The following is a 52,782-nucleotide window of genomic DNA, read 5'->3' on the forward strand; positions in this document are numbered from 1 at the left end:
CCACAGCGAGTCGGCCCCATAGGCTTGCTCACCGCCCCATTGCACCTCACCCCAGACGCCATTGATCTGTACCTGGATGCCGGCACGCAGCACCAGGCTGACCGAGGCCAGCGAATTGACGTTGCTGGGCCCATCGGCCGGAATGGTTGGGTAAGTAGCGACAGCGAAGAAACGCGCAGCAGCTGCAGCCTCGGCGCCGACCTCGATCTGGTAGCGACCATTGCCCAGTACTGCCGGTGCCGTGGCAATCCAGTCTTGCTGGTGCATCGAGCGGCTGCTGTCGGTCATGCGCAGCGCAAACCAGCCGCTGCCGGTATTGCCCTCGAATGCCAGCTTGATGGAACGCGCATCCAGCCCGCCGCCGTCGTTCTGGTAGCCCAGCCCGGGCACCTGGAACGTCAGCCGCACATAGTCAGCACTGCCGGCACTGATCGGCAGGTTGTATGGTGAGCCGTCGAAGCGGATCTCGCGGCCGTCGGGGATTTCCTGCTCCAGCGAGCTGGCGCCGACGGCACTGTCGTGCACCAGCAGCGGCTGGTCGGCGGTACCGCGCATGAACGCGAAGCTCGGCGGGTTCTCCATGCGGCCGATGGGCACCTCGCCCAGATAGACGTCCTGCATCGGGTCGCCATGCGCCAAGCCAGCGACTGGCCCCTCGGCGATCACGTCGACGACGTGCAGCCAGGCTTCGCTCTGGACTTTGCCGTCGCGCGAAATGTCTTTGATGCGCTGGCCCGTGACGACAGCAATGCCCGGCACGATCATCCGGCCGAGCACGATGGGAATCGGCAAGCCCTCGCCGTACTGGCTGACTGGTCCGCCAAAGCCATACGACGAGCCGCGATCTGCCATGTCGCTGCTGGCCGGGTGCGGTGCAAACAACTGCGTGACGCCGCCAATGATCAGCGACGTGGCCAGCCCCATGGCGGCCGCATAGCCGGTCGAACCTGCCGCAAAGATCGGGGTCGCCCACAGCGACTGGCCATAGGTGACTACGGCCAGAATCACCCCGATCGCGATGCCGACCCACTTCGATTTGGCGCCGGCCGGCTGCGGGATGAAATGGAAATCGACGTGGGCCCCGCGGTACAGCTGCAGCTCATCGATGGCCAGCGCATCCCCATCGGCCAAGATCACCCATTCGACATTGGCCCGCGCCTGCCGGCGTAGTTCCTGCTCGAACTCGGGATAGCGGGCGCACAGCGCGTTGACGGCGTCGGCCGGGTTGCTCACGGCCAGTGCGTGATGTTCCCCGAACAGTTCGCCCAGAGGCCCATGCAGATAGATGTTACGAATTTCGGTGGCGAAGGGCATGCGTCAGGGTCCGGCGCCAGACACCGTCGAACTCGTCGACGATGGAATAGCGGTTTTCAATGTGGTGGAGCAGGCGGTTATCGGTGAGCAACACGCCGCTGTGATTGCACTGGCCGGCCTGCAGGCGAAACAGCAGCACGTCGCCGTGCCGCGCCTCGCTGTGCGCGATCTCGCTGAAGCCGTAGCGGCGCAGGCGGGTGAGGAACGCGTCAGGCTCGTCCAGCTCCCAATCCGGCCGGCTGCAGCACTCGGTGCCCGGCAGCCAGATGGCCAGCTCGCTGGCGTACCAATCGCGCACCAGGCTCCAGCAATCGGCAGTGCCCCAGGCGAACGGCCGGCCGGTGTAGCGACGCCCTGCAGGGATGCAGTACCAGGCAGCGGCGCCGACGGCGTAGACGTGATGCGGCAGACGAAATGCAGCTGCTGCATCGATGTCGGCCTGACTGGGTGGCGAGCTGTCCGGATGGCTGTGCAGCACGGCGGCAATGCGGCCGGCGCGGGACGCGGCCAGCCACGTCGCCGGCGACACCTGGTAGCACTGGGTGGGCTCGGGGTGCACGTTGTCGCATGGCCACAGCGTCCAGCTGTCGCCGGCATCGATCACCAGTGCGACAGCCTCGCGCTGGCCAGCGTCACGGGCGAGCTGTTCAAAGGCAGCGCGGATCATCGGCGAGCCTGCGCTGCTGCAACGAAAATGCGTGCCGGCAGCACGGCGGTTTCGCCGAACCGGAGCTTGCAGCCGCCCTCGTTGTGGCTGCAGTTGTCCATGTCGGGCGTGCACGGCTGGTTGTACACGTCGAAATATTTGCCCGGTACCGGCACCCACCTGCAGCCGCCGCTGGTGTCTTTGTAACGCCAGGTGCAGGTGCGGGCGGTGATGCGCGAGTTGGGCATGGTGACGCCCATCAGGTCGGTCTTGCTGCCCAGGACGAGGGTGACGACCTCCCAGTTTTCGCCTTCCTTCTGCTTGATCTCCCACTGTTCCAGCGGGAAATGCGCAGCAGGATCGGCGCGCGGGTTGCCTTCGCGGAAGTTCACCGCGTCCAGGTGCCTGGTCTTCAGGCGCAGGCGGTACACCTTGCCGGTGACCAGGTCGCCGCCCAGGCTCTCCAGCATCATGGTTACCGCGCCATTGACGTTGCCGATGATCAGCTTGGGCCGGGGCATCGAGCCATCACCGGCCCACTCGAATCCGCTCGCCTGCAGGGGCACCGGTATAAAGGGCTCGTCCTGGAACACGATGGGCTCGCCGAACTGGTTGACCTGGTCTGCCCAGCGCGTGATGCCGCCGCCGAGGTGCGTGGTATCCACCAGCCACAGCGTGATATCGCCGTCCTGGTCCAGCTGCTGCAGCGATGCGAGCAGCGCCAGCTGGCTATCGTTGGGCGCTGCGCCCGGGTATTCCTGGGCGATGGTCATAGCGAATCCAGTGTGAAAGTGGCGGTCAAGCTGCCGTAAACGGCGTTGATGCGGGAGGCTTCCCACTCCTCGCAAATCCACTTGCCCGCCTGGCCCGTTGGGCTGGTCCAGAGGAACGGCGTAACGCCACCATGGGCGGTGAGGAAGGCATTGATGGCAGAAACCTCGGTCAGTTCACGCACGGTGAAGCTGAGCGGAATGCTGCGATCGATATTGTTCAGCCCATCACGGGCGCGCTGGACGAAGCCTTTGGCAAAGGGGGTCTTACGTACCCGGGCCTTGGCTTTCTCGGATTGCTTATTGTCCGGGATCCAGCTGAAGGTCTGCAGCGTCATCCCCTGATCCCCGCTGCCTTGTTGCGTTCGCGCAGGGCGATCTCTTCCCGTGCAATGCTGCGCATGTCCTTGCTCATGCGCTGGGTCATGGCTTCCCAATCGCCAGCAGATCCGGACTGCGTGGTTTCGCCGGTTTCTGCGTTCACCGTGATGGAAACGTAGACCTGGTCACCACTCCCACCGGCACCGCCATACATGGCCACGCCAAGACGGCCACCCGGGCCGCGGGTCAGCGGCATCACGGCCTCGTCGCCGGCCTCGCCCATCACGCCGAGGTTGAAGCGGCCGCCCTGGGCGAACTTGAACAGGGTGGGGCTGCTGTAGATCTGGTTGGAGAAGGTGCCGCCGTTGGCGAACGGCTTCACATCGCCGGCGCTGGCGCCAAAAGCACCGCCGTTGGCAAAGAAGCTGCCAGCGATGGCCACCATGGCTTTCTGGGCGGCGATCTTGCTCAGGTCGCCGAGGATGGACCGGGCCATGTCCCGCACGTTGAGCTTGCCGGTGGTGGTCCACTCGGCCGCGGCATCACCCAGTGTGTTGAAGGTGTTGCGGCCGAAGTCCTTCATCTGGCTGTACGCATCCTGTGCAGCGGATACGTACTCGCCCCAGCCTGCTTTCCAGCCGGCCAGCCCGTTGCCCTGGGCAGTGCCCAGGTCGTCGAATGTCGAGTTGATCTCTTCCCGGTTTCTCGCTGCTAGCGTGCGCGCTTCCTCGATCTGCTCGGTGGTCGAGCCTGGTGCGCGTTCTACATCGCGTACCCGGTTGTCCAGGCGGTTCAAGGCAATCTGCCGCTCACGCGCCAGGCCGTGCACGCCCATCAAGGCAATCTGCTCACGCAGCGCCTGGTTTTGGTCCTGCACTTGCCGGTCGGCGTCGGCCAGGCTGTCACCCCAGCGCGCATTGAGCGCTGCCTCACGGTCCTTGGCCCGGTCCACATCGGCGGCGAGGTCCAATCCGCTCTTGATGGTGAACTGGTAATCGCGCAGCGCCTGCTCAGCGGCATCGGCCGCCGTGGCTTCAGCACGAAGGTTGGCCACCTGGCTTTTGCTCAGTCCGTCGGCGCGGTTGTCCGCTTTCAGGAAGCGGTTGAGCTCGTCCTGGTTTCGCTGTGTCTTTGGATCCTGCCCGCGTTGCGCATAATCCAGTCCCTGATCCGCAGCGAGCTTCCCACTCTGCAACCGCTTCAGCAGGTCGTTGTATGCGTTCTCGGCTTGCCTTGAAGCTTTGGTCTGTTTGGCTTCGAACTCTTTATCGATGTTTGCAACAGCCTGCTTGTATTCGGCACTGTCCTTGCCAATACCGTACTGCGCCGCTTTCTCGTCCAAATCCTTCAACTTGCGGGCGTGCTTCTCTGCGCGGTTCTCCACCGTGGCGTAGTAGGTATCCCAGCCCTTTTTATTCTCTTCCCGGCGCTGCGACGATTCCCTTGACCAGCCAGCAAGCTGATCGGCAGCCGTGGTCGCGGTAGGTCCTGCACTACTGGTGCCGGCCATCGATGCCAGTTCTGGAAACTTGGCCGAGAATTTGGCGATATCCATGTTGAGCTGCCGTAACTGCTCAGCTCGGTTCCCTGATGCATCCCCCTTCGAGCCGAGCTGCAGGTTCCTGCGTTGCTCGAGCAGGTACTTCATACCGGCTTCGCCAGACTGTGGGGTGTACGAGAATGCGTTGATCGGATTGGCGAAGCGGCCCGCCGCCTTGGTTCCAGCCCACGCTTGGCCGAAGAAGCCCGACCCTTCCCGCTTCGCTTGCGCGATCGATGCTGTGAAATCATTCATCGCATCGGTGGCGATGTTCATCTGGCCCTTGATGGTGTCGCCCACGCCCGAGTCAGCAATGCCCTGCTTGAGCTGCTCCCACGCGCTGGCCATGCGATTTGTGGCGGCCTGCATGCCGTCGGCTGCAGCATTGGCGGCTTCAACAGTGTCCGCTTTGAGCTGCAACGAAAATTTTTGCAGCATGCTGATGGTCAGCTCACCTTGATCCAGCATCCTTGCCAGCTCGGAGGTGGTTACGCCAAGAGATGTAGCCATTGTCTGGTTGGCGATGGGCAACGCTTCTGCCAACTGACCCCGCCAGTCTTCTGCTGTGATCCGCCCTTTGCTTATCATCTGGGTCAACGCGAGTAGTGCCCGGCCGCTCTCCTCTGAGGACAGGCCCATGGCAGCACTGGCCCGTGCTACGCCCTCAAACACGTCCCGTGCTGCCTGCCCTTCCAACGATGATCCACGGGTTGCCGCAGCGAACTTCGCGTATGAATCAGCAGTGGAGCGGAAGTCTAGGCCTAGCCGTTGAGTCATCCCGCTGATATAGGCGTACGACTCTGCAGTGCGGGCCAGATCGTTGCCGCTTGCAAAGGAAAGGGTCGTGCGCAACTTCTCCGCATGGATTTGCGCATCGATGAGAGGTGCAGCCAGTGCAACGATGGCGGCGACGGTGATGGCAATTGTGGCTGCCAGAGCTGTGAAGGCGCCGGCAAGCCGGCTCACGAAGCCGGACGACGTTTCATGCTCACGCATTGCGGCAATCATCGGACGTGCTGAATCCGCAACGCCCAGTTGCGCCGCCTTCAGCTCGAGCAGTTGGCTGCGGGTCTTACCCAATGCCTGCGCTTCTTCCTTCAGCGACGAGATGAAGCGATCACCCTCTGTGCGGGTTTTGACGGTGGCTTTCTCGATACGGTCGATCTCGGCAGTGACTTGCCGTGCTTCACCTACAAAGCCGCTGCCGTCCGCCTTGATGCGTATGCCGATCGTTTGTTCGCTCATGCGTCGTTCAATCCGAGTGGTTCAAAAGGGGCAGGGCTACGGCTTCCATCAGCTGCAGGTCCTGGGTCAATTGGCGGTGCTGGTGCCGGGGTATGTGCAGCAGCTGGAACAGCGCCTGGATGGCAATGAGGTCAATGCCCTGGAACTGGATGCCGCCGAAACCCACCAGTACGCGCCACTGGGTGCGCAGCCGCAGGAACAAATCCAGTGCCCGGGCGTTGTCCGGCCAGATAACGTATTCCTCTGGCTCGGCCGGATCCGTTTCACGCTGCACCATGGCAATTTCCCGGGGAGAGAGGCCAAGGCCCCGCAGGGCCTCGGCTTCTGCCGCCAGTTCTTTCGGTGGGCGCTTGGGGCGGACCGGTGTGCCAGCCCAGTGGCGGGCCGCCCCGATCAGTTTCCCCGGCGGCCCTCGCCGGCCAGCGTGGCGAAAAACGCCCTGGTGATGGCCTTGCGGGCATAAGTGACGTTGAGCAGGCTGGTTTTCAGTTCATCGGAGTACGGCATGGGGTTGCCGGCGTGGTCCTGAATCCGGTCTGCGCCCACTATGTATTTCTCGATCAGGTCCGGTGCGTCTTCGTCTTGGCGGGCCAGCACCTGGTCAACTTCGTCCTGCAGGGGCAGCTCGAACGTCACATCGATTTCATGCTTCCGGACGGTGCCGCCGTCCTGCGGTACCGGGATCGATACCGGTACGGAGACCTTCAGGCGCTCATCGGGTTTGGGGAGCTTGAACATGGTTTTTCCTTTGAGAGTGGGCAGGGATTGACCCGCTTACTGCGAGCGGATGAAGAAATCGTTGTTGCCGGTGGGGCCGTGCGTGAACTTCAGGGCCAGCTTCAGCGCCACGTCTTTGTCGCGGTCTTCGTAGCTGGCGCCGGTCACCTGCAGGTAGTTGCTGTTCACGTTCACCTGGTTGCCCTCGGTGGTGCCGTGCAGGAACGAGAAGGCGCCGACGGTGGCCAGGCGCACCGCATCGAAGAAGTTGTAACTGTTGAGGTCCGGATCCGGGATCACGATCGACCCCACCGGTGCGCGATCGGTGATCACCACGTCTTCCCTGCCAGGCAGGTCGCGGTGCACCACGGTGTTGGCCAGCTGCATCTCGAACTCGTAGAACGGGGTATTCAGCCCGTGCACGTTCGCCATGCTGGTATTGGCCTTGTTGACGCCCTCCGGCTTTTGCCAGGCGCTCAGGTCCAGCGTGCCGGGTGGTGGGGCAGTGGCGATGCCGCCATACAGCGCCGTGTATTTCACGCCCATCACCGGTAGCTTGCCGGCGGCAACCGAGATCTTGGTCATGTCGCCGCGGGCGCCCAGCAACTTGTGCAGCTTGCCGGCGTAGTAGTAGTAAATGGTGCCGCTGGGCACTGCCGCGGAGATCGGGTTGTATTCCACGCTGACATCGGGCGTGATCACCTCGGCAAAGCTGCAGAGCTGCAGCGCCAGGCCCCAGGCGGGCGCCACACCCAGCGTGCCGGATCCGGCGAACTCCAGCTCGGCTTCCAGCAGCATGCTTTGGCCGACCAGGATGTCTTCCATGTGCCCCAGCGCTGGCGTGGCAATGTCGCGGGCTTCCATCTTGGCTTCCAGCGGCGTGATGTTGGCATTGCGCAGCAGAATGGCGTTGCTGTTGCCCACCGGCATGGCATCCACACCGTAGGTGGTTTCCTTTTTCAGCAGGGCGGCTTTTACGCGCGTTGAACCGGGCATGGTGGTCAATCCTTCTTGGTGGCGGGTTTGCGGCTGGTGGTATCCACCTGCACCGTGACGGTGTGGTCAGCGCCCGGCGCAGCGGCATCGATCTGCGCCAGTTGGGCTGCCATGGCCACGGGCAGCACGTATTCGCTGGCGCTGTCAGTGAGTGCGCCTGATACGGCACAGCGGGTAAAGGTGCCGCCGCAGGCGGGTACCGGGTGGTCTTGCGGGTTGGGCGGTGGTGCCAGCTTTTGCATCGGGTCTTGCATGTCGATTCCTCAGAGAAATGGCCAGGTCAGGCGGAACACCACCCAGCCGTGTGGGCTCTCGATCTGGCCGCTGATGCGCCAGCCGTTCAGCACGATGTCGCCCAGGCCTGCGGGCAGCGTGTGCATGAAGTCCTGTACTGCATTCACCATGGCGAGCTCCGCCGCCTCGATGTCGCCGTTGTTGGCATCCACCTGCAGGCTGCCGACCAATAGCAGGTCGATGCTGCCGAGCTCGGCCACGCGGCCCGGGTAGTTGGCGTAATCGCCACCGCCCTGCAGGGCGATGGTCAGCACGCCCTGGGTCAGCTCGGTGGCATTGCGCAGGCTGGGGTCTTTCCATTTGCGGGTAACCAGGTATGCCGGCATGGCGAAGGCCAGTGCCAGCTGCAGGGTGTCCAGGCGGTCGTTGATCATGCAAACAGCTCCCGCAGGCCTGCTTCGGTATGGGCGCGCAAGTAGGCCTGCACCGGGATGGCAGTGGCGACATAGGTGCGGGCCATGAAGGGATTGGGTGCGATGCCGCGCGCCTTGATGGCAAACGCAATGCCCCAGGCGTCATCGAGGTAGCCACGGTACTGGCGGTTACTGCGCAAATCGCGCTTTTTGCCATCCGGCCGCACCCGCAGCCGCACGTATTCCATGAAGTCGGATCCGGGGCGCATGTCCGGCAACTTGCCCGGCTTGCGGCCGTCGTGAACGTACTGGGCGTATTCGGTGTTGGGGCGCACCAGGCGCTCCAGCTCGCCGGCGCGCTCGATCTGGATGCTGTTGACCAACTGGCTATTCAGCCCCTTGGGAGCTTCTGCCTTTGCTACTGCGGCCACCATCTGGGCAGCGCCATCCACCACTCCGCCCAGTACATGGTTCAGCCCCGCCGGCGCACGCTGCAGCGCCAGGCGCATGCGCTGCGCGTCCAGCTCCATGAACCCGCTCATGTGCGGCACCCCAGGAATTCATCCAGCAGCACCTGGTAGAGCGCTGCTGGGGTGCCATTGCGCGGCGCCTGGCTCATGCCGTCACGCAGCGCCACCGGCTTGAAGATGTTGCGCATGGCCAGCTCGCGCATTGCCTCGGCTTGGGCGCGCAGCAGCAGCAGGCCTCGGTCCGCCAGGGCCACGGACGTGCCTGCAGCGGTATCGCCGATCTCATGCCGGCCGAAGTAGCGGTAGCGGTAGTTGCGGCCCAGCTGCTGCAACTGGCAGGGGGTAACGGCAGGGATCAGCGTGATGGCCTTGCCCTGGTCGGTGTCGACGACGATCGCTTGTGGCAACCGCCCCGGGTAATGGGCCTCCCAGACCTGGATGCCATGATGAACACCCCATGTCGGGGAGTGGAACTGGCAAAAATCCGCCGGCAGCAGATAGGTGGATGGCTCGATCTGGTCTGCTGCCAGATCGAATCCTGCATAGCGCATGCGCGGTCGCACACGCACCAGGTCACTGGCCGCAGCATCCAGCAGGCGCACGAAGGCGGCATCATCCTGTGATGCAAAAATCTCCGCCGCGTCATGCAGGGAGGCTTTCAGGTCCGCAACCAGATCCGCGCGCGCCATGGTCATGGTGGTTACGCCTGCTGATCCGGTTGCTGCGACTGCTCGCCGGCGGCGTTGGCCGGATCTGCAGGTGCATCCTGGCCAGCGTCGCTGGCGCCGTTACCATCAACCTTTTGTGCACCGCGCTTCAGTAGTTCTTCAGCAACAGCGCTCAGCACGCCTTTGCGCGGGTTGGGGGCCAACTGCTCCAGCTCGCCCAGATGATCGAGCTGCGCATCGCTCAGGTCCGGTAGCGCTTTGACAATGGTGCCCACGGTGCCAGTCAGCAGTACTGCCTCCAGCTCGGGCGGCTCGGGCCGCGGATCTGGATCGGCCGGATCACGCGGGCGCAGGTGTGGTGGCAGCTCGTCCGGGTAGAAATGGCGCGTTTCGCCTGGTGCAATGATGGCGCTGCCGATGTACATCAGGCCGCGGCCGGTGTTGGTCACCGGCACTTGAATCTGTTGCATGGTTTGCTCTCCTCGATGGGCCCACCTGGCAGAGGCCAGGCAGGCATGGGGTGCTACGGGGGTAGTGCGTTAACCCACGCGGTTGACGCGGCCGGTACCGCTGTACAGCGTGATCGACGTATTGGCGTTCTTCAGCTGGGTAGGGGTGTGCAGCGCAATCCACTGCGTGCCGAAGGCTTCCTTCTGCGCAGTGAACAGGCCGGAGCTGTCGCGGGAGTCCTGCAGCTGCTCCATGCCCCACGGCTTCAGCAAGCGGAAGCGCGTCTGGTTGCGCTCGCCGATCAGCACACGCTGGTCGCCGATGCGCAGGCCTGGTGCAGTGGTCTTGAACGCTGGAACATTCTTGATCCGGCCGAGGTTGCCGTCGGCAGTCAGGTCGGTACCAGGCTTCGAGTAGGCAGCGAGGAAGGTGCCGGCCTGCTCGATGGCGGTCATCGTGGTGCCGGACATCAGGCTCAGATCGGCGCGGTAGTAGCGCTGATCCTCGATGACGTTCTTGCGCAGGGAGAAGCGGTAGATGAAGTCATCCCACTTGTCCTTGACCGTGCTGGCGCCCAGGTCCGTATCGAAGCGGTACGTGTTGCTGGTGTAGCTGTAGGCCGTGGCCACAATGGCGGTGGCATTGGGCGGCACGATCGGCGTGCCGGCCTGGTCGACGAACATCACCTCGCCCTGGTTGTAGTTCATCACCCAGTACACGCCGGCGGACTGGGCGCCGGTGCCATCCCATTCCGTTTTGGCGGCGCCGGCGTAGGTGAAGGTCACCGGATTCAGCGTGCTGCCGATCTGCGCACCCTTCAGATCGCGGTACACACGCGGGCGCACCACCGGGAACTGGCTCAGCACGAACACGGTGTTGGTGCCGTTCACCCCGGTCAGGGCTTCGTTGGTCTTGGGGATTGCGCCAAATTCGTCGGCGGCATCGATCAGCTCGTTGAAAATGAGGCGTTCGGTATCCTCGCCGATGATGCGCGTGGCGTTTTTGCTGTTCTCGGCGATCACGTCGAAATCGATCTGGCCGTTCTGCGACAGCAGCATCATTTCCTGCGAGACCTGGAATGCCAGCTTCTGCGGCAGCGGGTAGGCGCTTTCGAAGTCCTGCTTCACGCCGGCGCGCTTGATGCCCTGGGCTTCAAAAGTGCGCGTGCTGTTGATACCCGCGGCCGATGCATCGCGCCAGCTGTACGGGATGCTCACCTGGGCGGCAAAAGTGGCGGTACCGAAGTCGACGAAATTCAGGCCGGTCAGGTTGTAGAGCGATTCACGCAGTACCGTGCGCTCGAAAATCGCCGGCGTCTTGATGTCGCTGATCGAGCCGACACCGCCCGCCAGTGCGCGGTGCTCGGCCAACAGGCGGGCGCCGTTGTCCTGGTCGAACTGGCGCAGCGCCAGCGAGATCGCTTGTGCCGTCACCGCGTTGGGCTTGCGTTCGGCGCCAATGCTCAGGCGCTTGTCCACCTCGGCCTGCATGCCATCGATGGTCTTGGTATCGTCAACGGTGACATGCACGCTGCCGGCAGGGCGAAAGCCCATGGCGGCCAGCTGCTTGGCTGCTGCGTTTTCGTTGGCGCTCTCGATCAGGAACTGGCCCAGCTGCTTGACCTGGTCATCGCCCATGCCGTCGGACAGCATCTTGCTGCCCTTGTCGATCAGCGCAGTGCGGGTGGGCTCATCGAGCGCGGTAGCGGCATTGATGGCGTCGCTCAATACCTTGGTGCGGGCCGCGCGGGCCTCGCTCAGTTGCTTGGCGGCGGCCTCGTCGGCGGCGCGCAGATCGGCCAGCTGTTTGCTCACCTGGGCAGCCACGTCGGTGGGGTTGGTGTTGCTGGTGTTGACCGACAACTGGATGGTGCTGCCGGCAGCCAGGGCGCTGGCCAGCTGCACGACATTCGCCTCGATGGTATCGACCACCACCTGCGCGGTGTTGGCATCGGCGATGTTGCCGTCGCTCAGCGCTTTGCGGGCGTTGTTGCACAGCAGGGTGATGGTGGCTTCTGGCAGGCCCTGTTGCTTCAGGTTTTCTGCCAGTTTGAGGATCAGTTTTTCCCACATGGTGCGGATCTCCGAGAGTAAGGTCGAGGCGAGCTCCGGATGCAGCAGCACCGGCGTGGTGCCGGTGGCCTCCGAGAGCTTTACGGGGTCGAGGTTTTTGATGACGGGGCGGGTGGTCAGCGCGGCGCCAACCAGCAAGCAGCCGTGGCGATTGCCGGCTTCGTTGTCGGTGAAGTCTTCCCAGTATTCGGCCGACAGGTACTGGTGCTTCTTGTCGCGTACCGCCTGCAGGCCGTAGGGGGTCCAGCTCACCAGTGCGCGCAACCGGTTGCCTTCCACGGCCAGGCGCAGCACGGTGGCTGCTGCGCCTTTGGCGGCTTCATGCTCCACATCGATGAAGATTTCCTGGCCATACACGCCGGCGTCGAAGTTCTTCACCATCGACAGCAACATGCCGCTGGTGATTTCAAAGCGGCCGTAGCGCGGATCCGTGAAGGAGCCGGTGCGGGTCAGGGTGATCCAGGACTGCTTGGGTTCGTCGCCTTCGCTCAGGTTCACACTGAGCCGAGACAGGAATCGCACTGTCTCAGTGGCAACTGCGGTAGCAGAGAGTTTGATGAGGCGCATGGCAACCCTTGTTGTTCAGGTCGCACGGCACGCGGGGAGAGAGGGGCCCGCTGCCGCACTGAACCGCCGGAAAATGGCGGTCTGTGCAGCAGGGTAGGGAAAGGGGCCCAGCCAAAAAAGGCCCCCAAAATGCAGGATTACAGCGGTGTGGCAGCGCCTGGTGCAAGCGGTACCGTCAGCCTGGCCACGTAGTCACCACGCAGGCTGTCCAGGCAGAAGATGCGGAATCCCCGGTCCAGCCAGTTGCGGAAATCCTCCTCTGGCGGGCCATCGCGCTGCATGTCGCAATGGATCGGTACCGAGATCGTATGAGTTGCCGGGCTAGTGGTCATCGCCATGCTCCAGCTCGAATGCGGATTGTTGTTGCTCCAGCACCGCGCCAAGCGCGCTGCCCAGGCGGGCGAGTTCCTTGTCCACATGGCGCCAATCGCCCGGGGGCAGGTAGCGGCTGTTGCGGCGCAAGTGCGTCAGGCAGTCCACCACGCCGTTGCGGAACAGCAGCAGCGGCAGGAATGGCAGCGCGGCCAGCTGGCCGACGGCGGCAGGGGAGATATCAGCCGGCATGGTGGTCACCCCCGTATTGCTCCACGAATGCATCCAGTTGCTCGCGCGCAACCTCCTGCAGGCTGGCCAACCCGGCCAGCAGCCCGGCAAGCGATGCTGGTGGCAGTGTGCACAGGGGTTCACGCAGCACGCGCACCAGCGTTTCCAGCCCGGTTTCCACGTCCGCCAGGTTACTGCGAGCGGCATCGAGCACCGCCAGATCCGCGGGGCCCAGGGTGGCCCCGGTGTATGCAGGTGCGCTCATGTCACACCCCCGGCAGTGCAGGTTGATCAGGCAGCTTGGGCAACAGGGCCTGATTCGGCAGCGGCTGGCCCAGTGCTTGCGCTACCTCGCCGAGCAAACCGGTCAGCATGGTGCGCGCGTACAGGTCCTTGCTGCGTGCAACGTCCATGGTGAGCTGCCGGGCAATTTTGACCAGCTGCACCCGTTCACGGGTAAGTGCGCCGCCTGCCAGGTAGAACCCTTGCTGGCGGATGGCCGGCAGTACTTCTGCCGTCACCCACTTCTTGAACCGTTTCGCTTCGTCCTTTCGACTGGTGAGCACCAGCGAGTACAAGCCGGATTCGCTGATGATATTCACCTGTTCATTACCTCCCGACATACGGCTAAGGCCCTCAATACTGTTGAGGGCCTTTTCATCGTCGTCGAGGCGACGAAGGGCCATTGTTACGTTGTCGAGCCCGAGCGCGCTGCAAACGTCAGCAGCAACAAACCAGACGGTGCTATCAGACTTCAAAATGACCCGGACATTGGCGTCGGTCATGAACTGATGGATGGAAATAATGCCCACTTCGGGCATAACTTGCGGTGTGGTATGCTGAACTTGCATCTGATTCTCCTGCTTCGATTTTGGGGTCTGATGTCCGGCTCCATGGTGTTACAGCACCTTGGGGCCTTCTTTTTGGGCGTAGTTACCTGCCCGTTTTCTTTGCATCCCTCGCCTTTTCGTTTTGTTCCCGTAGCTCCAGCAGCATTGCAGTGATCTGGCCGGTGAGACTCCGACAATTTGCGGCCGCTTCTGCAGCAAGCCATTGCTTCAGTTCAGGTGGCACGCGTAGATTAATCTGCGGCAACGTTCTTGCACCTTTGACCATTCATTCCTCCGTACCCCACCGTGGGGTATTTGGAAAGTAAACCACCGTGGGGAATTGATGTCAACACCACCGTGGTGCAACATTGCTACATGTCACGCGAAGATCCGCAATACAAACTGAGAGTCCCGCCAGAGTTGCGGGAACAGATAGAACACGCAGCCAAAATAAACGGTCGCAGCATGAATGCGGAGGTCGTTGCGAGACTGCAAAGTACCTTCAATGCAGGTGTTGTGAGCACTGGCCAAGACAGCCGATGCCTGGAAGAGATCAGCGCATTGCGCGCTGATCTTGCTGCGTTACTGGGTAGCCCGGGGTTGGCCAAGCCGCGCTGATGGCGTGCCAACCCCTGTGGATAACCCGGAAAGCATTACGCAGAGCTTATGAATTCAGCGCTGCCAGCTCCGTGCGGATGCGGTTGACCACCGTTGCTTGCGATACCAGTACGTCGGTTGGCAGCGCATCCAGTGCGTTCTCTACACGCAAAATCAATACCGCCCTGATATCGCCATTCGATTCACGCGCGGCACGCAGGGCTTCGAACGCCGGTGCAAGTGCCGGATCCACGCCTGGCGCTGGCGCATCGCTCCGTTCCGCGCGCTTTTCGCTTGTCGCGGCCTCGCCAGGCCTGCTCACCAGCAGGGCGACGATCTGCGAGCCGACGATCAGCACAATGCCTGCCAAGAAGAATATGCCCCCGGATTCCATGGCGAGTTGCCGGTCAGCGACCAAACCATGGTTGATGATCCGGTCGGCCGCACCGCCGCCGCCCATTACGGAAACGTCGGCAACCCATGCCCGCACAATGTTGAACAAGCCGATGATCGTCAGTGCAACGCCCCAATATTTCATGATTGCTACCTTTTATAGGTTGATGATTTCGGGCGCTGCAGGCGACTGGTTTTCAAGCGCACGCATGAAGGCGTGGGCCATGATCAGGTTGCCATGCTGGTTGATGTACGGGTTCTCGTCGCGGCCTTCCAGGTACAAATCCAGCACCTTGCCCTGACCATCGAACTTGAAATCCAATACAGGCTGCTTATCCCCCGGAGCGAAGATACCTACCCATGCGGTCGCATCGCGTGGATCAGCGATCAATTTCATGACGGCAGTCAGCTCAATGCCCAATGCCGTGACCGTAAATGCGGTGTCGGACACGCTGTCCATACTCAGCACCTCTATCCGCGCGTTCAAGCTGTCGGAAGGTGGGGCAATGATGTTGTGCAAGAAGGTGTCGAACAGCTTGGTCAAGTCGATGTACTTATCCCGGTAATCGCTGAAAACGATGGGGGTTTTTGCAAAGAGGTGCATCAAGAATTCCTGTAAGCAATGAGATGGCCTTGCGAACGTTATGACGCTGTTGTAGTTACAAGGTTACAGCTAGCTTGTACTGCGCTTTTTATTTCGTCAAGGCGCAGCAAGCGGACAACAAAAAACCCCGCGCTGGCGGGGTTTTGTTGGGCGAAGGGCGCGGTCAATCCTTGCACGGGATGCCATAGCCACACAGCATCATGGCCGGCTTTTTAACTTCAGCACGATGCCAGTTGAAGTGCTGATCAGCGCTGTGGCGGTGCTTGACTGGTTTTGCAGCATTGGCTGCTTCCGCACGAGCTGCCTCGGCGGCGGCGTGCTCCGCTTCAAGCTGAGCTTGAAAAGCATCCGCAGAACGCGTGTAAGCGTCGGGGCCATCATAGAAAACAACAAGATCGCCATTACGGCGATCTTTTAGCGGCTTGTTGAACGGTATATGCATCATGTTTGCTCCCGTATGTACCTGAGCTTCAATTCCGTGCACACCTGCAACAACTGCAGGTGCAACACTTCAGAGCCGGCGTTACGTCGGTCGAGCTGGTCTGTGTTGACTAAGTTTCGAACTTCATTGTGCACACCAAGTTTAGCTTTTTCAAATTTATCATTTACAAGTGTGAATGGTGGCCAACCTTTTGCAGGTTTGTACATGATAAATCTGCTTCGAGGGCCCACCACTCTGATACAGGAAAGCTGATAGTCAAGAGCAAGGTCAATGTCTTCAATAGAGAGCGTCGTCCCACGAGGATGATTATGCGTGAACAACTGGTTGCGCATGGCATGCAAGTTTTCGTGGCCAAAGCCTACCTGATCTGCAAGGCCTTCCTTCCGGAGCAACATTGTTCCGTCTTGACTAAAAAAAGCGCCAGTTTCGAAGTCGTTATGACGGATGCTGTTCTCAAACTCGACGACTGCTTGCAACAGCGGCGTAGAGGTATCCGGGCGCGCTAGCGGCAGAGTGTCGTCGTAGAAGGCGTAGCCGCTGGGCGGTTGGTGAAATCGCTTAGTCATGCAGACGATTCTAGCGGTTTGCGAAAGCACTTTGCGCAAGCGTAAACCCTAAAAAGCGATTTTTTAATGTTGTTTATCGCTTCGGAAAACCGCTACCACATAGCTCAAGGTGTTGGGGTGGGCCGGCCACGGGTTTTTGCCGTGGGGGTATACCCCTTTCCCCAGCCCATACAGGTCTGCCGAGGCATGCGTATCGCAGATGTCATGCTCCAGATGGTGGGGACTGAGCAGGAAACGGGTGCCGATCACGTCGGGGTGCTGCAGCGCCACGTTCTGGTAGGCGGTGCCATGGGCGCGGTTGAGCTCGGTGCGGAACACGCGGGCGGCGTTGTAGTACGCGGATCCGCCTTGGCCAGTGAGCGCATCGGTGGTGGCGCGGGCAATGTTGACCGGGTTGGCAGCCTGCAGGCCGGGGTCGGTGGCATCTGGTCGCCGCCCACGGGCCAGCATGTCGCGGGCGGCTTGCTGGGCGGAAATGCCCCGCACGATGGCCAGCTCGATTTCGTTGGCAACCCGCGCCGTGGCCTGCCGGTCGTTGCGCCACAGCCGGTCGGAGAGCTTCAGCCCGTCGGCCTGCACCAACTGCTGCACGAAGCGCACCGCGTCCAGTTCGCCCCGCACCAGATAGTCCTGCGGCAGGTGTCCGGAAAACGGTTCAGTGCCCAGGGTAGCCGCGTGCGGCAGCGCCCTGTTCAGCAGGGCATTGCGTTCTTCGGTGAGTTTGGCCAGCCGCTCGATCACGCGCTGGCGCAGTGCATCCAGCGCCATCAGGCTGACCTGGTTGTCGCCGGCGGCCGCAGTCACGATCTGCTGGCCGATATCGTCTGCAGTCACCACAAACAAAGCGCGCAGATCCTGCAGGACCTGCGCGTCGTATTCGTTCATGCGTTCCTGGGCGGTTGCAGTGGCTGCCCGGATCTGGTCGGCTACCGTGGTCATTTCACGGCATCGGCCTGGGAGAGCAGCTGGGTTTTCTGCTGGCTGCCGCGGCTGGTGCCGTAGGTGTAGAAAATCGCCGCCATGGCCATGGCATCGAGCGTGCCCAGGATCCGCCCCACCAGTTCCGGGATGGCCGTCTTGGGGATGCCGTAGAACAGCGCCAGCCCTTCGAGCGAAAGCACCGCGACGACGATCAGGCAGGTGAGCCAGAACACACGGCGATCACCCATGGCCACTTCGCGGGCCCGGGCGCTGGCCCGGTCGCCGGCGTCGACCTCGTCGGCACGCACCTGCAGGTTGGCGATTGCTTCCTGATTGCGGAATCCCAGCTCGGCCATGTCGCGCTGGAACTGCAGATCTGCGTTCTTCAGGGCGATCAGCTGCTCGGGGGTGGCGCCCTGGATGGCGCTGGCCAGCGTGCTGGTGTCGGTGCCGGCATCGAGGCCGAACGACTTCAGCACGGCACTGATGGCCACCCCGGCAAGCGGGTTGCCGCCGGCGAGGGCGGTGCCGATCACCGGTGCGATGGCGCCGACCGTCTTTTTCCAGTCGAAGTCCATCACGCCATCCCCACACGGTTGGCCAGCCAGCCAAACAGAAAGCGTTCCTGGCTGGGTTTCTTCTCGCACAGCTCGACGTAGCGCGCGCCCTGCAGGCAGTTCAGGGCACGCAGCATCACTGTCACGCCAGTCTGGCCCCGCTTGTTGAGGTAGGCACTCAGTGCGCGCAGCGTGGCCGGGCCGATTTCGCCATCCACTGCGATATCGGCGTAGTCGGCGCCGCCCTGGTTCAGCGCGTTCAATGATCGCTGCAGCATAGTCGCTGCAGTGGCTGGTCCACAGTTCACGCCGGTATCGAACAGCTCGCCGGCAATCGCCATGGACAGGATGGCCACCTGGCTGAAGCCCGGCGCAATCCAGTAGCGCCTGGTGTAGATCTCGATGGCCTTGCTGCGAGGCAGATCCCGCATCGCGCCGGCGTAGCCGTTGGCCCGCGCTTCGGCGATGGTGATGCCCCACATGGTTTCGCCGCCTTGGTCGGCGGCGTCATTGGCATAACCACCTTCGCGGCTGATCAACCCGTCAATCAGGCTATTGATGTCCATGCTCAATGCTCCCGGTAGCCGATGATGGTGTTGGCGATCGCTTCCAGGCGGAAGATCGCCCGGGTGCCCATGTGGCCGGCGATGCCGGCCACCGCGGCGGTGGTGGTCAGAGAGAGCCCCACGCCTTGGCACAGGTAGAACGTCATCAGGCCGACAAAGGCGCTGCAGGCCAGCTCGGCGACGATGGAGATCAGCGAGAACTTGATCTGGCCCGCTTTCAGGCGGTTGAGGTAGGACACGGTGCCTCCGAAGAGCGCCAAACCGACCACCCAGGCATAGGTCAGGAATTCGCCCAACCATTCCGGGACTTGTTTATCGGGCATGGCTCACCCCCAGTTTCGATGGGTGCACGATACGGCTGCTGCGTCCGGCGAAAAAAGGTCCCCAAAGCGCCTAGCTGCTGATACTGGTGCTGCTGTCGCCTTTGCGACCGTTGCCCGGGGTCACTTTGACGGTTGGTGCCGCGGCCGGTACCGGCTCGGGGTAGGGATCGAAGCGGGCACCGTCGGCCTGCTGGCGCCGCTCGACGGTGATCGGGTCGTAGCCCATCTCCTCGAACACCATCGATGCCGGCAGCCCTGCAGCCTTGAGCTTGAGTGCGCGATCGGTCGTCTGGGTTTTGGTCTCGGTGCGCAGCTCGGCAAAGGTGAGCGTGTATTCGCTTTCGTCCGGATTGAGGCCCTTCATCAACAGCTGGATGCGGAAGGCCTGGGCGTAGGCAAAACCGATGGTGTCCTGCATCAGGTCTACCTCGTCGTAGTAGTCCCGCTTCAGGTCTTCCAGGATGTCGCGCGCCATGCCGTCGGTGTAGCCCATCATGCCCTTGGGCAGTGGCGTGCCGGCAAAGAAGCTGTCCAGCAGGTACACCACGTCGGCAATGTGGTCCAGGTTGGCATCCCCCTGCATGGGGGTCACGGAGCCCTTGCGGTTCAGGTAGTAGTCGGTGACGGTGCCGTGTGCCTGGTCCGCTTCCACCTGGTTGCGGTATTTGGTGACGTCTTCCTCGCCCGCGCCCTCCAGCACGTGGGCCATGCGCAGCGGTGCGCGCATCTGGCGCCGGATCACCAAGTTCTCATCGGTCAGGCGCAGCTTCTTCCATACCTCGCGGCTGGCATCGAGGAAAGGCCGTCCCAGGGCGCCGTAATCGTCAAAATTGTCCGGATCCAGCCGCACCAGGTGCAGTTGCCACAAAGCGAAGGTGGCCAGCTCGCTGCCGGTCTGCAGGTCGAACTGGGTGTAGGCCTGGGCAGGGTCGTCGAAGCGACCGGACGGGCCGACATTGGGCCGGATGGTTTCGGCAGGCATGCGCACCAGGTCAACGACGTTACGGTCGGCATCAAGCACCACCTGCAGGGGCAGGTTGCCTTCCATGAGGAAGCCGCGCGCATCCGATTTCAGCTTTTCAGGCCGGTTGAGCTGGCAACGCTTGGCGAACCTGCCCCATTCCTGGCGGATGGTTTCGTTTTCCACTGCCTGCTGCAGCACCAGGCCACCGCGCACGATATCGCGTGCCACCCGTGCATGAATGCGCTTTACGCGGCCGTCGCGCTTGTCCATGTCGCGGATCTGCAAAATGGTGGCGCGCAGGTCGAAGTCCACGCTCATCTGCTGGTAGATACGGGATACCTGCTGGTCCGGATTGGCCCGGGCGCCGAGCTCGCTGGTCGGCCGCGGTTCGCTGCCTGGTATCTGCGCTGTTGCCGGCGGAACAACCGTCACGCCAGGCTTGCCTGCCCGCTGCGCCCACCATTCACGAATTCCCATAGGTCACTCCATCGGGGGTTGTTACGCTGGTCACACTGCGCCAGCCATCGATCAGCCCGGCCTTGGCCAGGTCGGCGATGAAGGGCACCAGTTCGGGAAGGTGCTGGTGCACCAGGTCGCGTTTCTGCGCGATGGCCATGCGCTGCAAATCAGTGAGCGGCGCCAGCGCCCGCAGCGGCTTTTCCGCTGTTGAGGTGGGGGCTATACGCGAGTTCTGTTTGTATTCGGCCATACGGAATTGCTCCCTTTTTGATACTTTTTTGGTACTCACGCCATACTGCCCAGCAGCTGTTGGTGGCTCTGCACCCGGCTTTGAATGATCAGTGGGCCTTGATCCTCGCCCCGTGTGGTCAGTGCCCACACCCCGGCGCAGGCCGCATCGAACAAGTCATCGCCGAACTTGCTGTCTGCCATCCGGAATGTGGCGTAGCTGGTGCGGCTCTCGCCCTGCTTGATGTTCCCCAGTTGCCGGACGAAGGTGCTCCAGTCGCCGTCGCGCGGGTCGTAGTTCGACAGGCTGGGCGGGGTCCAGATCACATTCGCCGCAGTGCTGGAGCGGCAGGCCTCGGTGCCATCATCGAAGTACGGTATCGCTGCCTGGCTGTTGTGGAACGCCGCGCGCAGTACGCTGGCCATGCTGTGCTTCACCTGCCCGTCGAACCGGATAGGGGCAAACGCCCACGATCGCCAGGTGGTGGCCGTACTGTCGCCATCGCCAAAGGTGCGCCGATCGATGCTGGTCAGCCCGCGGCTGTACAGCAGATCATTCAGCGAGGTTAGCATCCCCAGCCCGTAGGCATCGCCCATTGCGTAATCCGGGTTGAAGTAGCACCAGAACCCGAACAAATCACGCATTACCACCGCGTCATCGGTGCCGGCCGGCCACGTCTTCACGAAGGGAAAGGTGAGGTAATTGCCTATCTGCTCGGTAACCGTGAGCGCTGACCTTGATGCATTGGCGCTTTCACCATGGCCGCTGTGGTCGTAGCCGAACGCCAACAAGCCCCGCTTCTTGTAGCGCGCACCAGGTAGCGGATCCGCGCGCTCCAGTCCGGCTGCGGTGCCTGCGGCCATGGCCTTGCGGATGTACTTTTCCCAGATCCAGTTCTGAGCGGCGACGTTGCGACAGAGAAATTGGCGGATGAACTCGCCCTCGGGCATCTGGCTACGCATCTCCAGCATGAATTTCTCGTTGAGGATGCCCAGCTCGATGCCAAGGTAAACATCGACCGGGGTGAGCAGGTGGTATTGCTTGGTATCGATCAGCGCCTGCAGGACGTCGGCGCCCTTGAATACCCCAGTGATGCGGACGCTGGGCTTGAAGCTGGCGGTGCCGGGATCCACCCCCATGCGGCGTGCCGAGCCCAGCATCGGCATGAAGCGCGACATCAGCCGGTCCTGCGGCATGTCATCGGTCTCCTCGAGCGAGGCGATGGTGAGCGCATCGCCGTCGATCTGGCTCATGATCCCGTATGCCGAGGCCTTGGAGTGGTTCACGAACTGGTAACCGGTGTCGCGCAGCTGCTCGCGGCCGCCCTTGACCATGATGTAGCTGGACAGGATGTCGCTGCGCCTGATCGCATCGATGTGATACGTGAGGTTGGTCTGGCTTTGCTGCATGCGCGGCGCCACGATGCCTTCTTCCTGATATGGCGTCGTCGCGAGCTGTTCCAGGCAATGCATTTCCTTCACGGCGGTTTTGCCGGTACGTCGGCAGCTCACATCGATGGTGTTGGCGTGCTGGTCCATTTCCTGCATTTTCAGCACCTGGACCGGATCCAGCTCCACGTTATGGATGTGCTTGTGCCAGAGCACATGCGGACGGATACCGGTGCCGGCGTCGACACGGGCAAAGCGCTGGATCTCGACCTCGGCGCGATTGGCGGACTGGACGCGTTGCGCGCGGGTGACGCGTTCAGCCATCGTTGCCGCCGTTTTGCTGCTGGTACTCGATCAGGATGGGATCGCTGTCGCGTCGCTGGCTGGCTTGGGCGATCTTGTCGGCAAGCGTGCCCAGTGCGTCTGCCTGCTTGGTGATGAACTCGCTGATGGCGCCCTGGTTGCCCACATCCTTGAGCCGGCCCAGCTGCTGCTCCTCGCGTTCGTGCACTTTGGGCGTCATGGCGAGGTCGGCCAGGCTCAGGTTGTTGCGGCTCAGCAGCTCGGCCAGCACCTTCAGCAGCGGATGGCTTTTCACTTCCTGGATAAGCACCTGGTCACCGGTTTGTGGATCCAGATACTGCGCAAGATGGAAGCCGCCTTCTTTATCGTGGTACCAGGCTGGGTGTCGCAGTGTCACGCCGTCGGCGAGAATGGTCTGCAGCGTCTGCTGGATGATGGCCAGCGTAGCGGCCTGCATGCCGGAAAAGATGCCGGTGAGCTGCGAGGGGTCGCGTTGCTCGAAAGCGGCGTGGGTTTGCATGAACAAGACGGTCTGCTTCTCGCACGCCGGCTGCTCGCTGCAGTAGTAGCGATCGATGGTGCAGCTGCTGCAGAAGCTGTAGCCGTCTGGTTTGGCCGGGAAGTAGGTGGCGGTCTTGGCATGGATGCCGTGCTTCATCGCATTGAAGCGCGTACGGCGAGCTTCCTCGGGCGTAGGGTGGCCGTCGAGGTTGGCAGCTGTCGCCGCTTTGCCTTCAGCCGTCCGCGGGCCCGTAGCATTGGCCCAGGCCTTCATCAGTGCGCGTTCATGGGGCGCCTGCAGGCACTCGGCGCCGCACACGCAGTGGCTCATGTATTCGTAGGGGTGATGCGGCCGGTCAGGCGCATCCATCACCTGGGAAGGTTCGGCTTTGAAGGTCTGCCCGCATCCCCGGCACTGGAAGGTGATCTGGGACTGGGGCTTGGAGAGGTCGCGCTTTGCCATGCTGGGCATCATGCAGGCACAGCGCCAGCCAAAAAAGGCCCCAAAAACGCCGGCTCAGCGCGGGCGGTGCGCCTTCACCACGCGCTTGATATGGTCGATGGTGAGCTCGGTGCGCATGTTGCTACGGAGCGCGCGCTGAATCTCTGCCGGCGTGTTGCCTGCCTGATCGAGCGCGGTGATGTAGCGGTCGCGCTCGGCACGGATCCAGCTTTTGTACGAGCGCATTTTCACAAACACCATGCCGTTGTCGGCCCGGGGCAGCTCCTCGCACTGGTCCAGCGTGCGCCAGAGTTCAAGGAACGCATCCACCCCGATGCGCGCCGCAATTTGCAGCCAGATCGGCTGCATGCGCATCTCGGCCAACTGGCCGAGGCGCGGGTCTGGAACTTCAGAAGCATTGCAGTTTTCCAGGTACCCACCCCCCCCACAGGGGGTCAGGGGCACCTTACGCCGACCCCCCACCCCTGTTGTAAGGGAGGGGTGAAGGGGGTGTGAGCCGTCCATTCCGTCGATGCTACTGCGCTTTTCGTGCTGATCCTGCACTGATGCTCTCCAAGGGCAATGCGGGTTGGGCGGGTGTGCTGCTGACGGCTACTGCGCTTTCCTGCAAGACCACGCAGTAGCCACCCATCCGATTTAGCCTGTTATTGAAGGGACTTTGCAGGGCATGCGCGGGCCCCCACCACCATTGGTATTTAGACACATTGCTGATACGGGCTATAGAACTTGTATACATCAGACTGGACCCGTAAACGGGGGTCTCTGCTGTGCATCCAAGCGCCGCAGCAGCTCGGAGGCAGGCGTGCGGATCTTGGATAGCGGGTTCGCTCGATCGACCGATGCAGTGCGCTTGTTGATGGCCAGGTGCAGGTAGATCAACGTCGACTGGTGAGAGCTGTGCCCCAACAGGTCGCCAGTCTGATCGAGAGGGACATCCGACTCGGTCAGCTCGGTGCCGAAGCGGTGGCGCAGTGAGTGTGGGTGCAGATCTGCTTCTGGGACACCTGCCCGAATACCATAGCGCCTGATCATTTCCTGAACACCGCGATGGCTGAGCCGCCTGGCATCGCCATGGAATTCATGCGCGGGTATGCGTGAGTTGCGGGTTGATATCCACATGGGGCGGTCGCCGTTGGGCAGGGCAGCATCGATGTGCTCATGGAGTGGATGTTCCAGGTAAACCCGCAGTAGCAGCTCAGCCTCGCGCGGTACCGGCTGCAGGCGCTCCTTATCGCCCTTCTCAAGCACCCGCAACGCCAGGCGTTTTTGCTTCTTCAGTTCGTACTCGACCAAGCACGACCTGTTGAGCGCGACCAGGCCAGCCAGTCGGAAGCCGCAGCCAGCGATCAACGAGATCATTGCCGCATCACGCACACCCTCGAAGGTGCCGAGGTCAGGCTGGGCGATCAGCGCCTCGAGGTGGCCCAGGGATATCACCCGGGGCAGCGGCTTACCCGCTTTGGGATAGGGCAGGTTTTCTGCTGGGTTGAAATCGCCCAGGTAACCACACCGGTCCAGCCAGGCGTAGAAGCCCCGGATACAAGCCACGTACGGCACACGGCTGCGGGCATGCAGGCCGAATGCCTTGTTCAGATGCAGACCAGTAAACACCAGCAACTCATCTTCGGTACACGCGCAAGGATCGCGCCCGGCCAGCCAGTCGCGGAAGCGATACAGGATATCGGTGTAAGCGGCACCAGTGCGCTCGGCCCGCCCTTCGTTGGTCTTCTTGAATTCAATAAATCCGGCGATCAGTACGTCCATGGGGCCTCATGCGGGGGGACCAGGGGGAAAACACACCCATGATCCGTGGATTGGCGTCTCGTCAATTATAACCCTTTGTTTTATAGGTTATTTATCCGTTTCGCATTCCATGAAAAACCCGTGGATCACATGCACAACCTGTGGACAGTCTAATGTAAGTTTAAAATATTCATGGAATATCCCCATTTACCTGTGGAATGCCATTACCCCTTTTATCTATCTCTATCTCTTTGTTTTAAATAAAAAAAGATAGATATAGAAAGGAAGCAATCACGAAACTGACAAATGTAAATCCGTGGAATATTAAGCGATATCCATGGAAAAAAAGTTAGACCTGTGGGGCACTTATTTTAACGAATCAATAGGTTATGACAATCGTAAGCGACAATCCACAGGTTATTTTGCGCTGCGGTCCTTTTTCTCGCGGGAAAGTAGTCGCGCTGTCTCGGGCTAGGGGTTTTGTAGGAAAATTCCAAAAGTCGTGGGTATAGCCCCCGCACTCGCTGCTGCCGAAGGCTAGGCGCTGTGTTTTTCTTTGGGGGGAGCGGGGGGACGACGGCAAGAGGGCGAAAAACTCGCTTGGCCAGGTGCATAGTTGCAGTCGCCGGCGTGCGCCGGCGACGGCTATTTGATCTCTAGCAATGAGAGCCGAAGGCTCAAAAGGAAGCGTATGTGGTTCGAAGCATCAAACCCGTGGTTCCAAATAGTCGCCACAGGGCTAGTCGCAGCTGTAGCAGGCCCCATGGTGACCGTCGTCCATGGGTGGATCAAGGAGCGAAAGAGTGACGGGCGCGAAAAGGTTTACGCTTCACTGCAGCTGATAACAGCTCTTGAGCAATACACGCTGGACGTAGCCCAACTGGTCGCAGATCTGGACGATGCCGAGTTTGAGGCGAGCCAAGAACATGACTACGCGCCGTTTGCAAAGATAAAGCAGGTTCGTTATGAGCCTCCTTCAGACGTGGATTGGCGTTGGATTGGAGCGAAGGAAATCCAAGACGTCCTGTCGCTGCCCAATAAGATCAAGTACATGAAGGCTGAGCTCAACAGCATGAATGAGTGGGCAGACCCCTTCCAAATGTCAGACTTTGATGGCGCGGAATCGAGCGCATTGGCTCTGCAGGCATGGGAAACCGCGGCAAGAATCCGGAAGTCCGCACGCCTCCCCAAGGCCGATTATTCGATAGGAAAGTGGAAATTCTTGGAGACGCTTACCCAGCGCCGTGACGACCGGATAGCGCGGATGGCAGAGGCCGAGAAGAAAGGTGGCAACGACATCTAGCGTGCCCCTACCAGCCGTTTCCGAAGGTCTAAAACAAGCCACCCATGGCCAGCGGCTCGAAGTTGGCGATTACCAGCTCCCCAAAGCTCGCCCTCTGGCCCAGATCCCGGCCGTTGGCCACGCTGTATTTCAGCTCCAGGCTCTCAGTCCAGAAGCCGCTGAAGGCTACCCGGATCTGCGGGTGATCGTTGATCGAGACCAGAACCTTGCCCTTGCAATCGCGCATAAAGCTGGCCATCTGCAGGTAGTTCTCGTATGGGAAATCGACTCCGTAGCCCTCGGTCTCCCAATAGGGCGGATCCAAGTAAAACAGCGTGTGGGGCCGGTCGTACTTCTTCACGACATCGAGCCAAGCCAGGTGCTCGATGTACACCCCATTGAGGCGCAAGTGGGCGCTACTCAGGTTCTCCTCGATGCGCAGCAGGTTCAATGCCGGCGCCGTGGTGGCGGTACCAAAGCTCTGTCCCTCCACTCGTCCACCAAATGCGTGCTGCTGCAGGTAGAAGAAGCGCGCAGCGCGCTGGATGTCTGTGAGGGGGTGAGGGGGAGTGTCCTGCAGCCAGTCGAACACCTGGCGGCTGGAAAGCGCCCACTTGAACTGTCGGACGAACTCCTCGAGGTGGTGCTGCACCACGCGGTACAGGTTCACCAGTTCGCCATTGATGTCATTCAGAACCTCGCATTTGACCTGCGATGGCCGCATGAAGAAAAGGGCCGCACCGCCGGCGAAGGCCTCGACGTAGCACTCATGGGGTGGAAACAGTGGGATTAGCTTATCGGCCAGACGACGTTTGCCGCCCAGCCAGGGAACGATTGGATTGGCTACCATCGTTTGCTCCTGGGGAGGGCGCTCGTTGGCGCTCGGGGGTTGGGGCCGTAGCCCTGAATATGCTTGTGCCTCGGCATCGAGGGCACTTGATGGTCAGCCAGGTGAACTGTCCTTCTGCCAACTTCTTACTGCAGTGTACGCAGCGGATCTCGTTCATCGGGGGGCATTTTTCGTTCCGCAAAGTGCCTTGGAGTGTAATAGATTCGGGGCCTAAAAGCCGCCAACTTTGACGGTTTTGCGGAACGTGAAACCGGCTGTAGCCCGCATAAATGCTAGATTCCACGCTGGACTTAAAATCCCTCGCCTAACGGTGTGCCGGTTCGACCCCGGCTCGGGGCACCATCAAATAACGGCGTGAGTTGTAGCTCCGCGTGGGCTGCGAACTGCGTCGTGTCATTTCCGCATCTATGGGTGAATTAGCCCTTGTCATTGCAGGCCCATCGCGAGGGCTGTGCGAGCTTCCTGAGTTTCTTCCTGACGCCGGTTTCTGCCATCTGCGGACAAGGGCACCTTCATCGCGGATGAAATCAGCCACACCGGCGCGCCGGACAAGCTCACCATCCGCGCCAGCAGCGCGGACTTTGCCAGCGGCCTGCTCATGCAGCGCGAGCGCTCGTTCCACGGCAAAACGGTAGGGGAGATCGTGCAGACCCTCGCCAAGGTGGCCAAGCTCTCGCCGGTGGTGGCGCCGGCGCTCGCCCGCCAGGTGGTCGACCACATCGACCAGACCAACGAGAGCGATGCAAACTTCCTCACCAGGCTGGCTGGCCAGTTCGATGCCATCGCCACCGTCAAGGCAGGGCGCCTGCTGTTCGCGCCCATGGGCGCCGGGCTATCCGCCAGCGGCAAGCCGTTGCCGGCCGTGCACATCACCCGGCAAAGCGGCGACAGCCACAACTACAACGTGGCCAACCGGGACAACTACACCGGCGTGTGCGCCACCTACCAGAACACCAAGAAAGGGAAAAAGGGCGAGGTCATCATCGGGGAGCGTAGCAACCTGAAAACCCTGCGCCACGTGTACGCCACGCAGAAGGCGGCGGAGAGGGCAGCAAAAACCAACTGGAACCGCATCCAGCGCGGCGTTGCCGAGTTCGGCATCACGCTGGCCATCGGCCGCCCGGAGCTGTTCCCGGAACTGCCGGCCGCCGTTGCCGGCTTCAAGCCCGCCATCGATAGCACCAGCTGGATCATCACCAAGGCAACGCACACGCTTGCGGACAGGCTGGGCACAGTGCTGGAGTTCGAAACCAGGCTTGATGATTTGGGTGAGTAGTTGTTTTACTTTAGTAAAACAATATGCTTTACTTGTCTTTAGTTAAACCAGACCAAGTTTCTCATATGACCGTCGCTACACTGCGCCGCTCGGGCGGCTCGTTGATCATGACCATCCCGGCCTCGTTTGCCGAGCAAAACCACCTGACTGCGGGTGCGCCTGTCAATGTCACGGTGGTGGGTGATACCTTGACCGTACAGGCTACCAAGCGCCGCCGGTACGATGTATCCAGCTTGCTGGCCGAAACCCCGCCAGAACTGATGAGCGCCCCGGGTTGGGACAACCTGCCGCCGGCCGGCCAAGAGGTGTGGTAAGTGTTCAATCCAGGCGACATCATCCACCTCGATTTTGATCCTGCATCCGGCAGGGAAATGAAAGGACCGCACTTCGGCTTGGTGCTCTCCCTGCGTGCGTTCAACAACTCCGGGCTGGCCGTGGTTTGCCCGATCACCCAAGGCGCACAGGCCCAAGCGCGTGATGGTGGCTTTGCCGTATCGCTGATGGGCTGTGGTACCGAAACGCAGGGCGTTGTACTCAGCCACCAGACCAAGACGCTCGATCTGCGCAGCCGTGGCGCCAAGAAGCGCGAGCAGGTGCCGGATTACCTGCTGCAAGATGTCCTGGATCGTTACCGCTCCATTCTGCCCGAGTGATTACCATGCATGCCACCAACATCATGAGCTACAAGGGCTACGGCGCGCGCATTGAATACAGCGCGGAAGATGAATGCTTCTACGGCCGGGTGCTGCTGAGCAAGGACGTGATCCTGTTCGATGCCACCAGCGTAGAAGGCGTGAAAGCTGCTTTTGCTGGTGTGCTCGATGACTACGTTGCGTTTTGCAGGCAGCAGGGGCACCAGCCCAAGTAACCAGATTGCTGTGAAAAGCATCCAGCGTAGTGTTGCCGAGTTCGGCATCACGCTGGCCATCGGCCGACCGGAGTTGTTCCCCGAGCTGCCAGCACCCGTTGCCGGTTTCAAGCCGGCCATCGGTTGCACCAGCTGGGTTATCATCAAGGCCACCAACACGCTTGCCGAAGGCTTGGCACTGCCCTTGAGTTTGAAATCCAGCTTAACAGGATTTGCAGCAGCAGCGCTCGCAACACGTGTTCGGGTGGAATCGACGGGCGGCCGGTATGTGAATAGCGCTCATCGAACATCGCGCTCATGTTGGCGAGGATGCCAGCGACCAGTAGGCGCAAGCGGCGCAGTGGGTGATCGGCGGGAACGCGGCGCGCCAGGCTGACGTAGCTGAACATCGACGACTGGGGATTCTCTTGGCCGCGCATGGGAAATGGGAAAAGTAGAGGGCTGGTTTGAGGCGAAATTCTGCCTCAACCTCCGCCAGAAGCAAGGGGCGGCGAGTTTCTCACCAGCCTGCTAAGGTGGCCTTTGCTTCAAAAGCCTGCCATTACAACGTAACCAACCATCTTTTCAAGTAATCCTCCGCAAATCGCTTACCCCACCGGCTTCTTCCCATAAGCCTCATCAAACAACCCCTCCAACCCCGCATGACTGCCGCGTAGCCCGTCGATCACCGCCTTGGCCCAGTCGAAGTATTCAATGCGCCGCACTAGCGGCCAATCAGCGGGTGGGCTGTTGGCCATGTCGCGCAGGTTGCAGATCTTGTCTGCCAGCTTGACCAGCCTGGCGGCGGTGCTGAGGTGCGGGGCGTGGTCGATCTGCAGTTGTTTGCGCTGTTGCTTGGGCAGGCTGGTGTCGTCGGTCACTTCCAGCACGATGCCGAGGATGACTGGACCGAACAGTGCGCTGATTTCCTCCCCGGTGGTTGCCGTATCTTCGATGGTGTCGTGCAACAGCGCGGCGATGATGGCGTTTTCGTCGTCGATGCCGGCTTCATTGGCCAGTACGTGGGCGAGTGCCAGCGGGTGGTTGATGTAAGGCGATTGCACCTGATCCTTGCGGCGCTGGTCGCGGTGCTTGTTGGCGGCAAAGTGTGCGGCCTGGATGATCTTGTTCATCGGTTCCCCTGTTGTGATACGGCTGCAGTGCGATGCCGGGCGGGTAACGGCGGTTGAGGCAGCGCCGGCCTGCCGGTAGCATCGGCTCACTCTTCAATTATGGATCGCTGCCGCGTTGCCGGTGGCGGCAAACGCTGGCAATAAAGTCAGGTTACGGGGAATGCCATGTGGTTGTACGTGCTGGACTTGATCGGTTGTGCGGTGTTTGCGGTGAGCGGGGCGCTGGCGGCGGGCCGGGCTGATCTGGATTTCCTTGGCGTGATGGTGATCGCCACCATCACCGCCATCGGTGGCGGCACGGTGCGCGATGTGCTGATGAATCGCCACCCCATCTTCTGGATGCGTGATCCGCGCTACCTGTACCTGACCTGCATCACCGGCCTGCTTACCGTGGCCTATGTGCAATTCTGGCCGGTGCCGGCCAATGCCTTGTTGATTGCCGACGCGCTGGGGCTGGCGCTGTTTGCCCTGTGTGGTGCACAACTGGCAGGGCGGGCGGGGCACAAGGCCATCATCGTGGTGCTGATGGGCACGCTTACCGGCACCGCCGGCGGGGTGATCCGTGATGTGCTCAGTACACATGTGCCGCTGATCCTGCGCAAGGATATCTATGCCTCTGCAGCCATACTGGGTATCGGCATCTACCTGCTGCTGAAAGCGTTGCGCGTGCCGGAGGGCTGGGCGTTTGGCGCGGGCTTCGTGGTGGTGGCAGGCATGCGGCTGCTGGCTATCGTGTATGGCTGGCAGTTGCCGGTGTTCCATTTTTCCGCCGGTTAGGCTGCCACGCCGGGCGGCGTGGCATTGCCTACGCTTGGTGCAATGCCTGCAGGCATTGCTGATTCATATTCACTACAGGAGTGGGGCGCCGCATGGTTCGTTTGATCATCTTGTTGATCGGTGCGGCGCCGTTTCGCCGGCAGTGGTTGGTATTGCTGTTGCTGGGGGTGATCTTTGCGCTGGTCGGGGTGGGAGCGGTGTTCAACCTCACGACCTGGTACCTGTTTGGCCTGATCGATCTCATCGGTGTGGTCTGCCTGATCGAGGGTGCGCTGGGCCTGGCCAGCCTGCTGGTGATCCGGCCCGCGCACCGGCGCATCTTGCGCTCGCACGCGCTGGCGCTGATCCTGCTGGGCCTGCTGGCGATCGATACGCCGGACGACAACAATATCGGCGCCACGCTGTTCTTCGGTTGCGGCTTCCTGATTGACGGGCTGTTGCGCATTGCCTCCGCACATACCATCCGCTACCGCGGCTGGCACAACACGCTGCTGATCGGTATGGCCGAGCTGGTGCTGGCTGCATTGGTTTTCAGCGACTGGCCGGTGCCGCATCGGCAGACCATGCCGTTCTGCGTGGGCATTTTGCTGTTCTGGTCCGGCTTCAACCTGTGCCGGCTCGCGCTGCAGTTCCGCCGCTTGCCCGCGGGCGCATCGGTGCTGGGCATGCCGTTTTTCCGCAAGCACAACTGGCACCGCAGCAGCCGGCTGCCCGAGCTGCTGCCGCCGTCGGCGCCCACGCTGGTGCCGCTGAAAGTGCACGTGTGGACGCCGACCGGATCGGTGGCTGATCCGCAGCGGCGCATGGTGGTGGACCGCTACATCGCGGCCGTGGATGCCAACGGCAAAATCTCTACCGGCCATGCGGCGATGGAGCTGGCGCCTGATCTCTATATCAGTCTTTATCCGGCGGAAGAGTTGAATGTATCGCCGGACCAGTTCCGCTCGCTGCTGCGTGCGCACAAGGAAACGGATGTACCGGGGCGCTACCTGCCCTCGCACGAGGAAGAAGTGGCAGCCTGGGTGCGGCCAGACCGGCTGGTGCTGTTCCGCCACTATAACGAGGCGGCGCTGCGCGCCTTCTGGGCCGCCTACCGGCAGGACACCACGTACAACCTGACGCGGCGCAATTGCTCCAGCACGGTGATCCTGGCACTGGATGCCGCGCTGGAAGGCGTAGTGGGGCAAACACGGCCCTGGTACCGCTTCCTGTTGCTGCTGACCGACCCCAATGTGTGGCTGCTGGCCATCCTGCGCAACCGGGGTGAATCGATGACCTGGACGCCCGGCCTGGCGCTCGATTACGCCCGCTTGCTGCGGCTGGTGAGCGAGTGCCAGCGCCAGCGCTGGCTGGTGCGCAGGCTCAATGGGCTGCGTGCGCATGTGCAGGCGCGGCTGAAAGAGCGCTAGCACGCCGACCCGGCGCGGCCGCCGACTGAATCAGGCGTACAACTCCACCAACGAACGATGAGCCGTCGCATGGTGCTGCGACCAGGCCCGGGCTATCACGACATGCAGTGCACGCCTGGCTGGATTTCCCAAGTGATGGGCATGTGTGCTGGGGCACGGTTGTGGCCGGCCTGATCGCCATGCACACCTGGTACGCAGCCAACAGTGGGTGCGCTCACAGCCAGCCCTGCAGCGGGCTGGCTCCGCGCTTGCCGCGGCGGTACAGTACGCTCGCCCGCATCGGTACAGGTGCGGCAGCAACAGATAAAAAGAAGGAAGGAGGCTGAATGAACACCACACGCGCCCTGGCGGCAGCGGCTTTGCTGGCCGCTGCGCTGGCTGCATGCAACAGCGATGACGAGGCTAGCCCCACGGCCCCGACCCCGGTACCGACCGCGAGGCCAGTCCCCACGGCAACGCCGGTGCCGACGATGATTCCGGCGCCAGTGGCATCGGCGGCCTACAAGTTTGCGCCGTATCTGGATAGCGGCGGGGTGTTCGATGTGCTGGGCTGGTCGCAGGCCACCGGGCAGAAATACCTCACGCTGGCTTTCTACAACAGCGACGGCAGCTGCAATGGCGCATGGACTGGCGGCAATCCGGATGCAGTGGCCACGCTGGTGCAGAATCTGCACGGCATCGGCGGTGACGCCATCGTGGCGACCGGCGGCTGGAATGCCGACGACCCGGCCCGCCGCTGCAGCACCGCAGCCGATGTGGCAGCGGTGTACCAGAGCATGTTGGACAAGCTGGGCGTGGACCATCTGGATATCGACCCTGCTGCGGGCGACAAGTACAACAACCTGGAGCCAGCAGTAGTGGACCGGCGCAATGCGGCGATCCGCATCCTGCAGGATAATTTCAGGGCCAGGGGCAAAACGCTGACCGTGTCGTACACGCTGGTGGTGCATGCGGATACCGGGCTGGATGCGGCCAATCTGTATGTGCTGCAGTCCGCCATGGCCGCCGGGGTGGAAACCGGCCTCGTCAACGCGATGGTGATGGATTTCTACGATGGTGTTTCCGGCAAGCAGATGGGGGCGCGTGGCGTACTGGCGTTGCAGAACGTGTTTGCACAACTGAAAGCGTTGCAGCCGGGCAAGACCGATGCGCAGTACTGGGCAATGCTGGGGGCGATGGCGATGATCGGCCAGAACGACAACCAGAGCGAAGTCTTTACCGCCGTCGATGCGCAGATCCTGCGGGACTTTGCCAGCCAGAAGGGTTTGGGCCGGCTGGCATTCTGGTCGCTGGGGCGTGACAACGGCAGTTGCCCCGGCAATACCGTGGCAACCTGGCAGTGCAGCGGCATCGGCCAGCAGGATTGGGCATTCAGCAAGCAGTTTGGCGGGTTCTGAGCTTGATGGTGTGTTGCCCGGTGCTGTGCCGGGCAATCGGTAAAACCGCGCTGGCGGCGTGATGTAGTGCCTGCATTGGGCCGCCGTCGCTTGTGAGATCAGCAGACCCACGCAGGCCTGCCGCGGCATCAGGCCAGTGCGCGCTTCAGTACCGCTACGCGGCGCAATACCAGCCAGTCCGCCAGCAGCACCGCCACGATGGACACGCCCACCAGCGGGAAGGCAATGGCCAGCAGCACGAATACGGCGGTGCCGGTTTTCCAGAAGGGCAGTTGGCGCGGCGTGGCTGGTGCACCCAGCCGGCCGCTCGGGCGGCGCTGCCACCACATCACCGTGCCGGTCACGCTCATCAGGATCACGAACAGGCAGGCAAACAGCATCAGGATCTGGTTGGGCACGCCGAAGAACTTGCCTTCGTGCAGCGCCACGCCCATTTCCACCGAGCGGGCAACTACGCCGTAATCCTGCCAGCCAGCCTGCGCCAGGATCTTGCCGCTGTACTGATCGACGTGAATGGTTTTTTCATGGCGCGGGTCGTTCGGGAATGCCGACAACGTGTACACGCCGTCACTCCCTTGCGGCAGGCTGATGCTGTAGCCGGCCGGCATCACCGCGCGCTGGCCGATGGCGACCATTTGCGCCAGGCTCACGCCACCGGCGGCCGGCGCTGCAGCAACATCATCGCCGTGGTGGTGATGTTCGGATTTGGCCATGGGCATTTCTTCTGCTGCCCAAGGCACGGTTTGCTTGCCGCCCACATTCAGGCTGGCGGCGGTCTGGTCCGATTTGGGCACGTCATCCCACATCTGCGCCGGAAAGCGGCTCCACACCTTGGCATACTGGCTGCCCCATACGCCGCTCCACGGCAGGCCGGACAGCAGCATGAACGCCAGCAGCAGCACGCCCCAGAAGCCGCTGACCACGTGCAGGTCGCGCCAGAAAATGCGTTTCGATTCACGTAACCTGGGCAGCAGCGTGCCCCATACGCCACCACCGCGCGGCCACCACATGTACAGGCCGGATACGATCAGCACCAGCGCCCAGCTGGCCGCCATTTCGACGATGAAATCACCGGTCTTGCCCAGCAGCAGTTCGCCATGCAGCTTCTTGGTGATGGCCTGCAGATTGTCTGCGTCATCCTGCGCGCCCAGCAGCGTGTTGCGGTACGGGTCCACATAGACGGTTTGCGTGCCGCCTTCCCTGGTGGCAACGGTAAACGCGCTGCTCTGATTCGGCGCGGCAGCCGGCACGTATTTGCTGATAGCCAGCCCCGGGTAGGCATTGCGCACGGTGGCAAGCTGCGCATCGGCACCAATGGCAGTGCCTTGCGGCGTAACCACCAGTTGCTGCCGATACATCAATACATCGAGCTGCGGTTTGAACAGGTAGACGATGCCGGTGAGTGCCAGCATCAGCATGACGGGGACGACGAACAGGCCGGCGTAGAAATGCCAGCGCCAGGCCAGCGTATAGAAGCGGGGTGTTGCCATGATGGTTTCCAGAATGAACGCGCTGCGTACGCAGCAGGGCCGGCACGCAGTGGTGCCGGATTAGCGGGGGTTCAGACTGGTATCGGTGGTGCGCGTGGCGGGGCGAGCCGATCCCGCGGCAGCTCGGCACGCGGGGCGAGCGCGGCGATGATTTCGGCCGGTAGTGCAAAGCCGGGCGGGCGCGGCGCCACCCACGGCCACAGCGGCGGGCCATCGCCGATAGCGACGGCTGCGGTGCAATCCGAGCACTGCACTTGCGGGCCGGTTGGCGCGGGCAAATCGATCTGCTTGCCGCCTGGTGAGCCGGCGCTGCACAGCGACATGGCTGTGCTGCCCGGCATACCCTGCTGGTGCCACACACGCACGCTGCCCTGCAGCGCAAGCGCCAGCACCAACAGCAGGGAAAACGCGGCAAAGGGGCGAAGCCAGCGCATGCGGGGGTCTGTATCCGGATCGGTTTGACGCAGATTATAGCCACGCCATGGTGCGGTGTTCGCGCCCTTGCTGCATGCTGTTGGATTGCCGCCCGTTGCGCTGCATCAAGTAGCAGCGGGGCTTCAGCTACGGCGGGGGCGGAAGTACGCGGTATCGGCGTAGAACGCCGCATCCTGCTGCGGCCACCAGCCGGGTATGCCCAGATAGGGCAGCGGTGGCAGCTGGCGCGGCGTGGTCAGCTCGCCGGCATCGATCAGCGCTGCGATGCGGCCATCCAGGTAGGCGATACGTGCGGCGGGTGGCAGCGCAAAGTAATCCGGCGTGACGGCAATCTGCCAGCTCTTGCCGGTCAGCCCGCGGAATGGCTTGAGCAGTGCCTCATAGTTGGCATGGCCGAACGAGATCGCCTCGACGCTTTGGCCCCATGCGGTACGGTTGTCCAGAAACAGCGTGGCCCACTGATGGTCGCGTTGCAGTGTCAGCAGGTGTGGATCGCTGCTGGCCACGATCAGCCCGCATTCGTCGAACAGCGTGGCGGCATCGCGCACCGGGCCGCGGCCGTTGCCGCCGGGCACGGCCATCTGCCGCAGGTGCAGTGCGTTCAGCGCGGCCTTGGCTTGCGGAAATGCATGCCACACCAGGGCATTGAAGGTGTCATGCCAGTTGGGCCGCGTGGCAACACGGCCCAGCCGGGTGATTTCCACTTCGTAGTAATGGCTGAGGGTATCGGGGTCGACAAAGCGTAGTGCAATGCCCGATTGCGTATGCGGCACTGGCATCAGTGCATCCCAGTCCGCATGAGTGGGGAAGCGGTCAAACTGCTGCATCAAAGGCAGCAATGGCGCATACGCCGGCTGCGCTACAAAAAAAGCCAGCGGCCAGCCGGGCGCTGCATCAGTGTCGGTCACGGCAAGGTATGGCCAGGTTCAGAGCGGCTTGGCGCCGGGCTCAGAGCTTGCCCAGGTCGATGCGGCCTTCGCCCAGTACCTTGCCGGCCTTACTTGGCGCATCCAGTGCCTTTACCGACAGCACGTAGCGGCTGCCCTTGTTGCAGGGCGGCAGGTAGACGCCGGCGCCACCACCGCGCTGTGCCGCCACCAGCTGGAAGCCGCCGGGCAGGCCACCCTGCTCACCCGGTACGCTGGGTACCTGTGCATTGGTTGCGCCCTTGGGCAGCGTGTACAACACCACACCCTGGCCGCCATTATCCAGCTCGCCACCGCGTTCGGAAAACGCCACCTGCAGCGCGGCAGTACCAGCGGGCAGGTCGTACACGTTCAGCGCCGGGCTGGCGCCCTGGCCACCCAGCTTGCTGCACTGCTGGCCGGGCGGGATGGCGACGCCGGTCCAGGCCGGATTGGCAAAGCGCACAGTCAGCCGCACGCCTTCGGCCAACGCGGCCGGAGCGGCTAGCGAAGCAATCAGGGCAAGACTGGCAATGCGTTTCATGACTTTTTGACTCAATGAACAGGGCGAATTCGCCTACCAGACATTGTAGCGAATTCGTCCATTGCAATGCGTGAGCTGGCTCACGCTTGCAGTGTGATTAATTGACCTGCCGCATCAAGCCAGTGCGGCGAGCGCTGCAGCGTAATCCGGTTCGTTCTTGATTTCGCTGACGAGCTCGGTGTACAGCACCTTGTCGTTGGCATCGAGTACCACCACGGCGCGTGCGGCCAGGCCAGCCAGCGGGCCGGAGGCAACGTCGACTCCGTAGTCAGCCAGGAAAGCACGGCCGCGCTGCGTGGACAGCGTGACGACGTTTTCCAGGCCTTCCGCGCCGCAGAAGCGCTTTTGCGCAAACGGCAGATCTGCCGAGATACACAGCACCACGGTGTTGTTCAGCTTGGAGGCATCGGCGTTGAAGTGGCGGACCGACATTGCGCAGGTGGGGGTATCCACGCTGGGGAAAATGTTCAGCACCTTGTTCTTGCCGGCAAAGCTGGCGAGGGTGATATCGGACAGATCTGCGCCAACCAGCGAGAACGGCTTGGCCTGGCTGCCAACTGCCGGCAGGGTGCCGTTGATTTCAACCGGGTTACCGCCGAGGGTGACTTGCGACATGTGGATCTCCTAGTAGGTGTGCTGCAAATGAAACGCCGGCCCGGATTGTCGATCCGGGCCGGCTGGTATGCAAGTCTTTTGCGATCCTTACGCATAGCGGCCGATGTTGCCACCTGCGTAACGCGCTGACAGGACAGGCGTTGCTTACTCTTCGGGCTCTTTCGGTGCTGGTGGCGGCAGCAGCGTTTGCGCGGCGGCTTCGAAATTGGGTTCGCTATTGAGTTCGTGCACCAGCTCGGCGTATTGCACGGTATCGAAGGTATCGAGCACGATCAGCGCCGTGGCCATCAGGCCGGACAGCGGCACATCGGTGATCATCACGCCGTAGTCCTTGTGGAAATCGCGGCCACGCAAGGTGCACAGCAGCTGGATCTTGCGGAAGCCCTCGATCTGCACGGTGCGCGCCAGCGCATAGGGGGTATCGACCGATACCACCAGCACTACGGTGTTGTCGAACAGGTCTGCCATGGCTTCCAGCCGGCGCGCGATGGTGAGGCCCACGGCAGCATCGATGCTGGGAATGACGGCTATCAGTTTGCGGCGGCCATAGAACTTGGACAGCGCGACATCCTGCATGTTCTGGTCTACCAGCATGAAGCTGTGGGCATCTTCGCCGACACGGGGAAAGTGGCCGCCCACACTGACGGGCGTGCCATTGAGCATGATCGTGGCCATGAAAGGGCGTTCCTGCGTTACGGATGCTTCAGTATGGACCGGTGGCAGGCGAAAACAAGGCGCACTGTTCACCATGCGCCGCAGCGCTGCGGCAGCGGTTTACGGGTAGTACCAGAACAGCGAATAGCCGGTGGAGCGGAGCTCACCCAGATCCAGCTGCAGGAATGCGTGCACTTCATCGCCAGCCGGGAACTGGGTGCGGCCGCGCTCGGTGGGCACCAGGTAATCACGTGCGGTGAATACCTTCTTGGCAACCACCTGCTCGCGTTCATCGGTGAGCGTGAGCTCCAGCATCGGCAACGCCTGATCGTACGGCGCCAGGTTACGTACGCTGGCGGTGAGCTGGATCATGCGGTCGTGGCCGGGTACGAAGGTCAGCTCGGAATAATCGGAGCGCAACAGCTCGGCATGGGTGGGCAACGGCAGGCTGCAGCCTGCTGCTGTGCATACGCGCTGGTAATGCGTGCGCAGCCACGGCAACTGCGTGGAGAACTCGGTGCGGTACACATACGCCAGTTGCAGCAGCAGCGCAGCCAGTGCCAGCGCAATCAGCGGCACCCATGCCCAGCGCCACAGCGAGCGGGGCGGCGGTGGGGTCAGCAGTGCTTCGTCTTCCAGGCTGCGGATGGGTTGGTAGCGTGGCGGGCGTTCGTCGCTGCCGTCATCCGGCCAGCGGGAAACAGGGGACGCGTCGAGGGTTTCGTCGTCGTCTTCTTCCGCATCAGCGGCGGGGGCGGCCGTGGATGCCATGTCGGTAGCGGTTTGCGCTGCGGCTTCCGGTTCGACGTCGGGTTCCAGATCGAATTCAACCACATCGCCGTCGTTTTCGATGACCTCGGCCGCCGTTGCAAGTACCGGCTTTTCTTCGCGGGCAGCAAGGTTCTGCGGTACTGCTGCGGGCAGCGGGGCTGTGACAGATGATGTGGATGCGATGGCTGCGTGCTCAGACACGGCGACGGGTGTCTCCACCGGGTCGTGCGCGGTGGCCATTTCGACACTTGTTGTTGCCATGGCGGGCGACGGCGTGGGGCCCGGTCGTGCAGTGGCTGGTGATTCAGTCGCATCAGCTGGCTTGCTGGCCGGTGCGGCAACTGGCGCGGGTGCGGTGATCCGTTCGCTTGTGGCTGCTGTAACGGTTGCTTGTGTGGCGGCTGTGGCAGCGCGTGCTGTGACTGTGGCATCGGGCACTGGCGCTGCAACGGCAGCGGGCGCCGCCGGTGCAGGGGCGGGAGCCGCAACAGGCGTGCTGGCCGCAGGAGCAGGGACTTTTGGCGTTGCAACTGGCACGGTGGTTGCGGTGCTGCCAGCTTTGGGCTGAGCAGCGGGGGCATCCACTGTACGCGCCGCCGGTGCCGTTATCGTTGCCGCAGGAGCAGGAGCAGTGCGTGTTGCAGCGGCCGCTGCTGGCGGGCTTACACTGGCCTGCGGTGCTGGTGCTGGTGCTGGTGCTGGTGCTGGTGCTGGTGCTGGTGCTGGTGCTGGTGCTGGTGCTGGTGCTGGTGCTGGTGCTGGTGCTGGTGCTGGTGCTTCGGGCGCAGGTGCCGCCTGTTCGACGCAATCGAGTGCATTGAAGACGAATGCGCATTTGCCGCAACGCACCTTGCCCCGATGCGCGGCGAGTTGCGTATCGGTGACCTTGAAGGCGGTCTGGCAGTTGGGGCAACGGGTGACGAGCGGCATGCGGCGATTCTAGACGATTTCGCCGCGGCGCTTGTATGCCCGGCAGATAAAATCGCGACTGCTTGCGTGCATTGCAACAATCGCCGCAGGCGACGTGCAGCCACACAACAGGCCGGCCATGGCTGGGCGCTGCGGCATCAGGCGCGTTTGCTGCCGGACAGGCATACCCAGCCGTCTTCCTCGGCCTTGGGTGCAAAATCGAACCACTGGCCGTAAATGGCAAAGATGTCGTCCGCTTGTTCTGACAGGATGCCCGACAGCGCGATACGTCCGCCTGCCTTCACGCGGCTGGCCAGCATGGGGGCCAGTGCCTTGAGCGGATTGGTCAGGATATTGGCCACCACCACATCGTATTCGCCTGCTGGCAGTTCATCGGGCAGGAAGAAATCGATGGCAACGTGGTTCTGTTCGGCATTTTGCCGGCTGGCCACCATGGCTTGCGGGTCGATATCTACACCATGCGTGGCCCCTGCGCCCACCTTGCGTGCAGCAATGGCAAGGATGCCCGAGCCGCAACCGTAGTCGAGCAGCGTTTCGCCACCGGCGATATGGGCATCCAGCCATTTCAGGCACAGCCGCGTGGTGGGATGGCTGCCGGTACCGAACGCCAGGCCCGGGTCGAGCGCGATATTGATGGCTTCGGCATCCGGCGCATCGTGCCAGGTGGGGGTGATCCACAGCCGCTTGGAAATCGGGATGGGGTCGAATTGCGATTGGGTGAGCCGTACCCAGTCCTGGTCTTCCACGGTGACAAGCTCGAACTGCGGCACGGCAATGCCCACGGCGTTGGCGGCGGCGGCCATCGTCAGCGCGGCATCCATGTCCTCGCCCAGGTGGGCCACGACGATGCTGTGATCCCACATCTGGTCGACGGGTTCGCCCGGTTCGCCAAAAATGGGTTTCTCGTCTGCGGTGCCGACTGCTGCGTCTTCGATGCTGACCGACAGTACCCCCAGGTCAAACAGCGCGTCTGACAGGGCTTCGGCGTGTCTGGAATCAGTGGTGATACGCAATTCGGTCCAGGGCATGGCGGGGTTTCCAGATTAAACGCCGCCATTGTCGCACAGCCCCGCGCCATGCTGGCAGCCGATGCGCTGCCGGTGGTGCCGTGGGTAAGCAAACAGGCCGCTTGCGGCGGCCCGTTGCAATGCCTGGCACGACTGCGCCTAGCGCAGCAGCGACAGCACCTGGCTGGCGGATGCATTGGCCTGCGCCCGTGTGGCAAGGTCCGCCTGGTTGCGGATCTGCGACTGGATCAGCGTGGACGATGCGCTGGCGTAATCGGTATCGCCGATCCGGCTTTTGGCGGCAGAGAGGTTCTCGTTGGTGGTCAGCAGGTTGTTGCTGGCCGCTTCCAGCCGCTTGCTGACCGCACCCAGATCGCCACGTGTGCGGCCAATGGCCGTGAGGTCGGTATCGAGCGAAGTCAGTGCGCTGCTGGCCGAGGTAGTGCTGGAGAGATTCAGCGTGCCGCTGGCACCGGCCAGCTTGTCCAGCCCGCCTGCCTGCACTGCAATGGTGTCATTGGCGTTGGCACCGGCCTGGAAGCTGAAAGTGCTGCCCTGGAAAAGCGGCTGGCCATTGAATTGCGCGGTTTTCAGGATGTCTTGGCTCGATTGCGACAGGCTGTCCGATTCGGCCTGCAACGCTGCGCGGTCTTCATTGGTCAGCGTGCTGTTGCCTGCGGCCACGGCCAGCTCGCGCTGGCGCTGGCTGTTGTCGGTTACCTGCGATAACGCGCCATCGGCTACCTGGACCAGCGAAACGCCGTCAGACAGATTGCGCACCGCCTGGCCGTTGCCGGCGATCTGCGCGGCAAATTGCTCGATGATGGCCGAACCGGCTGCATCGTCGGCAGCGCTGTTGACGCGCTTGCCGCTGGAGAGCTGGTTGAGCGTGCGGGCTTGGGTATCCGTGTTGCGGGTGCTGGCAACGCTGGAGAACGTGTTGCCGGAGTTGCTTCCAATGGCGGGCAGCATGGCGACCTCCGTGCCTGGTGCGTATAGCTGTACAGACTGTCAGCTTACGGCCAGAGTTTCCATGGCGGCCATGTTGGGCGATGAATGGTAGAGGTGAAAGGCCCGCCAAGCGGGCGGAATGGCGCTGGCGGCGACGCCTGTAGCCTGGCAGCCATCTCCCCGCACCCGTAGTCCGGGTCCTGTAGCCCGGCGCCCGTAAAAAGCAGAAAGCCACGACATGCGTCGTGGCTTTCTGTGTGGTACTGGAGGCGATCGGTGATGCAGGTCGGTCAGTTGCCCAGCGCTTCCAGCACGGTACGGATTTCCGGCATGCGCTGTTCCAGGTAATGGATGCTGGTGCCGCCCTTGATGAACTCGCTATCGAGCAGCAATTGCTGGTGCAGCGGGATGTTGGTGCGGATGCCCTGCACCACCATCTCGGACAGCGCAATGCGCATGCGCGCCATCGCCTGCTCGCGGGTATCGCCGTAGGTGATGATCTTGCCGATCATCGAATCGTAGTTGGGCGGTACGAAGTAGCCCTGGTACACGTGCGAATCCACGCGCACACCCGGGCCACCCGGCGTGTGATAGGTGGTGATGCGGCCCGGGCTCGGCACGAACTTGAGCGGGTCTTCGGCGTTGATGCGGCATTCCATCGCATGGCCACGCAGCTTCACATCCTTCTGCGTGTATTGCAGCGGCAGGCCGGCGGCAACGCGGATCTGTTCCTGCACGATGTCGATGCCGGTGATCATTTCGGTCACCGGATGTTCCACCTGCACGCGCGTGTTCATCTCGATGAAATAGAACTCGCCGTTTTCGAACAGGAACTCGAACGTACCGGCACCCCGGTAGTTGATGTCGCGGCATGCACGTGCGCACGCTTCGCCGATCTTCTTGCGCTGGGCATCGGTAATGCCCGGTGCCGGGGCTTCTTCGATCACTTTCTGGTGGCGGCGCTGCATCGAGCAATCGCGCTCGCCCAGGTAGATGGCGCTGCCATGCTGGTCGGCCAGGATCTGGATTTCGATGTGGCGCGGGTTCTGCAGGTACTTTTCCATGTACACGGTGGGGTTGCCGAAAGCGGCGCCGGCTTCCGACTGGGTCATCTCGACCGAGCGCAGCAGCTCTTCCTCTTGGTGTACCACGCGCATGCCGCGGCCACCGCCGCCGCCCGCAGCCTTGATGATGACCGGGTAGCCCACCTTGCGGCCGATGGCCAGCATCTCTTTCGGATCATCCGGCAGTGCGCCATCGGAGCCGGGTACGCACGGCACGCCGGCGGCCTTCATGGCGTCCTTGGCGGATACCTTGTCGCCCATCAGGCGGATCGATTCGGGGCGCGGGCCGATGAAGGCAAAGCCCGATTCTTCCACGCGCTGCGCGAAATCGGCGTTCTCCGACAAGAAGCCATAGCCGGGGTGGATGGCATTGGCGTTGGTGACTTCGGCGGCTGAAATCAGCGCGGCCATGTTCAGGTAGCTTTGCGGCGACGGATTGGGGCCGATGCACACCGATTCGTCAGCCAGCTTCACGTATTTTGCTTCGCGGTCGATCTCGGAATGGACCACCACGGTCTTGATGCCCATCTCGCGGCACGCGCGCAATACACGCAGCGCGATCTCTCCACGATTGGCAATAAGGATTTTTTCAAACATGTCTGTTAATGCCTGTGAGGGGTGGGAAGCGGCGCGGGATGGTGCACATCACGCCGGCAGCCGCACGGAATTAACCAATAACAAACAGCGGTTCGCCGTATTCGACCGGCTGGCCGTTCTCGACCAGGATGGCCTTGATCACGCCGGCGTGGTCGGCTTCGATTTCGTTCAGCAGCTTCATCGCCTCGATGATGCACAGCGTATCGCCGACATTGACCGACTGGCCCACTTCGACGAAGTTTTTCGCATCCGGGCTCGGCGCGCGGTAGTAGGTGCCGACCATCGGGGATTTGACGACAAAGCCTTCCGGCACGGCGCTGGCGGCCGGCAGCTCGGCGGCGGATGCCACGGCGGCAGCGGGCGCTGCGGCAGGCGCGGCAAACTGCATTGGCGCTTGCTGGTAATAGGTGGGGGCGGCGTTCTGATTGACGCGGGTGATGCGGACTTTTTCTTCGCCCTCGGTCACTTCCAGTTCGGCAATGCCGGACTCTTCGACCAGGTCGATCAATTTCTTGAGTTTACGCAGATCCATACGGCAATCCTCCGGGGTATTTTGATGGTGCTGAATTTATCGGGAAGACGGCGCCCGATCAGGGCGCCTTGTGGCTGAGCGCGAACGAGAGGGCGTATTCATAGCCCCTGGGGCCCAGGCCGCAGATCACGCCAACGGCGAGATCGGAAAAGAACGAGTGATGCCGGAACGGTTCCCGTGCATGCACATTGGATAGATGGACTTCGACGAACGGCTTTTTGACCGCGGCCAGCGCATCGCGCAGCGCCACACTGGTGTGGGTGAACGCAGCAGGATTGATGACGATGAAGTCGGTTTGATCGGTGACCGTGGCGTGGATGCGCTCGATCAGCTCATATTCGCGATTGGATTGAAAAACCTCGACATGCGCGCCAGCAGCCTGGCCTTGCGCGATCAAACGGCTATTGATGGCGTCGAGCGTATCGGCGCCGTAATGCTGTGGCTCGCGCAGGCCCAAAAGATTGAGATTGGGGCCGTGCAACACCAGGATAGTGCGGGTGCCAGACATTGCTCACCTCTCGTTATCGTCTCCTGTAATCGGCCGGAGTTTGCCGCCGCCTTGTCGGCGTTGTCCAGCAATTTCGGCGAAAATCACGGCAAAATGCCGCTAAAACGGATGTTTGAAAATGCGCCTTTGCCAAGTATTTCGGGCGTTCGCGCAAGGATGCGCTGATATACTCCGCAGATTCTGGATACGAGTGATTCTCGCGCTTTTTGGCGCGCGCTTCCCGCTTTTGACATGCAAGTTGCCGACTTCGACTATTTCCTCCCCGACCATCTGATCGCCCAGTTCCCGCCCGAGGTGCGCGGCGCCAGCCGCCTGCTGCACGTTGATGGTGCAACGCTCAGCGATGGCTTCTTCCGCGAACTGCCCGCTCATCTGCAGCCAGGCGATCTGCTGGTGTTCAACGATACCAGGGTGATCAAGGCCCGGCTGTTTGGCGAAAAGGCCAGCGGCGGCAAGATCGAGGTGCTGGTGGAGCGGGTACTGGATGAACACCGCGCGCTCGCCCACGTGCGTGCGAGCAAATCGCCCAAGCCGGGCATGGTGCTGAACTTTGCCGGTGGCTACCGCGCCACCATGCTGGAGCGCCGCGGTGATCTGTTCCTGCTGGAATTCGCCGGAGAACAGCATGTGCTGGATATCCTCGATGCAGCCGGGCAATTGCCGCTGCCGCCGTACATCACGCATACGCCGGACGACGAAGACGCCAAGCGTTACCAGACCATCTACGCGCGTGACCCGGGCGCGGTGGCGGCGCCCACCGCCGGCCTGCACTTTACCGATGAGCTGCTGGCAGCGTTGCAGCGCATGGGCGTGAACACCGCTTTCCTCACGCTGCATGTGGGGGCGGGCACCTTCCAGCCGGTGCGCGTGGACGATATTGCCGAACACGTGATGCACCACGAGCGCTACGCGATTCCGCCGGCCACCGTGGCCGCCGTGCAGGCCGCCAAGGCGGCGGGCGGGCGGGTGATTGCGGTGGGCACCACCAGCCTGCGCGCGCTGGAGGCCGCATCGCAAAACGGCCTGCTGGCCGAGCCCGAAGGCGATACCGATATCTTCATCACGCCCGGCTACCAATTCCGCGCAGTGGATCGGCTGATCACCAATTTCCACCTGCCCAAATCGACGCTGTTGATGCTGGTATCGGCATTTGCCGGCTACGACACCATGCGTGCGGCGTATGCGCATGCGGTGCAGAACGAATACCGCTTTTTCAGCTATGGCGATGCGATGCTGCTGGAGCCGGCTGCGCGCTGACGCTGCCGTGACCGTGTGCCGGGCGTGCCTCAGCCCGCATCGCGGCTTAGCGCTGCCGGCAGCGCTGCAACCAGTGCATCGATCAGCACGCGCATGCGCGACGGCAGGTGGCGGTTTTGCGGCCATACCGCGTGCATGGGAATGCTGAAGTCGGGCAGTTCTTCAAACAGCGGGATCAACTGGCCGCTTTGCAGCTCGCCGCGGATCAGCCAGCGCGGCATCCATACTAGGCCCATGCCGGCCAGCCCGGCGTCGCGTATCGCTTCGATGTCGTTCAGGTTGATGCGGCTGGCTGTCTTCACCTCGACCTGGCCTTTGTCTGGCGTATTGAAGCGCCACGGCACCACCAGCCCGGCGCGGGTATAGCTGACGCTGGTGTGCTGCGCCAGATCGGTCAGCGTGTGCGGCCGGCCGTGCCGCGCCAGGTAATCGGCATTGCCGCACACCACCATGAATTGCGCACCCACCTTGCGCGCGGTCAGGCCAGCGCTGTCGGCCAGCTCGCCGCTGCGTATCGCCAGGTCGATGCCATCTTCGACCAGATTGACGCGCTGGTCGCTGTACAGCACCTCCAGCGTGAGCTGCGGGTAACGCTGTGCCAGCGTCAGCAGGATGGGCGTTACGCAGCGGCGCCCAAACAGCACCGGCATGCTGATGCGCAGCCTCCCGGCCGGTTCGCGCTGGCCATCATCCAGTGCGGCTTCCGCAGCTTCCAGTTCGGCCAGTGCACGCACGCAGTGCGTGTAGTAGGCGTTGCCATCTTCGGTGAGGCGCTGGCTGCGGGTGGTGCGCTGGAACAGCCTGGTGCCCAGCCGGCTTTCCAGCCGCGCGATGCTTTTGCCCACCGCGGAGCGCGACAGGTTGAGGCGTTCTGCAGCCAGCGCAAAACTGCCAGCGTCCACCGCTTCCACAAATGCGGCAATGCCGCTCAGGCGATCAGTCATGATGGCTCCGCCTATTGGCGAAAATAACGCTACTTATATCGGAAAATATGCCGCCACTGGCGAATAAATATCGCGTTTATGCTGGCTTCGTCAGCCCGGTAACGGGCATCAACACCAGTGAGGACGATCATGGCAAAGACGATGCAGCGGTGGGTAATGAAGGATTTCGGCGCGCAATACCTGGCGCTCGAGGAAGTAGCGGTGCCGCAGCCCGGCCCGGGCGAGGTTCTGGTGAAGGTGGCTGCGGCCGGTATCAATTACCGCGACAAGATGATGGTCGAGAATGGCATGGGCATGCCGCTTGAATGGCCGTTCACCCCGGGCTCGGACATGGCCGGCGCCGTGGTGGAAACCGGCCGCGGTGTGAGCCGCGCCGAGGTGGGCGACCGCGTGATCAGCACCTTCTGGCATGGCTGGACCGACGGGCCGGCGCCGCGGTTGCTAGCCGCACAGGGTGGGCCCTTGCCCGGCGTTTTCGCCGAATATGTGGTGCTGCCCGAGGACGACGTGGTGCAGGTGCCGTCAACGCTGAATGATATCGAAGCCAGCACGCTGACTTGCGCCGGCCTCACTGCGTGGTTTGCACTGGTGGAAACCGGCCATGTGTACGCCGGCCAGACGGTGGTGGTGCAGGGCACCGGTGGCGTGGCGCTGTTTGCGGTGCAACTGGCTGCCGCGCATGGCGCCAGGGTGATCGTGACCTCCAGCAGTGACGACAAGCTGGCTGCGGCGCGCAAGCTGGGCGCCGCGCATGGCATCAACCGCAATACGCATGCGGACTGGGCGGCCGAGGTGCAGCGGCTGACCGGCGGCTATGGCGCCGATCATGTGATCGAGCTGGCTGGCGGGGGCAATATCGCGCTGTCGCTGGCGGCGCTGGCCAAGGGCGGGCGCATTTCGGTGGTGGGCGTACTGGACGAAACAGAAATAGGCGGTACGTCGATCCCCTTCCTGCAGAAACGGCCGACCGTGCAGGGCATCGGCGTTGGCCACCGGCGCGCGCTGGAAGATCTGGTGCGTGCGGTGGACCAGATCGGCCTCAAGCCGGTGATCGACAGCACTTACGCATTTGCCGAGTTGCCGCAGGCACTGGCGCACCAGGCGCAGGGGGGCTTAGGCAAGATCGTGCTGCGCGTGGGCTGATGGTGCGGCTTGCCGCGCCGGAAGGCGTGCAGACTCACGCCGCCGTTTGGCGCGGCCCGGGCTGCAGCGTATGCCGGGGAGGGGCTGTTTCTGCTACCCTTGCGGCCGCGCCGGACTGTATTCCGGTTTGCAGCACAAGGACGAAACCCAATGCAATTCCAGCTTAAAACCACCAGCGGCGGTGCGCGCCGCGGCACGCTCACGCTCAATCATGGCGTGGTCGAAACCCCGGTGTTCATGCCCGTGGGTACCTATGGCACCGTGAAGGCGATGACGCCGCGCGACCTGAAAGAGATCAACGCGCAAATCTGCCTCGGCAACACCTTCCACCTGTGGCTGCGCCCGGGACTGGAAGTGATCGAAAAATTTTCCGGCCTGCACGCGTTCATGGGCTGGGACAAACCCATCCTGACCGATTCGGGCGGCTTCCAGGTGTTCAGCCTGGGGGCGATGCGCAAGATCACCGAAAACGGCGTGACTTTCCAGAGCCCGATCAACGGCGACAAACTGTTGCTGACGCCCGAGGAATCGATGCGCATCCAGACCGTGCTCAACTCCGATGTGGTGATGATCTTCGACGAATGCACACCATACCCGGCCGACCGCAAGCAGGCGGCGGATTCGATGCGCATGTCCTACCGCTGGGCCCGGCGTTCCAAGGATGAGTTCGCTGCGCGCGAGAACCCCAATGCGCTGTTCGGCATCGTGCAGGGCGGCATGTATGAAGACCTGCGCGATGAGTCGCTGGCCGGCCTCGTCGATATCGATTTCCATGGCATGGCCATCGGTGGCCTGTCGGTGGGCGAGCCCAAGGAAGACTTTGCGCGCATCCTCGCGCATACCGCGCCGCGTTTGCCGGTGCACAAGCCGCGCTACCTGATGGGCGTGGGCACGCCGGAAGACCTGGTGTTCGGCGTGAGCCAGGGCATCGACATGTTCGATTGCGTGATGCCCACGCGCAATGCGCGCAACGGCATGCTGTTCACGCGCTACGGCGACATCAAGATCAAGAATGCCAAGCAGCGCCTCGATACCCGGCCGCTGGATGAATCGTGCGATTGCTACACCTGCCGCAACTTCAGCCGTGCGTACCTGCATCATCTGTTCCGTGCCGGTGAAATCCTCGGTTCGCAGCTCAATACCATCCACAACCTGCATTACTACCAAGTGATCATGCGCGAAATGCGCGAGGCGATCGAAGCCGACCGCTTTGCCGCGCATGTCGCGCAGTTCCACCAGGACCGGGCACGCGGCGTGGATTGATCGTTGCACCTGCTGGTTACGCCGAGTGCTGACGAAAAAACGGGCAGCCAGGCTGCCCGTTTTCAATCCGGCTGATGCCGCCGCTCACTGCGTGCGTTCAGCGGTGTGCCAGCTGGTTGTTCTCGAACCGCACCTTGTCGCCCACCCGGTAGCCATGTTCCGCGGTATCGAAGGCGATGGTGTTGGTTTCACCCGAGTTGAGCTGGAAGCTGACTTCGTAGTACTTCTTCTTGCTCACGCGTTTTTCCACTTCGTTGCCGGCAAAACCGCCGCCGATGGCGCCGATCACCGTGGCCACCGTGCGCCCGGTTCCCTTGCCGACCTGGTTGCCCAGCACACCACCCACCACGGCGCCGCCGATCTTGCCCACCAGCGAGCCTTCACCCGGCTTTTCCACTTCTTCCACCTTGGTGATCACGCCGCACGTGGTGCAGGCGGGGGCAGCCGGTGCGTTCTTGTTGGCCAGCGCCAGCTTCAATGCGGCTTTCTGCTGGTTGAGTGCATCACGCTGGCAGGCGCTGGCATTGGCCTTGTCCAACTGCTGGCAGAACGCCTGCTGGCTGCGGTAATCGCGGTCTATCTGCGTTTTGGCCTGGCTGTAGGGTTGCGGATAGGTCTTGGGCGTGGCCGGGCTGCGGTCTTCCCAAGCGCTGTTGTACGCAGATTTGCGGGTGGCCGCGGCATCTTTCTTGCAGCCGGCCTGTTCGGCTTTATCGAGTTCCACGCAAACGGCCAGATCGTTCTTGTAGTCGGCTTCGATCCGGGCCCGGGCATCGGCCAGCGGTTCTGCACTGGCGACGCCAGCCCAGCCACACAGCAGTACGGTAATCAGCATGATCTTGCGCATGGGACTCTCCTTTGTTTAACAGCCTGTCACCCATGATAGACGAGTGCTGCAAAGCGATTGTTCCCCCTGCCGGCCGGGGTGGTGGATTTAGCGGGGAACGCGGGCTAGAATGAGCGGCTTTGTTTTTTCACCCAGGGCCTACCCATGTTTATCAATACCGCATATGCCGCAGACGCTGCAGCCTCTCCGATGTCGGGCGTCATGCAGTTCCTGCCGATGGTTGTCATCTTCGTGCTGTTCTACTTCATGCTGATCCGCCCGCAGCAAAAGCGCGCCAAGGAACAGAAGGCAATGCTCGATGCGCTGGGCAAGGGTGACGAAATCGTGACCACCGGCGGCATCGTCGGCAAAATCACCAAGGCTGGCGACGCGTATCTGACGCTCGAACTGGCTGACGGTGTGGAAATCCTTGTCCAGCGCGCTGCCATTGCACAGCGTCTGGAAAAAAACACACTCAAAAACAACAAGTAATCACACAGAACAAAGATGCCCGGCTATGACCGGGCGCTTGTTCCCTGGACGGTCCCGCTCATGAACCGCTATCCGCTATGGATGTATTTTTCGATTCTTGCCCTGCTGGTTGCGGCTGCGCTCTATACGCTGCCCAACTTTTTCGGCGAGAGCCCAGCCGTGCAGGTGTCTTCCGCCCGCGCCACCGTGAAGGTGGACGCCGCGATGCAAACCCGCGCGGAGGCCTTGGTGAAGGCTGCCGGCCTCACGCCGGATGCCACGCTGTTTGAACAAGGCTCGGTCAAACTGCGCTTCAAGGACACCGAAGCCCAGCTCAAGGCCAAGGATGCACTGCAAGCCGCGCTGGGCGACGATTACGTCGTCGCGCTGAACCTGCTGCCGCAAACGCCCACATGGCTGACCAGGATCGGCGCCAAGCCGATGTCGCTGGGTCTGGACCTGCGTGGTGGCGTGCACTTCCTGCTGGAAGTGGATATGCGCGCTGCGGTGGACAAGGCGCTGGAAAAAACCGCCGGCGATATCCGCCGTGAGCTGAAAGACAAGAAGGTGCGCTATGGCCGCGTGGTGCGCGAGCGCGATACGGTCGAAGTGCAACTGCGCGATGCCGCCACCGTGGATGCTGCCGGCAGTGCCATCCGCAAGCTGCTGCCTACGCTGCAGGTGCAGGACGTCAAGGACGCCAACAATTTCAAGATCGTTGTGAGTTACAACGATGCCGGCCTGCTGCAGCTGAAAGACCAGGCGGTGAAGCAGAACATCACCACGCTGCATAATCGCGTGAATGAACTGGGCGTGGCCGAGCCGATCATCCAGCAGCAAGGCCAGGGCCGTATCGTGGTCGAGCTGCCGGGTATCCAGGATACCGCCAAGGCCAAGGACATCCTCGGCCGGACCGCCACGCTGGAAGTGCGCCTGGTGGAAGACGACCAGGCCAAGCTTTCCGAAGCGCTGAACGGCAACGTACCAGCCGGTTTTGAACTGCTGAACGAGCGTGGTCGTGATGGCGAGCCGCGCCCGATCCTGGTGAAGAAGGAAGTGGAGCTCACCGGCGAGAACATCAACGATGCGCAGGCCGGCTTCGACGACAAGAACGAAGCCGCCGTGCATATCAACCTGGACAGCACCGGCGCCGCCATTTTCCGCGACCTGACGCATGACAATATTGGCAAGCGCATGGCGATGATCCTGGTGGAGAAAGGCAAGGGCGAAGTGGTGACCGCTCCGGTGATCCGTGGCGAGATCGGCGGTGGCCGCGTGCAGATTTCCGGCGCCATGGGCGTGGCGGAAGCCAACGATACCGCGCTGCTGCTGCGTGCGGGTTCGCTGGCGGCACCGATGAACATTGTTGAAGAACGTACCATCGGCCCGAGCCTGGGCAAGGAAAACATCGAGAAGGGTTTCCACTCGACGCTATATGGCTTCCTGGCCATTGCCGTGTTCATGCTGATCTACTACCGCCTGTTCGGCGTGGTGTCGGCACTGGCACTGGGCGCCAACCTGCTGCTGCTGCTGGCGGCGCTGTCCATCCTGGGCGTGACGCTCACTTTGCCAGGTATCGCGGCGATTGCGCTGACGCTGGGCATGGCGATCGACTCCAACGTGCTGATCAACGAGCGGGTGCGTGAAGAACTGCGTAACGGCATGAGCCCGCAAGCGGCCATCACCAATGGCTACAAGCATGCGATGGATACCATCCTGGACTCCAACGTCACCACGCTGATTGCCGGCCTGGCGCTGCTGATTTTCGGCTCGGGCGCGGTGCGTGGCTTTGCCTGGGTGCATTGCCTTGGCATTCTCACCTCCTTCATCAGCGCGGTGCTGGTATCGCGCGGCATCATCAACCTGATCTACGGCTATCGTCGCCGCCTGACTGCGCTGTCCATCGGCCAGGTCTGGGTGCCGGATGGGCATAAGGCATAAGGGGCCGAATCATGGAATTTTTCCGCATCAAACGCGATATCCCGTTCATGAGCTATGGCCGCCTGACGACGGCCATCTCGCTGGTGACTTTTGTCATTGCCGTGTTCTTCCTGATTTTCAAGGGCTTGAACTTCGGCGTTGAATTCAC

66 protein-coding genes and 3 pseudogenes (2 of these 69 only partly in view) are annotated in these 52,782 nt (G+C 62.2%); 16 read left to right on the forward strand and 53 right to left on the reverse strand.

All coding sequences use genetic code 11. The features are described from left to right. From IGB42_RS13210 to IGB42_RS13300, 19 genes are all read right to left on the reverse strand, one after another. Nucleotides 1–1,314, reverse strand: the beginning of a protein-coding gene (locus tag IGB42_RS13210; RefSeq protein ID WP_159672345.1) for a phage tail protein. The gene continues 3,984 nt to the left of window position 1, outside the view; the window shows 1,314 of its 5,298 coding nt (coding positions 1–1,314); the start codon lies at nt 1,312–1,314; the stop codon falls past the left edge of the window. Next, nucleotides 1,289–1,981 carry an NlpC/P60 family protein gene (locus tag IGB42_RS13215; protein WP_159672347.1) on the reverse strand — a complete coding sequence of 231 codons (693 nt, stop codon included), beginning with the start codon at nt 1,979–1,981 and terminating at the stop codon, nt 1,289–1,291. Before IGB42_RS13215 ends, IGB42_RS13210 begins: the two co-directional genes overlap by 26 nt. Next, nucleotides 1,978–2,733, reverse strand: a complete 756-nt coding sequence (locus tag IGB42_RS13220; protein ID WP_159672349.1) for a phage minor tail protein L — start codon at nt 2,731–2,733, stop codon at nt 1,978–1,980. The genes IGB42_RS13215 and IGB42_RS13220 overlap by 4 nt, the downstream gene beginning before the upstream one ends. After that, nucleotides 2,730–3,068, reverse strand: a complete 339-nt coding sequence (locus tag IGB42_RS13225; protein WP_159672351.1) for a phage tail protein — start codon at nt 3,066–3,068, stop codon at nt 2,730–2,732. The genes IGB42_RS13220 and IGB42_RS13225 overlap by 4 nt, the downstream gene beginning before the upstream one ends. Continuing rightward, the gene (locus IGB42_RS13230) at nt 3,065–5,836 is read right to left on the reverse strand and encodes a tape measure protein (protein WP_159672353.1); all 2,772 of its coding nucleotides are present in this window, start codon (nt 5,834–5,836) and stop codon (nt 3,065–3,067) included. Before IGB42_RS13230 ends, IGB42_RS13225 begins: the two co-directional genes overlap by 4 nt. A gap of 7 nt (nt 5,837–5,843) precedes the next feature. Continuing rightward, the gene (locus IGB42_RS13235) at nt 5,844–6,113 is read right to left on the reverse strand and encodes a DUF1799 domain-containing protein (protein ID WP_159672355.1); all 270 of its coding nucleotides are present in this window, start codon (nt 6,111–6,113) and stop codon (nt 5,844–5,846) included. A gap of 116 nt (nt 6,114–6,229) precedes the next feature. Beyond that, nucleotides 6,230–6,574 (reverse strand): hypothetical protein, encoded by a 345-nt coding sequence (locus tag IGB42_RS13240; protein WP_159672357.1) that lies wholly within the window; start codon nt 6,572–6,574, stop codon nt 6,230–6,232. A gap of 36 nt (nt 6,575–6,610) precedes the next feature. Continuing rightward, nucleotides 6,611–7,549, reverse strand: coding sequence for a phage tail tube protein (locus tag IGB42_RS13245; RefSeq protein ID WP_159672359.1), 939 nt, complete (start codon nt 7,547–7,549; stop codon nt 6,611–6,613). A gap of 5 nt (nt 7,550–7,554) precedes the next feature. Next, nucleotides 7,555–7,803, reverse strand: coding sequence for a hypothetical protein (locus IGB42_RS13250; protein WP_159672360.1), 249 nt, complete (start codon nt 7,801–7,803; stop codon nt 7,555–7,557). A gap of 9 nt (nt 7,804–7,812) precedes the next feature. Next, nucleotides 7,813–8,217 (reverse strand): hypothetical protein, encoded by a 405-nt coding sequence (locus IGB42_RS13255; RefSeq protein ID WP_159672362.1) that lies wholly within the window; start codon nt 8,215–8,217, stop codon nt 7,813–7,815. Then, entirely contained in the window at nt 8,214–8,738 is a 525-nt protein-coding gene (locus IGB42_RS13260; RefSeq protein ID WP_159672364.1) for an HK97 gp10 family phage protein, read from the reverse strand. The genes IGB42_RS13255 and IGB42_RS13260 overlap by 4 nt, the downstream gene beginning before the upstream one ends. After that, the gene (locus IGB42_RS13265) at nt 8,735–9,361 is read right to left on the reverse strand and encodes a hypothetical protein (RefSeq protein WP_159672366.1); all 627 of its coding nucleotides are present in this window, start codon (nt 9,359–9,361) and stop codon (nt 8,735–8,737) included. The genes IGB42_RS13260 and IGB42_RS13265 overlap by 4 nt, the downstream gene beginning before the upstream one ends. A 5-nt stretch (nt 9,362–9,366) precedes the next feature. After that, a complete protein-coding gene (locus IGB42_RS13270; RefSeq protein ID WP_159672368.1) occupies nt 9,367–9,804 on the reverse strand; it encodes a hypothetical protein in 438 nt (145 codons plus the stop codon). Between the two features lie 69 nt (nt 9,805–9,873). Continuing rightward, nucleotides 9,874–12,378 (reverse strand): phage protease, encoded by a 2,505-nt coding sequence (locus IGB42_RS13275; RefSeq protein ID WP_159672370.1) that lies wholly within the window; start codon nt 12,376–12,378, stop codon nt 9,874–9,876. A 182-nt stretch (nt 12,379–12,560) separates the two neighbouring features. Beyond that, complete coding sequence (locus IGB42_RS13280) at nt 12,561–12,755, reverse strand: hypothetical protein (RefSeq protein ID WP_159672372.1); 195 nt, start codon at nt 12,753–12,755, stop codon at nt 12,561–12,563. Then, the gene (locus tag IGB42_RS13285; RefSeq protein WP_159672374.1) at nt 12,745–12,987 is read right to left on the reverse strand and encodes a hypothetical protein; all 243 of its coding nucleotides are present in this window, start codon (nt 12,985–12,987) and stop codon (nt 12,745–12,747) included. Before IGB42_RS13285 ends, IGB42_RS13280 begins: the two co-directional genes overlap by 11 nt. Continuing rightward, nucleotides 12,977–13,231 (reverse strand): hypothetical protein, encoded by a 255-nt coding sequence (locus IGB42_RS13290; protein WP_159672376.1) that lies wholly within the window; start codon nt 13,229–13,231, stop codon nt 12,977–12,979. Before IGB42_RS13290 ends, IGB42_RS13285 begins: the two co-directional genes overlap by 11 nt. Before the next feature lies 1 nt (nt 13,232). Beyond that, nucleotides 13,233–13,817, reverse strand: a complete 585-nt coding sequence (locus IGB42_RS13295; RefSeq protein WP_236822580.1) for a BRO family protein — start codon at nt 13,815–13,817, stop codon at nt 13,233–13,235. An 82-nt stretch (nt 13,818–13,899) separates the two neighbouring features. After that, nucleotides 13,900–14,082 (reverse strand): Arc family DNA-binding protein, encoded by a 183-nt coding sequence (locus IGB42_RS13300; protein ID WP_159672378.1) that lies wholly within the window; start codon nt 14,080–14,082, stop codon nt 13,900–13,902. Between the two features lie 89 nt (nt 14,083–14,171). On the opposite strand from IGB42_RS13300, the gene IGB42_RS22670 reads away from it, so the two are divergent. Then, nucleotides 14,172–14,414 carry an Arc family DNA-binding protein gene (locus tag IGB42_RS22670; RefSeq protein ID WP_159672380.1) on the forward strand — a complete coding sequence of 81 codons (243 nt, stop codon included), beginning with the start codon at nt 14,172–14,174 and terminating at the stop codon, nt 14,412–14,414. 46 nt (nt 14,415–14,460) lie between these two features. Here IGB42_RS22670 and IGB42_RS13310 read toward each other — a convergent pair whose 3' ends face one another. From IGB42_RS13310 to IGB42_RS13375, 14 genes are all read right to left on the reverse strand, one after another. After that, complete coding sequence (locus IGB42_RS13310) at nt 14,461–14,931, reverse strand: hypothetical protein (RefSeq protein ID WP_159672382.1); 471 nt, start codon at nt 14,929–14,931, stop codon at nt 14,461–14,463. Nucleotides 14,932–14,943: 12 nt separating this feature from the next. Continuing rightward, nucleotides 14,944–15,390, reverse strand: a complete 447-nt coding sequence (locus tag IGB42_RS13315) for a hypothetical protein (RefSeq protein WP_159672384.1) — start codon at nt 15,388–15,390, stop codon at nt 14,944–14,946. Between the two features lie 163 nt (nt 15,391–15,553). After that, on the reverse strand, nt 15,554–15,835 hold the full coding sequence (locus IGB42_RS13320) for a hypothetical protein (protein WP_159672386.1): 282 nt from the start codon (nt 15,833–15,835) through the stop codon (nt 15,554–15,556). Beyond that, entirely contained in the window at nt 15,832–16,398 is a 567-nt protein-coding gene (locus IGB42_RS13325; protein WP_159672388.1) for a hypothetical protein, read from the reverse strand. The genes IGB42_RS13320 and IGB42_RS13325 overlap by 4 nt, the downstream gene beginning before the upstream one ends. Nucleotides 16,399–16,461: 63 nt before the next feature. Then, nucleotides 16,462–17,337, reverse strand: coding sequence for a hypothetical protein (locus tag IGB42_RS13330; protein WP_159672390.1), 876 nt, complete (start codon nt 17,335–17,337; stop codon nt 16,462–16,464). Beyond that, entirely contained in the window at nt 17,334–17,897 is a 564-nt protein-coding gene (locus IGB42_RS13335; protein ID WP_159672392.1) for a hypothetical protein, read from the reverse strand. The genes IGB42_RS13330 and IGB42_RS13335 overlap by 4 nt, the downstream gene beginning before the upstream one ends. Next, on the reverse strand, nt 17,897–18,442 hold the full coding sequence (locus tag IGB42_RS13340; protein ID WP_159672394.1) for a glycoside hydrolase family 108 protein: 546 nt from the start codon (nt 18,440–18,442) through the stop codon (nt 17,897–17,899). Before IGB42_RS13340 ends, IGB42_RS13335 begins: the two co-directional genes overlap by 1 nt. A 2-nt stretch (nt 18,443–18,444) precedes the next feature. Beyond that, entirely contained in the window at nt 18,445–18,765 is a 321-nt protein-coding gene (locus IGB42_RS13345) for a phage holin family protein (protein ID WP_159672396.1), read from the reverse strand. Between the two features lie 70 nt (nt 18,766–18,835). After that, nucleotides 18,836–20,206, reverse strand: coding sequence for a hypothetical protein (locus IGB42_RS13350; RefSeq protein ID WP_159672398.1), 1,371 nt, complete (start codon nt 20,204–20,206; stop codon nt 18,836–18,838). Beyond that, nucleotides 20,193–20,438 carry a hypothetical protein gene (locus IGB42_RS13355; protein ID WP_159672402.1) on the reverse strand — a complete coding sequence of 82 codons (246 nt, stop codon included), beginning with the start codon at nt 20,436–20,438 and terminating at the stop codon, nt 20,193–20,195. Before IGB42_RS13355 ends, IGB42_RS13350 begins: the two co-directional genes overlap by 14 nt. A gap of 35 nt (nt 20,439–20,473) precedes the next feature. Next, nucleotides 20,474–22,129, reverse strand: a complete 1,656-nt coding sequence (locus tag IGB42_RS13360) for a hypothetical protein (RefSeq protein ID WP_174764214.1) — start codon at nt 22,127–22,129, stop codon at nt 20,474–20,476. After that, on the reverse strand, nt 22,122–23,072 hold the full coding sequence (locus IGB42_RS13365) for a hypothetical protein (protein ID WP_159672404.1): 951 nt from the start codon (nt 23,070–23,072) through the stop codon (nt 22,122–22,124). Before IGB42_RS13365 ends, IGB42_RS13360 begins: the two co-directional genes overlap by 8 nt. A gap of 54 nt (nt 23,073–23,126) precedes the next feature. After that, nucleotides 23,127–23,420 (reverse strand): hypothetical protein, encoded by a 294-nt coding sequence (locus IGB42_RS13370; protein WP_159672407.1) that lies wholly within the window; start codon nt 23,418–23,420, stop codon nt 23,127–23,129. A gap of 387 nt (nt 23,421–23,807) precedes the next feature. Further along, nucleotides 23,808–24,836, reverse strand: a complete 1,029-nt coding sequence (locus IGB42_RS13375) for a tyrosine-type recombinase/integrase (RefSeq protein WP_159672409.1) — start codon at nt 24,834–24,836, stop codon at nt 23,808–23,810. A gap of 742 nt (nt 24,837–25,578) precedes the next feature. Between IGB42_RS13375 and IGB42_RS13380 the strand changes: the two genes are divergently transcribed. Then, a complete protein-coding gene (locus IGB42_RS13380) occupies nt 25,579–26,118 on the forward strand; it encodes a hypothetical protein (protein WP_159672412.1) in 540 nt (179 codons plus the stop codon). 28 nt (nt 26,119–26,146) lie between these two features. Here IGB42_RS13380 and IGB42_RS13385 read toward each other — a convergent pair whose 3' ends face one another. The 3 genes from IGB42_RS13385 to IGB42_RS22240 all read right to left on the reverse strand — a co-directional run bounded on the left by IGB42_RS13385 (nt 26,147) and on the right by IGB42_RS22240 (nt 27,547). Continuing rightward, nucleotides 26,147–26,947 (reverse strand): DNA adenine methylase, encoded by an 801-nt coding sequence (locus IGB42_RS13385; protein WP_159672415.1) that lies wholly within the window; start codon nt 26,945–26,947, stop codon nt 26,147–26,149. Next, nucleotides 26,892–27,104: a Com family DNA-binding transcriptional regulator gene (locus IGB42_RS22675; RefSeq protein WP_159672417.1), complete on the reverse strand. Its 213-nt coding sequence runs from the start codon at nt 27,102–27,104 to the stop codon at nt 26,892–26,894. Before IGB42_RS22675 ends, IGB42_RS13385 begins: the two co-directional genes overlap by 56 nt. A 269-nt stretch (nt 27,105–27,373) precedes the next feature. Continuing rightward, nucleotides 27,374–27,547, reverse strand: a complete 174-nt coding sequence (locus IGB42_RS22240; RefSeq protein WP_236822581.1) for a hypothetical protein — start codon at nt 27,545–27,547, stop codon at nt 27,374–27,376. Here IGB42_RS22240 and IGB42_RS13395 point away from each other — a divergent pair. From IGB42_RS13395 to IGB42_RS13410, 4 genes are all read left to right on the forward strand, one after another. Then, nucleotides 27,546–28,223, forward strand: coding sequence for a contractile injection system protein, VgrG/Pvc8 family (locus tag IGB42_RS13395; RefSeq protein ID WP_374705052.1), 678 nt, complete (start codon nt 27,546–27,548; stop codon nt 28,221–28,223). The two genes, IGB42_RS22240 and IGB42_RS13395, sit on opposite strands and share 2 nt — an antisense overlap. A 65-nt stretch (nt 28,224–28,288) precedes the next feature. Beyond that, nucleotides 28,289–28,537 (forward strand): AbrB/MazE/SpoVT family DNA-binding domain-containing protein, encoded by a 249-nt coding sequence (locus IGB42_RS13400; protein WP_159672430.1) that lies wholly within the window; start codon nt 28,289–28,291, stop codon nt 28,535–28,537. Beyond that, nucleotides 28,538–28,876 carry a type II toxin-antitoxin system PemK/MazF family toxin gene (locus IGB42_RS13405; protein WP_159672432.1) on the forward strand — a complete coding sequence of 113 codons (339 nt, stop codon included), beginning with the start codon at nt 28,538–28,540 and terminating at the stop codon, nt 28,874–28,876. It begins immediately after the preceding gene. A 5-nt stretch (nt 28,877–28,881) separates the two neighbouring features. Beyond that, complete coding sequence (locus tag IGB42_RS13410) at nt 28,882–29,091, forward strand: hypothetical protein (RefSeq protein ID WP_201799934.1); 210 nt, start codon at nt 28,882–28,884, stop codon at nt 29,089–29,091. A 200-nt stretch (nt 29,092–29,291) separates the two neighbouring features. Here IGB42_RS13410 and IGB42_RS13415 read toward each other — a convergent pair. Both IGB42_RS13415 and IGB42_RS13420 read right to left on the reverse strand, forming a co-directional pair. Continuing rightward, nucleotides 29,292–29,510: pseudogene (locus IGB42_RS13415) on the reverse strand (IS5/IS1182 family transposase); the annotation flags it as partial. A 168-nt stretch (nt 29,511–29,678) separates the two neighbouring features. Further along, on the reverse strand, nt 29,679–30,203 hold the full coding sequence (locus tag IGB42_RS13420) for an HD domain-containing protein (RefSeq protein ID WP_159672434.1): 525 nt from the start codon (nt 30,201–30,203) through the stop codon (nt 29,679–29,681). Between the two features lie 165 nt (nt 30,204–30,368). On the opposite strand from IGB42_RS13420, the gene IGB42_RS13425 reads away from it, so the two are divergent. The 3 genes from IGB42_RS13425 (at nt 30,369) to IGB42_RS13435 (ending at nt 33,786) form a co-directional block, all read left to right on the forward strand. After that, the gene (locus IGB42_RS13425) at nt 30,369–30,980 is read left to right on the forward strand and encodes a trimeric intracellular cation channel family protein (RefSeq protein ID WP_159672436.1); all 612 of its coding nucleotides are present in this window, start codon (nt 30,369–30,371) and stop codon (nt 30,978–30,980) included. Between the two features lie 92 nt (nt 30,981–31,072). Continuing rightward, complete coding sequence (locus IGB42_RS13430) at nt 31,073–32,389, forward strand: HdeD family acid-resistance protein (RefSeq protein ID WP_159672438.1); 1,317 nt, start codon at nt 31,073–31,075, stop codon at nt 32,387–32,389. Between the two features lie 326 nt (nt 32,390–32,715). Further along, a complete protein-coding gene (locus IGB42_RS13435) occupies nt 32,716–33,786 on the forward strand; it encodes a hypothetical protein (RefSeq protein ID WP_159672440.1) in 1,071 nt (356 codons plus the stop codon). A 128-nt stretch (nt 33,787–33,914) separates the two neighbouring features. On the opposite strand, the gene IGB42_RS13440 is transcribed toward IGB42_RS13435, so the two are convergent. The 7 genes from IGB42_RS13440 to IGB42_RS21995 form a co-directional block, all read right to left on the reverse strand. After that, entirely contained in the window at nt 33,915–35,276 is a 1,362-nt protein-coding gene (locus IGB42_RS13440; RefSeq protein WP_159672442.1) for a PepSY domain-containing protein, read from the reverse strand. Between the two features lie 71 nt (nt 35,277–35,347). Continuing rightward, nucleotides 35,348–35,710, reverse strand: a complete 363-nt coding sequence (locus tag IGB42_RS13445; protein ID WP_159672444.1) for a hypothetical protein — start codon at nt 35,708–35,710, stop codon at nt 35,348–35,350. A gap of 123 nt (nt 35,711–35,833) precedes the next feature. Then, nucleotides 35,834–36,619 carry a DUF3025 domain-containing protein gene (locus IGB42_RS13450; RefSeq protein ID WP_159672446.1) on the reverse strand — a complete coding sequence of 262 codons (786 nt, stop codon included), beginning with the start codon at nt 36,617–36,619 and terminating at the stop codon, nt 35,834–35,836. 40 nt (nt 36,620–36,659) lie between these two features. Beyond that, entirely contained in the window at nt 36,660–37,160 is a 501-nt protein-coding gene (locus IGB42_RS13455; protein ID WP_159672448.1) for a hypothetical protein, read from the reverse strand. Between the two features lie 114 nt (nt 37,161–37,274). Continuing rightward, nucleotides 37,275–37,775 (reverse strand): thiol peroxidase, encoded by a 501-nt coding sequence (gene tpx, locus IGB42_RS13460; protein WP_159672450.1) that lies wholly within the window; start codon nt 37,773–37,775, stop codon nt 37,275–37,277. 144 nt (nt 37,776–37,919) lie between these two features. Continuing rightward, nucleotides 37,920–38,450: a thiol peroxidase gene (tpx, locus tag IGB42_RS13465; protein ID WP_159672452.1), complete on the reverse strand. Its 531-nt coding sequence runs from the start codon at nt 38,448–38,450 to the stop codon at nt 37,920–37,922. Between the two features lie 99 nt (nt 38,451–38,549). After that, complete coding sequence (locus tag IGB42_RS21995) at nt 38,550–39,461, reverse strand: DUF3426 domain-containing protein (protein WP_201799943.1); 912 nt, start codon at nt 39,459–39,461, stop codon at nt 38,550–38,552. A 257-nt stretch (nt 39,462–39,718) separates the two neighbouring features. Between IGB42_RS21995 and IGB42_RS22000 the strand changes: the two genes are divergently transcribed. Beyond that, nucleotides 39,719–40,021 (forward strand): hypothetical protein, encoded by a 303-nt coding sequence (locus IGB42_RS22000; protein WP_201799944.1) that lies wholly within the window; start codon nt 39,719–39,721, stop codon nt 40,019–40,021. Between the two features lie 43 nt (nt 40,022–40,064). Here the strand turns inward: IGB42_RS22000 and IGB42_RS22680 are convergent. The 6 genes and pseudogenes from IGB42_RS22680 to aroQ form a co-directional block, all read right to left on the reverse strand. Beyond that, a pseudogene (locus IGB42_RS22680) lies at nt 40,065–40,130 on the reverse strand (MJ0042-type zinc finger domain-containing protein); the annotation flags it as partial. A 137-nt stretch (nt 40,131–40,267) separates the two neighbouring features. Continuing rightward, nucleotides 40,268–41,158, reverse strand: coding sequence for a 50S ribosomal protein L11 methyltransferase (gene prmA, locus IGB42_RS13475; protein WP_159672456.1), 891 nt, complete (start codon nt 41,156–41,158; stop codon nt 40,268–40,270). Between the two features lie 138 nt (nt 41,159–41,296). Continuing rightward, on the reverse strand, nt 41,297–42,109 hold the full coding sequence (locus tag IGB42_RS13480) for a flagellin (RefSeq protein ID WP_159672458.1): 813 nt from the start codon (nt 42,107–42,109) through the stop codon (nt 41,297–41,299). A 269-nt stretch (nt 42,110–42,378) separates the two neighbouring features. Then, nucleotides 42,379–43,749 carry an acetyl-CoA carboxylase biotin carboxylase subunit gene (gene accC / locus IGB42_RS13485; protein WP_159672460.1) on the reverse strand — a complete coding sequence of 457 codons (1,371 nt, stop codon included), beginning with the start codon at nt 43,747–43,749 and terminating at the stop codon, nt 42,379–42,381. 70 nt (nt 43,750–43,819) lie between these two features. Further along, a complete protein-coding gene (accB, locus tag IGB42_RS13490) occupies nt 43,820–44,281 on the reverse strand; it encodes an acetyl-CoA carboxylase biotin carboxyl carrier protein (protein WP_159672462.1) in 462 nt (153 codons plus the stop codon). Nucleotides 44,282–44,339: 58 nt separating this feature from the next. Next, nucleotides 44,340–44,789 carry a type II 3-dehydroquinate dehydratase gene (gene aroQ, locus IGB42_RS13495; protein WP_159672464.1) on the reverse strand — a complete coding sequence of 150 codons (450 nt, stop codon included), beginning with the start codon at nt 44,787–44,789 and terminating at the stop codon, nt 44,340–44,342. Between the two features lie 231 nt (nt 44,790–45,020). On the opposite strand from aroQ, the gene queA reads away from it, so the two are divergent. Next, on the forward strand, nt 45,021–46,046 hold the full coding sequence (gene queA, locus IGB42_RS13500; protein WP_159672466.1) for a tRNA preQ1(34) S-adenosylmethionine ribosyltransferase-isomerase QueA: 1,026 nt from the start codon (nt 45,021–45,023) through the stop codon (nt 46,044–46,046). Nucleotides 46,047–46,075: 29 nt separating this feature from the next. Here the strand turns inward: queA and IGB42_RS13505 are convergent, their stop codons facing one another. Further along, entirely contained in the window at nt 46,076–46,990 is a 915-nt protein-coding gene (locus IGB42_RS13505; protein WP_159672468.1) for a LysR family transcriptional regulator, read from the reverse strand. A 129-nt stretch (nt 46,991–47,119) separates the two neighbouring features. On the opposite strand from IGB42_RS13505, the gene IGB42_RS13510 reads away from it, so the two are divergent. Continuing rightward, entirely contained in the window at nt 47,120–48,133 is a 1,014-nt protein-coding gene (locus tag IGB42_RS13510) for an NAD(P)-dependent alcohol dehydrogenase (RefSeq protein ID WP_174764216.1), read from the forward strand. A 150-nt stretch (nt 48,134–48,283) separates the two neighbouring features. Next, entirely contained in the window at nt 48,284–49,396 is a 1,113-nt protein-coding gene (gene tgt, locus IGB42_RS13515) for a tRNA guanosine(34) transglycosylase Tgt (protein ID WP_159672471.1), read from the forward strand. A gap of 246 nt (nt 49,397–49,642) precedes the next feature. On the opposite strand, the pseudogene IGB42_RS22685 reads toward tgt, so the two are convergent. Beyond that, nucleotides 49,643–49,757 (reverse strand): annotated as a pseudogene (locus tag IGB42_RS22685) (glycine zipper 2TM domain-containing protein); the annotation flags it as partial. Nucleotides 49,758–50,387: 630 nt separating this feature from the next. Between IGB42_RS22685 and yajC the strand changes: the two are divergent. The 3 genes in view from yajC to secF are tightly spaced (at most 60 nt apart) and all read left to right on the forward strand, a layout consistent with a single transcriptional unit that may run on beyond the window. After that, complete coding sequence (gene yajC, locus IGB42_RS13525; protein ID WP_159672473.1) at nt 50,388–50,714, forward strand: preprotein translocase subunit YajC; 327 nt, start codon at nt 50,388–50,390, stop codon at nt 50,712–50,714. A gap of 60 nt (nt 50,715–50,774) precedes the next feature. Beyond that, nucleotides 50,775–52,634 (forward strand): protein translocase subunit SecD, encoded by a 1,860-nt coding sequence (gene secD, locus IGB42_RS13530; protein WP_159672475.1) that lies wholly within the window; start codon nt 50,775–50,777, stop codon nt 52,632–52,634. 11 nt (nt 52,635–52,645) lie between these two features. Then, nucleotides 52,646–52,782: the 5' portion of a protein translocase subunit SecF gene (secF, locus tag IGB42_RS13535; protein ID WP_159672477.1), read on the forward strand. 799 nt of this gene lie beyond the right edge of the window; 137 of the gene's 936 nt are visible here — the first part of the coding sequence; its start codon is at nt 52,646–52,648; the stop codon falls past the right edge of the window.

Origin of the sequence: Andreprevotia sp. IGB-42, assembly GCF_009848685.1 — a bacterium.
Taxonomy (GTDB): domain Bacteria; phylum Pseudomonadota; class Gammaproteobacteria; order Burkholderiales; family Chitinibacteraceae; genus Andreprevotia.

Coding starts and splice junctions, on each gene's coding strand:
- IGB42_RS13215 (WP_159672347.1), bottom strand. CDS start 1,981: ATGATCCGCGCTGCCTTTGAACAGCTCGCCCGTGACGCTGGCCAGCGC.
- IGB42_RS13220 (WP_159672349.1), bottom strand. CDS start 2,733: ATGACCATCGCCCAGGAATACCCGGGCGCAGCGCCCAACGATAGCCAG.
- IGB42_RS13225 (WP_159672351.1), bottom strand. CDS start 3,068: ATGACGCTGCAGACCTTCAGCTGGATCCCGGACAATAAGCAATCCGAG.
- IGB42_RS13230 (WP_159672353.1), bottom strand. CDS start 5,836: ATGAGCGAACAAACGATCGGCATACGCATCAAGGCGGACGGCAGCGGC.
- IGB42_RS13235 (WP_159672355.1), bottom strand. CDS start 6,113: ATGGTGCAGCGTGAAACGGATCCGGCCGAGCCAGAGGAATACGTTATC.
- IGB42_RS13240 (WP_159672357.1), bottom strand. CDS start 6,574: ATGTTCAAGCTCCCCAAACCCGATGAGCGCCTGAAGGTCTCCGTACCG.
- IGB42_RS13245 (WP_159672359.1), bottom strand. CDS start 7,549: ATGCCCGGTTCAACGCGCGTAAAAGCCGCCCTGCTGAAAAAGGAAACC.
- IGB42_RS13250 (WP_159672360.1), bottom strand. CDS start 7,803: ATGCAAGACCCGATGCAAAAGCTGGCACCACCGCCCAACCCGCAAGAC.
- IGB42_RS13255 (WP_159672362.1), bottom strand. CDS start 8,217: ATGATCAACGACCGCCTGGACACCCTGCAGCTGGCACTGGCCTTCGCC.
- IGB42_RS13260 (WP_159672364.1), bottom strand. CDS start 8,738: ATGAGCGGGTTCATGGAGCTGGACGCGCAGCGCATGCGCCTGGCGCTG.
- IGB42_RS13265 (WP_159672366.1), bottom strand. CDS start 9,361: ATGACCATGGCGCGCGCGGATCTGGTTGCGGACCTGAAAGCCTCCCTG.
- IGB42_RS13270 (WP_159672368.1), bottom strand. CDS start 9,804: ATGCAACAGATTCAAGTGCCGGTGACCAACACCGGCCGCGGCCTGATG.
- IGB42_RS13280 (WP_159672372.1), bottom strand. CDS start 12,755: ATGACCACTAGCCCGGCAACTCATACGATCTCGGTACCGATCCATTGC.
- IGB42_RS13285 (WP_159672374.1), bottom strand. CDS start 12,987: ATGCCGGCTGATATCTCCCCTGCCGCCGTCGGCCAGCTGGCCGCGCTG.
- IGB42_RS13290 (WP_159672376.1), bottom strand. CDS start 13,231: ATGAGCGCACCTGCATACACCGGGGCCACCCTGGGCCCCGCGGATCTG.
- IGB42_RS13295 (WP_236822580.1), bottom strand. CDS start 13,817: ATGCAAGTTCAGCATACCACACCGCAAGTTATGCCCGAAGTGGGCATT.
- IGB42_RS13300 (WP_159672378.1), bottom strand. CDS start 14,082: ATGGTCAAAGGTGCAAGAACGTTGCCGCAGATTAATCTACGCGTGCCA.
- IGB42_RS22670 (WP_159672380.1), top strand. CDS start 14,172: ATGTCACGCGAAGATCCGCAATACAAACTGAGAGTCCCGCCAGAGTTG.
- IGB42_RS13310 (WP_159672382.1), bottom strand. CDS start 14,931: ATGAAATATTGGGGCGTTGCACTGACGATCATCGGCTTGTTCAACATT.
- IGB42_RS13315 (WP_159672384.1), bottom strand. CDS start 15,390: ATGCACCTCTTTGCAAAAACCCCCATCGTTTTCAGCGATTACCGGGAT.
- IGB42_RS13320 (WP_159672386.1), bottom strand. CDS start 15,835: ATGATGCATATACCGTTCAACAAGCCGCTAAAAGATCGCCGTAATGGC.
- IGB42_RS13325 (WP_159672388.1), bottom strand. CDS start 16,398: ATGACTAAGCGATTTCACCAACCGCCCAGCGGCTACGCCTTCTACGAC.
- IGB42_RS13330 (WP_159672390.1), bottom strand. CDS start 17,337: ATGACCACGGTAGCCGACCAGATCCGGGCAGCCACTGCAACCGCCCAG.
- IGB42_RS13335 (WP_159672392.1), bottom strand. CDS start 17,897: ATGGACTTCGACTGGAAAAAGACGGTCGGCGCCATCGCACCGGTGATC.
- IGB42_RS13340 (WP_159672394.1), bottom strand. CDS start 18,442: ATGGACATCAATAGCCTGATTGACGGGTTGATCAGCCGCGAAGGTGGT.
- IGB42_RS13345 (WP_159672396.1), bottom strand. CDS start 18,765: ATGCCCGATAAACAAGTCCCGGAATGGTTGGGCGAATTCCTGACCTAT.
- IGB42_RS13350 (WP_159672398.1), bottom strand. CDS start 20,206: ATGGGAATTCGTGAATGGTGGGCGCAGCGGGCAGGCAAGCCTGGCGTG.
- IGB42_RS13355 (WP_159672402.1), bottom strand. CDS start 20,438: ATGGCCGAATACAAACAGAACTCGCGTATAGCCCCCACCTCAACAGCG.
- IGB42_RS13360 (WP_174764214.1), bottom strand. CDS start 22,129: ATGGCTGAACGCGTCACCCGCGCGCAACGCGTCCAGTCCGCCAATCGC.
- IGB42_RS13365 (WP_159672404.1), bottom strand. CDS start 23,072: ATGGCAAAGCGCGACCTCTCCAAGCCCCAGTCCCAGATCACCTTCCAG.
- IGB42_RS13370 (WP_159672407.1), bottom strand. CDS start 23,420: ATGCAGCCGATCTGGCTGCAAATTGCGGCGCGCATCGGGGTGGATGCG.
- IGB42_RS13375 (WP_159672409.1), bottom strand. CDS start 24,836: ATGGACGTACTGATCGCCGGATTTATTGAATTCAAGAAGACCAACGAA.
- IGB42_RS13380 (WP_159672412.1), top strand. CDS start 25,579: ATGGTGACCGTCGTCCATGGGTGGATCAAGGAGCGAAAGAGTGACGGG.
- IGB42_RS13385 (WP_159672415.1), bottom strand. CDS start 26,947: ATGGTAGCCAATCCAATCGTTCCCTGGCTGGGCGGCAAACGTCGTCTG.
- IGB42_RS22675 (WP_159672417.1), bottom strand. CDS start 27,104: ATGAACGAGATCCGCTGCGTACACTGCAGTAAGAAGTTGGCAGAAGGA.
- IGB42_RS13395 (WP_374705052.1), top strand. CDS start 27,546: ATGCAGCGCGAGCGCTCGTTCCACGGCAAAACGGTAGGGGAGATCGTG.
- IGB42_RS22240 (WP_236822581.1), bottom strand. CDS start 27,547: ATGAGCAGGCCGCTGGCAAAGTCCGCGCTGCTGGCGCGGATGGTGAGC.
- IGB42_RS13400 (WP_159672430.1), top strand. CDS start 28,289: ATGACCGTCGCTACACTGCGCCGCTCGGGCGGCTCGTTGATCATGACC.
- IGB42_RS13410 (WP_201799934.1), top strand. CDS start 28,882: ATGCATGCCACCAACATCATGAGCTACAAGGGCTACGGCGCGCGCATT.
- IGB42_RS13420 (WP_159672434.1), bottom strand. CDS start 30,203: ATGAACAAGATCATCCAGGCCGCACACTTTGCCGCCAACAAGCACCGC.
- IGB42_RS13425 (WP_159672436.1), top strand. CDS start 30,369: ATGTGGTTGTACGTGCTGGACTTGATCGGTTGTGCGGTGTTTGCGGTG.
- IGB42_RS13430 (WP_159672438.1), top strand. CDS start 31,073: ATGGTTCGTTTGATCATCTTGTTGATCGGTGCGGCGCCGTTTCGCCGG.
- IGB42_RS13435 (WP_159672440.1), top strand. CDS start 32,716: ATGAACACCACACGCGCCCTGGCGGCAGCGGCTTTGCTGGCCGCTGCG.
- IGB42_RS13440 (WP_159672442.1), bottom strand. CDS start 35,276: ATGGCAACACCCCGCTTCTATACGCTGGCCTGGCGCTGGCATTTCTAC.
- IGB42_RS13445 (WP_159672444.1), bottom strand. CDS start 35,710: ATGCGCTGGCTTCGCCCCTTTGCCGCGTTTTCCCTGCTGTTGGTGCTG.
- IGB42_RS13455 (WP_159672448.1), bottom strand. CDS start 37,160: ATGAAACGCATTGCCAGTCTTGCCCTGATTGCTTCGCTAGCCGCTCCG.
- tpx (WP_159672450.1), bottom strand. CDS start 37,775: ATGTCGCAAGTCACCCTCGGCGGTAACCCGGTTGAAATCAACGGCACC.
- tpx (WP_159672452.1), bottom strand. CDS start 38,450: ATGGCCACGATCATGCTCAATGGCACGCCCGTCAGTGTGGGCGGCCAC.
- IGB42_RS21995 (WP_201799943.1), bottom strand. CDS start 39,461: ATGGCAACAACAAGTGTCGAAATGGCCACCGCGCACGACCCGGTGGAG.
- prmA (WP_159672456.1), bottom strand. CDS start 41,158: ATGCCCTGGACCGAATTGCGTATCACCACTGATTCCAGACACGCCGAA.
- IGB42_RS13480 (WP_159672458.1), bottom strand. CDS start 42,109: ATGCTGCCCGCCATTGGAAGCAACTCCGGCAACACGTTCTCCAGCGTT.
- accC (WP_159672460.1), bottom strand. CDS start 43,749: ATGTTTGAAAAAATCCTTATTGCCAATCGTGGAGAGATCGCGCTGCGT.
- accB (WP_159672462.1), bottom strand. CDS start 44,281: ATGGATCTGCGTAAACTCAAGAAATTGATCGACCTGGTCGAAGAGTCC.
- aroQ (WP_159672464.1), bottom strand. CDS start 44,789: ATGTCTGGCACCCGCACTATCCTGGTGTTGCACGGCCCCAATCTCAAT.
- queA (WP_159672466.1), top strand. CDS start 45,021: ATGCAAGTTGCCGACTTCGACTATTTCCTCCCCGACCATCTGATCGCC.
- IGB42_RS13505 (WP_159672468.1), bottom strand. CDS start 46,990: ATGACTGATCGCCTGAGCGGCATTGCCGCATTTGTGGAAGCGGTGGAC.
- IGB42_RS13510 (WP_174764216.1), top strand. CDS start 47,120: ATGGCAAAGACGATGCAGCGGTGGGTAATGAAGGATTTCGGCGCGCAA.
- tgt (WP_159672471.1), top strand. CDS start 48,284: ATGCAATTCCAGCTTAAAACCACCAGCGGCGGTGCGCGCCGCGGCACG.
- yajC (WP_159672473.1), top strand. CDS start 50,388: ATGTTTATCAATACCGCATATGCCGCAGACGCTGCAGCCTCTCCGATG.
- secD (WP_159672475.1), top strand. CDS start 50,775: ATGAACCGCTATCCGCTATGGATGTATTTTTCGATTCTTGCCCTGCTG.